Here is a 57,671-nt window from a genome sequence, read left to right on the forward strand (position 1 = left end):
TTTATTACTGACACGCCATTTTAGTTTTGCTTTTTTGAACTGCTTGCGTCTTGTGACCAATTCTTCTGTCACTGCCTGAATAGTTTGACTGTGCAAGTTGCATTCTTTCGATGTGCCTTTCGTGTATTTTGCAAGGTCGTATGCTGAAAAGAATTGTTGTTTACGTTGTAGATACTTAAAACACAAATCATTGACATAATTCCAGACAAAATTTACTTCGGATGCTAACTGATTTAGCACCTTGCAATGTTTGTCTTTTATGCGTAATTTGAGTGTCTTCATCCAATTATTTTAACAGTATTTTTCTTAATAGTGACTATAGTACAAGTATTTAAAACGACATTTCGTGTCGTTCATATGGTTTACTCCAGTCGCTTATATCCTCGTGCTGAACCACGAGGTTTTACGCTCCAGTGGATAAAAAAAAGCTCAACCATATAGGGATGGTTGAGCATAAAAAGGATGTGTATAAAAGCACATCCAGAGGGTTTGAAAATCTTGCTGCAAATGATATTTCACTGATTATTGAATACAGTGGATCATTTTCAGTACGTGAATTATGGAGTAATTTAGTCGACTATACAAATAGATTTTTCCTATTAATCCAAGACAAATATTCAATGAAAGATTCATCTTTTTTTCTTAACAATTTAAATTATCTTACTATTTTTACAATTATTTTAGAAAAATTAAAAAAACTGTCATAATTCATAACACTCAATACTGTATAAATTTTGAATAAAAGGCATTTTAAATACACCTTTATGTGATCAAAAAAACACCAATTAAACTCAAATTTTTGCTTGAATGTGTACGCGTGCTTTCATTTGTGCCAACACAATACCCGTTAAAATAATCAATCCACCGATACTGTGATAACTCCCCCACACTTCTGCCAACCAAAAATATGCAATGATAGCCGTGAAAACAGGCATCAAATTCATAAAAATACTGGTGCGATTTGGCCCTAAATATTGAACGGCCAACATCCATACCAAAGGTGCAATAATTGAAGGAAATATACCTGCATACAGCACACTTAAACCATTTTGGCTATTTAAATGATCCAAGCCGAACCACAAAATAAATGGCAGATGGTAAAGTAAGGCGAATATAATTTGCACATAAAGACTCAGCATGAGCGGCAATTTTAAATTCCATTTCTTTAAAAACACCCCATAAAAGGCGTAAAAAAATACCGCCAAAACCATGAGCATATCGCCCGCATGTCCTGTCAGCTGACTGAGTTGACGCAAATCTCCTTGTGCAATCACATACAACAAACCCGAAAATGAAATAATGCAGCCCAAAACCGCAAATCGTGTCGGAATGTCTTTTAAGATCAGCAATGAAACCAAAACCGTAAACATGGGAATAAACGCATTAATAATGCCCATATTGGTTGCAGTGGTGTAATTGGCTGCGGTATAGCTTAGACCTTGATACAGCACCAAACCAAAAGCACTAAGCACTGCCAACTGTTTCAAATGTGGACGAATCAACTCACGCTGCTGCCAAACTTTGGGCAATATCCACGGGGTTAAAATCAGAAAAGCAATCAACCAGCGATAAAAACTGATACTGACGGGTGAAATATACTCCGCCACATACCTCGTTACTGCAATATTTAAAGACCAAATCAATACCGCAATCAATGGCAATAAAATTGCCCAAAATACGCCTTTATCTGACCGTATCATGTATTCATCATCCTTGTTGTACCAAACAGCATACCTACTGTGAAACCCTTTTCTATAACTGACTTGTGATGCAAAGTGCTAAAAACCCAGTGTCTATTTATGGCACTTTTCGCTCGATTTATCCATCAATAAAATAAAATGCAGATACGAATTACATTTTTCTGCGCAATATCACGGCTATGCGGGATTCCATCAGTGTCGTAAATTTCTTTGCTATAAAACTTGCTGTACCCAAAAATTACAGTTACAACAGTAGCGGTAAAATACAGATTCTAGGAAGCAACTATGCGCACTTCAGTTTATGACATTGCAGTAAAAACCAATCAGGGTACGGAAACCACATTAAATCAATATGCAGGAAAAGTGTTGTTGATCGTGAACGTGGCATCAAAATGTGGCTTAACCCCGCAATACGAAGGCTTACAGCAACTCTACGCAGCAAAACAGGCACAAGGCTTAGAAATTTTAGCCTTTCCATCGAATGATTTCTTGGCACAAGAACCGGGCAGCGATACAGAAATTCAGGAATTTTGCTCACTGAATTATCAGGTGAGTTTTCCATTGTTTGCTAAAATTCCAGTCGTGGGTGCAGAAAAACATCCTCTCTACACGGCTTTAACGCAAGCAATTCCTGAACGTATTGGTGAAGGCCCATGGTGGAAAGATTTGGTTGATTACGGCTTAACCCCAAATGAACCACCTGAAGTATTGTGGAACTTTGAAAAGTTTTTGGTGAATAAACAAGGTGAAGTGGTGGCGCGTTTTGCCCCAGATTTAACCGCAGATGACCCGCGCATTGTAGAAGCGATTGAGGCTGAATTGGCTAAATAATTTTTTATTCAGCAAGTTAAAGAGTTCTTTCATAAATTCTCTTTAAATCAATAATTCAGCTCCCTCATCCTCTTGCGGAATATATTCCTCATCCTGAGCCATATATGGCGCAAGAGAAGGGACTATCAATATCAATTCGACGCATTACTTATGATCATTTTTCTTTTATGAAAGATGTCTAATACATAGGAGTTTCTTTAAAACTCCTATTTTTTTTGATTTAGACAAAAAAATTAAGATTTGTTATTGCTTTGCAACAATCTGTTTTTTATTCATATTTTCGTTTTATATTCATTCTCAATGAGTACCAAAAATCACATGAATATGAAAAATGTATCTTCGAAGACACTACTTCCGTTTGCACTATTGAGTTCTGCCTTGCTACTCAGCGCCTGTGATCAAATGAACACGCCGCAAACGCAAACAACTAATCAAGATGATTCCAGCGCATCATCCAACAGCAATACAAACCCAACCAACGCTCCATTAAGCAGTGGCAATATGTTCTATATTGTGCGCGATGTGGCTGATCTACAGCTCAAAGCAGGTCAATATGTCGAACAACTGAATCAAACCAAGTCTGAATTGCAAACCGCTGTAGATTCGCAAGATCCACAACAATTACAAATTGCAGCGACTCAATTACAACAGCAGTTACAAGGCTTCAATCAAACACTAAGCAGCCTAGACTTAAAAACACAGGAAATTGATACCATCCGTCAAAACTTATTGGCTGCCAATCAGCAAGTTTTGGCTTCACCATTTTTAAATGGACAAGTCGATTTAAGCAAAGTGGACTTTAAGAAACTGAAACAGCAAATGGGGAGTATTCAAGCTGAAATGCTAAAACTGGCGGGGATGATTTTACAAGGTGAGTCAAATCAGCCTACTGAAACTACCAATACAGCATCTTAAGCAAAGATAAGGCTTCAATTCCAAACAGCATAAAAAAAGCCACTCTTTCGAATGGCTTTTTTCAATCTTAAACCGACAATTAAAGTGCGCGGTTTTTGATTTTGCGGATGGTTTCCAACTGTGCAGCAGTTTCTGCCAAAGCAGCCAAAGCAGCAGCAGAGTCCAAATCGCTCTTTTGATTTGCCAACAATTGTTCAGCGTGTTTACGCGCTTCAATAATTGCCGCTTCATCTAAGTTTTCTGCACGAACTGCAGTATCTGCAAGAATCGTAACAACATGCGGTTGAACTTCTAGAACGCCACCAGATACATAGATTAATTCTTCTGTACCATTTTCCAGCAGAACGCGGATTGCACCCGGCTGAAGCAAAGTTACCAGTGGTGCGTGACCCGGCATAATACCGAGTTCACCGCCAGCACCTTTTGCAATTAGCATAGTCACAGTGCCCGAGTACAAAGACTCTTTTACACTTACAACATCACATTGCATAGTCGCCATGAGAATCTCCTAAATTAGAGCTGCTAATTAAAGTTTCTCGGCTTTAGCAATCACTTCGTCAATGCCACCAACCATATAGAACGCTTGTTCTGGGATATGATCGTATTCACCAGCTAGAAGACCTTTAAAGCCACGAATTGTATCTTTAAGCGGTACAAGTTTACCAGGCGCGCCAGTAAATACTTCAGCTACGTGGAACGGTTGAGAGAAGAAACGTTGGATCTTACGTGCACGGTATACAGTAAGTTTGTCTTCTTCTGACAATTCGTCCATACCAAGAATTGCGATAATGTCTTTCAATTCTTTATAACGTTGAAGAACGTTTTGAACTGAACGAGCAATTTCGTAATGCTCAGTACCAACAACTAATGGATCTAACTGACGTGAAGTTGAGTCTAGTGGATCGATCGCAGGGTAAATACCTTGAGATGCAATATCACGGCTCAATACTACAGTTGCGTCTAAGTGCGCGAACGTTGTAGCAGGTGATGGGTCAGTCAAGTCATCGGCAGGTACGTATACAGCTTGAATAGATGTAATCGAACCAGACTTAGTTGAAGTAATACGTTCTTGAAGAACACCCATCTCTTCTGCAAGTGTAGGCTGATAACCTACTGCAGATGGCATACGACCTAGAAGTGCTGATACTTCAGTACCTGCTAGTGTATAACGGTAGATGTTGTCTACGAACAATAATACGTCACGACCTTTACCGTTCTCATCTTTTTGATCACGGAAGTACTCAGCCATAGTCAAACCAGTTAACGCTACGCGTAAACGGTTACCAGGCGGCTCGTTCATCTGACCGTAGACCATTGCTACTTTGTCAAGAACGTTAGAGTCTTTCATTTCGTGATAGAAGTCGTTACCTTCACGAGTACGCTCACCAACACCAGCGAATACAGATAAACCTGAGTGCGCTTTAGCGATGTTGTTGATCAACTCCATCATATTTACGGTTTTACCAACACCCGCACCACCGAACAGACCAACTTTACCACCTTTCGCGAACGGGCAAAGTAAGTCAATGACTTTAATACCAGTTTCTAAAAGGTCAGTAGAAGCCGCTTGTTCTGCATAAGAAGGCGCTTGACGGTGAATTGGTAAACGCTCTTCAGTTGCAACTGGACCAGCTTCGTCGATAGGGCGACCAAGAACGTCCATGATACGACCAAGTGTCGCTGTACCTACTGGTACAGAGATTGGTGCGTTAGTGTTAGTTACGTTCAAACCACGCTTAAGGCCTTCAGTAGAACCCATTGCAATAGTACGAACTACGCCATCACCAAGTTGTTGCTGAACTTCTAATGTAGTTTCAGTACCGTCAACTTGGAGAGCGTCATAGATCTTAGGAACGCTGTTGCGTTCAAACTCGACGTCGATAACCGCGCCGATGATCTGAATGATACGACCGCCACTCATTGCTGTCTCCTCAATTCAAACTAATAATGTTAAACGGCAGCGGCACCACCAACGATTTCAGAAATTTCCTGAGTAATCGCGGCTTGACGCAGCTTGTTATAAATAAGTTGTAGGCTCTTGATCAGTTCACCTGCGTTATCTGTTGCAGCTTTCATTGCAACCATACGCGCAGACTGTTCACATGCGATGTTTTCAATCACACCTTGATAAACCATAGACTCGATGTAACGAACCAATAAACCATTTAACAGCTCTTCAGCTTCTGGTTCATAGATATAATCCCAACCGTATTGACGGTTAAGAGTCTTGTTTTCTTCAGCAGATGCTAAAGGAACAAGTTGTTCGATTTTCTGATCTTGAGTCATGGCATTGACAAAGCCGTTTGACACGAGGTAAATGCGATCTAACTCGCCTTTATCGTACGCATCTAACATCACTTGCACAGAGCCAGATAACTGTTCAAGACTTGGCGCGTCACCTACGTTTGTAGTTGCACCAAGCACTTTACCGCCGTAGTTTTTAAAAAACGAAACCGCTTTTTGACCAATTAAAGCAAACTGAACTTCAATTGACTGCTCTTGTTGTTGCTGTACATGCTTTACAACTTTCTTGAACAAGTTAATGTTCAAGCCACCTGCCAAACCACGATCTGAAGACACGATGATATAACCAACGCGTTTTACAGGGCGTTCAATCATATAACGGTGTTTGTATTCAGGGTTCGCCTGTACCAAATGAGCAATTACACGGTGCATATTTTCGGCATACGGACGGCCTTGAGCCATGCGCTCTTGCGCACGACGCATCTTAGAAGCAGCAACCATTTGCATCGCGCGAGTAATCTTTTGCGTGCTCTTGATACTAGCAACTTTGGCGCGAATTTCTTTTAAATTTGCCATACGCTTAACCTAGTATTCGAAAGCCCTTTCAGGCTTCCGAAGGTTGATTCCGTGAACCAAACCTCTAACTAGCCAATGCTAAATTAGTAAGTTTGAGTCGCTTTAAAGCTTTCAATACCTGCTTTGATTGCAGCTTCGATGTCTTTGTTGAAATCACCAGTTTCATCGATTTGTTGCATTAACGCAGCATGTTCTGAACGGAAGTAAGAAATTAACGCAGCATCAAAGTCTACGATTTTCTTCACTTCTACGTCAGCCATGTAGCCTTCGTTAGATGCATAAACTGAAACAGCTTGGTCAGCAATTGAGTATGGCGCATATTGTTTCTGCTTCATTAACTCAGTTACACGTTGACCATGTTCAAGTTGCTTACGAGTTGCTTCGTCAAGGTCAGAAGCGAACTGAGCAAACGCTGCCAATTCACGGTATTGCGCCAAAGCGGTACGGATACCACCAGACAATTTTTTGATGATCTTAGTTTGAGCAGAACCACCAACACGCGATACAGAAATACCCGCGTTCACAGCAGGACGAATACCCGCGTTGAATAATGATGTTTCTAAGAAGATCTGACCATCTGTAATCGAAATTACGTTGGTTGGTACGAATGCAGATACGTCACCTGCTTGAGTTTCAATAATCGGCAATGCAGTTAAAGAACCAGTTTGACCTTTAACTTCGCCGTTAGTGAATTTCTCAACGTAGTCAGCAGATACACGAGAAGCACGCTCAAGTAGACGCGAGTGTAGATAGAACACGTCACCTGGATACGCTTCACGACCTGGTGGACGACGTAAAAGCAATGAAATTTGACGATACGCAACAGCTTGCTTAGACAAGTCATCATAAATGATTAACGCGTCTTCACCACGGTCACGGTAGTATTCACCCATTGTACAACCAGAGTACGGAGCTAAATACAGCATTGCTGCTGGATCAGATGCACCTGCTGCGACAACAGTGGTATACGCCATAGCGCCAGTTTCTTCTAGCTTACGTACTACGTTTGCGATAGTCGATTGTTTTTGACCAATTGCTACGTATACACACTTAATGCCAGAGTTTTTCTGAGCGATGATCGCATCGATCGCCATTGCTGTTTTACCAGTTTGACGGTCACCAATGATCAACTCACGTTGACCACGGCCTACAGGGATCATGGTATCAACTGATTTATAACCAGTTTGAACAGGTTGATCCACTGATTGACGCCAAATTACGCCTGGTGCTACTTTTTCTACGGCATCAGTTAATTTTGCATCAATAGGGCCTTTACCATCAATTGGGTTACCCAAAGCATCTACCACACGGCCTAAAAGTTCTGGACCAACCGGAACTTCTAATACACGACCTGTGCAACGTGCTTTTTGACCTTCTTGAAGGCTTAAGTAGTTACCTAAAACAACGACGCCCACTGAATCCTGTTCTAGGTTCAGTGCCATACCAAATAAGCCGCCGTCGAATTCGATCATTTCACCGTACATTGCATCAGCAAGGCCGTGAATGCGCACAATACCGTCGGATACCATAACAATGGTACCTTCGTTTTTAGCGGTCGCGCTGGTGTCCAGATCGCCGATACGCTGTTTAATGAGCGCACTGATCTCGGATGGATTCAGTTGTTGCATTGCGCTATACCTCAATCTTTTATTAGTTCAGTCTTCGCAATTAAGCTAAAAGACGTGTCCGCATTTTTTCAAGCTTGTTAAGCGCAGAATCATCTATCACTTGGTCGCCTGCACGAATAACCACACCCGCAATTAACGCTGGGTTCACTTCTACAGAAACATTTACTGCCGCAGCGAAACGTTTTTCTAACGCTTGAGCAAGAATTTGTTCTTGTACAGAAGTCAATGGGAATGCTGATTCAATCACAACATCCACAGTATTGTTATTCTGTGATTTGAGCTGTTCGTATTCTGCTTGAATTTCAGGAAGCAAAGCCAAACGGTTGTTTTCAGCAAGCAATGTCAAAAAGTTTGACACTGCTGCAGTTTGGTCTTCACCTAAAACTTTGGCAAAAATACTCACCTGCTCAGCAGGCGTAAGCTCAGGGCGATTTAAGTAAGCTGAAAATGCTTCGTCTTGCACCGCAGCACTGAGCAAGTTAAGTGCTGTTGACCAATTGTCAGTTGCACCTTGCTCAGAAGCGTAAGCAAATGCTGCTTTAGCGTATGGGCGTGCCAACGTCAAGAGTTCAGCCATAATCTGCCTCTCTCTTAAAGTTTAGCAGCCAGCTGAGTCAGCATGGCATTGTGAGCTTCTGCGTCAACTTGCTGGCTAAGAATTTTCTCTGCACCAGTTACTGCAAGCGCAGCTACTTGTTGACGTAATTCTTCGCGAGCAGAATTGATTTCTGTATCAACAGCTTCTTTCGCTTGTTGACGAATACGCTCACCTTCAGCAGATGCTTGGGTACGCGCTTCTTCTACCAATTGTGCTGCACGACGATTCGCTTGTTCGATCAATTGAGCCGCTTGTGCTTTAGCTGCATCTAATTCAGCTTTCACTTGAGCTTGCGCATCGGCAAGATCAGCTTTGGCTTTCTCAGCTGCATTTAAGCCGTCAGCAATACGACGCTGACGCTCACTAATCGCATTGATTAGTGGTGGCCATACAAACTTCATGCAGAATGCGACGAAAATCGCAAATGCAATCGCTTGGCCAAACAATGTGAGGTTGATATTCATTGCAAATTCCTCAAATAGTGAATTTCGGAATTAAGCTGATTAACCTACAAATGGATTAGCGAAGATGAAGAACAAGCCAATACCAACACCGATCATAGGCACAGCATCAAGAAGACCTGCGATTAAGAACATACGAGTTTGAAGTTGTGGAGCCAATTCTGGTTGACGAGCAACAGCTTCAAGGAAGCGACCGCCTAAAAGACCAAAACCAATCGCAGTACCTAAAGCACCGAAAGCGATCAAGATAGCAGATGCAATTGCAACTAGACCTAAAGTGAGTTCCATGATAATTCCTCAGAGGTTAGGTTTTATACCAAATTAAGTTAAAAAATTGTGTGCCCAACCGCCCGATGACAGTTAGGCCATACCATTAATGCTTTTCGCTTGCCATGCTCATGTACACGATAGTCAACATCATGAAAATGAATGCTTGTAGCGTAATAATCAAAATGTGGAAAATCGCCCAAGGCACAGACAATGCCCACTGGATCCAGAACGGTAATAACGCGATAAGAATGAAGATTAACTCACCCGCATACATGTTACCGAACAGTCGTAGAGCCAATGAAACTGGTCGCGCCAAGAAAGTAGTCAATTCCAACAATAAGTTGAATGGAATTAAAAGCACTTTAGCAACTGGATTACTTGGGTTGAATGGGTTAAGTGCCAACTCACCAACGAAGCCGCCAACACCTTTCTCACGAATACTATAGAAAATAATTAAGAAGAATACAGAAATAGACATACCTAAGGTAATGTTTGGATCTGTAGTCGGAACAATTTTAAAGTAAACCTGATGAGGGTCCACACCCAGCATAGATGCAATCGCCTGTTGAGCTACATAAGGAATAAAGTCAACAGGGATTAAATCCATCAAGTTCATGAGGAAAATCCACACGAAAATGGTTAATGCTAAGGGTGCAATTAATCGAGACTTCCCATGGAAGGTATCACGTACACTTGAATCCACAAACTCGATAATCACTTCAATTACTGACTGGAATTTACCAGGCACGCCTGAATTTGCAGCTTTCGCAACAATCCAGAACAATAAACAGAAGATCAGACCAAGTCCGATAGACCAACCCATTGAATCCAAGTGAATAGCAGTGAACCCCATCTGTTGAGCTTCTTCAGCAGACTCAGCCAACTTCCATGAACCGTCTGGCATTTTGCCATAGGTCATATTGGTCAAGTGATGCTTGATATACTCGGTCGAAGTAAGGGCATGTTCTTCAGCAGCCATAAATCACACCTGGTCAATGTAAAAAAACTAATAGAACAAACGAACATCGCGTGCTGCTTGATATCTCGCCTATTCCTGAAAAACTTTTCAATTTTTGCTGCGTTTAGACTCGTTTTTGTAATCGTGACACCCAAAATGGCGCAACCCACGACATGCTTTGAACGAGCATAAAACCACAAAACAATGCCACCGGGGATAACGGCTGTACATTGCTTAAAATTAAAATGAATCCTACGATCACGATTGCAAACTTACCGAGCATTCCTCTATACATGTTCGAAAGAACCTGTCTGGACGCTCGTGCACCTGCTGCTCGAAACGACTGCCATGAAAAATAACAACTTGCCAACCAACAAACACTAGCACCAAGTGCAGCGCTTAAGGCAGCCGTTGAGTCTTTCAAGACCCACGCTATCAGGGCTGAAACTGGAATCATGAATGCTTGTAAGAAGACCAAAGCTTTAGCTAATCGTCGGTCAATCAAGCGACTAGTTCGGCTCATTTTTTTATCCACTCACAGCATTAATGCTTGACAAGTTCAACTGATGATCGTTTTTTATCGCAGGCATTATAGAGTTAGCCCCCTGAACATGCAATCGTTTCCCGACCTTAGTCGTGTTTTTTTGCATGTTTGTCTCGGAATTGTCATATTTCAAATTTGCTTAAAAAACGCATCATTTTCGTGCATTTAATACACAAGCCTTGGTTTGCTTGGCTAATTGCTGCCACGCTTGCACAAAATCATCTGCGCCGCGCATGCTTTCATCGACCTTTTGAAACACAATTGGATTCAATTTCATATACTGATTTTTACTGGCATGACCTTCTGCAAGCAGGCACATTTTTGGATTTGGGCGGTGATCGTTCAAATATTTAATTTGTGCGACTGTTGGCGCAATATGCGGATCGTTGGTCATCGACCCTGAAAATTCTAAATTTAAGGGACGTTCTAAGTATTGATAGGCATCGTGATAGGCCCAATATGGCTGTGCTGCAGTTTGAGTCTGAAATTGACTTGCACTTTTGAATAAACTCTGTGCGAAGGCACGTGCGTTGTTCCAGTATCCATCGCGATGTTCAGGCATTTGCTGAGAACGTAACGCGGCAATAAAGAAGCCGATACGCACCGCATTGTTTGGGTCTAGCCAGACATGGCTGTCTACTGTATTTTTTAATGCTGCACCACGTTCTGAACGCTGCGGCAAAGTTTTCATAATGCCCGTATCTAATAAAGCAATCGCTTTAGGATTTTGATGTAATACACGTTCTAGCGGTGCTTCATGCGCCTTACCTAGCCAAATAATTAAACCCGCATCTTGGATGATTTTACGATGTGCAGGCGTGAGCGATACATCATGCCCTGTTTGATCTGCCAGTAATAAAGTGGGTGTTTCGATATTTTGCGTGACTTTTTGGGCAATCAAATAGATAGGATGCGTAGACACCACCAAAGCCTGCGCCATGCTGACAGTACTGCATAACGCTAAGAAACAGAAACTAAATAAACGAAACATTGCGGCATATCACGAAAAATCGATAAATGTTATAATATAACAATTTTATAAAAATACCTACGTATAATCGAAACTAATAACGCTTCATGCTAAGATTTACTGTCGTTTTTCTTTTAAAGTTCAACTGGGGTGGCTATGAGCTTATGTTCGCACGAGCATCACAATGCATTACATGGCGTTCACGACCATCACAATGTCGATCAACGTCTTGCCGAAGCTGAAAGTTTATGTGCGGCAACAGGTGCTCGTTTAACACCGCTACGTAAAGAAGTGTTGGAACTCATTCTCAAGGCATCTGCACCAATGGGTGCTTATGATTTATTGGCGAAAATTAAAAGTGAGTCTGATCGTCCTGCAGCACCGCCAACGGTGTACCGTACTTTGGATTTTTTACTGGAAAAAGGACTAATTCACCGTTTGACTTCAATCAATGCCTATATTCCTTGCTGTCATCCACGTGAAGGACACCAAGCGGCTTTTTTGATCTGTACTGAATGTAAAGTCGTTAAAGAAGCTTCAGCGCAAGGTTTATTAGAGCAACTCGATCAGTTGGCAGCCTCTGACCGCTTTAGCCCGCATCACAGCATTATTGAGATTTCTGGAAAATGTCAGCAGTGCAACAGCAAATAACCACTGCACCGCTCATCGCCTTGCACAATATTCAGGTGCGAATAGATGAGCGCGATATTTTAAAAAATGTCGATTTTGAATTGCATGCACATGAAATTGTCACGCTAATTGGCCCCAATGGCGCAGGAAAATCGACTCTAATTAAAGTCTTGCTTGGCATTGTCAAACCGAATGCAGGCAAGCTTGTAAATGCACGCAAGCTGACTTTTTCGTATGTGCCGCAAAAGTTTAATCCTTCACACAGCTTACCTTTAAGAGTGAAAGATTTACTGGCTTTAGAAAAATGCCCAGACGCAATTAAAGCAGAGATTATCCGCGATACTGGGATTGCCAAACTGCAAGATTCGAAAGTACAACAACTGTCTGGTGGTGAGCGGCAACGGGTGCTATTGGCACGCGCCTTATTACGTCAACCTGATGTTTTAGTACTGGATGAGCCGATGCAAGGACTAGATATTCAGTCCGAAGCTGAACTGTATGACTATGTGCGCAACTTACCCAGCAAATATGGCTGTGCGGTATTGATGGTGTCGCATGATTTGCAATGGGTCATGCAAGGTACGCATCGTGTGGTATGTTTAAATAAACACATTTGCTGTAGCGGTTTGCCCGAAAATGTACAGCAACACCCTGAATACCAAGCTATTTTTGGAACCAATCGGGTGTTTTATCAACATCACCATGAACACTGCGCCCATGGCGATCATGCCGAGCCTTGTCAGCATGATTCACGTCCTCATATTCACCCTGAACCGGAAGCTTAACCCATGATGGATTGGCTACAATTGCTGTTACCTGCATGGATCATGGGCAGTTTATTGGTATTTTTGACCGCCCCACTTGGCTGTTTAATGCTGTGGCGACGCATGTCCTTTTTTGCCGACACGATGGCACATGGTACGTTATTGGGTGTGGCGATTGCAGGGGCGTTGAGTTTGCCTCTGTGGATGGGCGTGACATTCTTGGCATTATTATTGGTGGGTGTTTTGTGGATTTTACATGATCCACGGTTGCCAAATGATGCATTATTGGCGCTCTGCTCTGCAACCTTGCTCTGTTCAGGTTTGCTCTTTATTCAGCATATTCCAAGTTTGCGTCCTGAATTGCTGAGCTATTTATTTGGTGATTTACTCACCATTTCATGGGCAGATTTACCTGTATTTGCCCTAGTGATTATTGTTGCTTTAGCGGTGCTGTATAAATTTTGGCAGGCACAAATTCAAATTGCAATTGACCCTGATATTGCGGTTAGTGAAGGCGTGAATGCACAATGGCAACGTCTGATTTTTATGTTGTTATTGGCATTATTTACAGTATTGGCTTTACGTGCAGTCGGCTCTTTATTGATGGGTGCATTGTTGGTGATTCCTGCCTTAACCGCACGTTTATTGGCTCACTCGCCTAAACAAATGGTGATTTGGGCGTTTATTGTGGCGCAAATTGCAGTCAGCGTAGGTTTATGGTCAAGTGCAGGCTTAAACATTTCAACAGGTTTAAGCATTGTGATGACTATGGCGATCATTTTTGCAGTAATTTTTAGCGTGCAAAAAGTCAGAAAGATAGCTTAGTTTTTCGTTAATGAATATCTATATTTTTGTATTGCAGCAATGAGCATTACGACCAAAAATGGCAGTATATACGCTATCCACAGTGCTATATCACTATGAATCACTTGCTGTAAAAGACTCAATTGCTGCTGACTTTCTGAAACAGCATTCCAATCTATCTTTTGTAGATAAAACATTGCATAAATGCAATCAACAACACAGCCGTAATATTAATCAACACCACACTTTGCCACACCGTATGTTTAAAATAAGTTTGCAAGGCGGCAAATACAAAAGAAAAAATCAAATTGATACTCAAATGTGCCATCAAAGCAATTGGCCAAAACACGCGATCTACTGAAAAGTGAATCGCTAATCCAATTGCAATTAAAGTTGAAAAACTTAAAAGCAACATGCTGATCCACCAATGTTGCCAATAAAGTGCTCGCGGAATACATTTTATTTTCAACGTATGTCTCAATCTATTTTTATAATTACAGCGTACACTTTTGTGTAATTGAAGACATTACTGATGCACCAAACTCAACAAAAACGCAGCACCTGCAAACAATGCAGCAAAAGTACGATTCATAAATTTTTGCTGCTTCGGTGATCTTAACAAACGCAAAACTTTTGCAGCCAAGCCCGTATAGCCCGCCATCACAATCAAATCAATACTAATCATGGTCAGTGCCATAATTGCATATTGCGTCCATTGCGGTTTAGATAAATCTAAAAATTGCGGTAAAACTGCCAATAAAAACACAATTGCTTTGGGATTGCTCATATTGACCAGAAAGCCGTACATCACCAATTTTCCAGCAGATTTTCGCGTCAGCTCATGCTGAATTTCAATCGACTGTGCAGGCGCTGCCCATTGCAAATACGCCAGATATAACAAATATGCCACACCAAACCATTTCACAATTAGAAATGCCCAAGGTGTTGTCGCAAATAATACCCCTGCCCCTGCGGCTACAATCGCGATTTGCAATAATAAAGCGAGTTGTAGACCAATCGCATTCCAATACCCATGTCGAAAACCATAATTCAAACCACTCGACATAGATGCTATTGCACCCGCGCCAGGTGAAACACTAATCACCCAACAGGCCAACATAAACGCAATCCAAACTTGATAAGACATATATCGCCGCTTTTCACAAGACAGTGCATTATATGATATTTCACTTAATCTCATGACTAAAAACGTTGAATAAAATCGGGTTCAGGCTATTAAGCCTGCATGCAATCAGGCACAATAAAGTCAACTTTATAGAAAACAACAAATTTTCAGGAGCTATACATGACTGCCCAATCTGTAATTTTGCCACTACCTTCAGATCATGCTCGCTTTCTTGTACTTCGTTTAAAAGACTTAAGCATTGCTGAATTAAAAGAAAAATTGGCTGACTTGTTTAGCACACGGGATCGTTTGATTACCCAACATCCACATGCCCAAATTAAAACTGGCGTTGCTTTTGGTCCTGAACTTTGGGCACAACTCTATGAGCAATCTCCAGATGGTTTTAAACAATTACAACCGATTCAAGGGGCGTACCCAATGCCTGTCGTGCCTGCCGATGTGATTATTCATCTCGCGAGTGCCCGTTCAGATATTTGCTTTGCGCTCAGTCAGGCCTTTTTTGAGGGGATCCAAGACAAAATTGAAGTGTTGGATGAACGGGTCTGTTTCCGTTATTTTGATGGACGCGACATGACGGGATTTATTGATGGTACCGAAAACCCACAATTTCCAGATGATCGTGCCGAAGTTGCACTTTTAGGGGAAGATGCAGGCGTGTTTGCCGATGGTTCTTTTATTTTTGCACAGCGCTATTGTCACGATTTAGAAAAATGGAAAAAGCTCAAAGTTGATGCCCAAGAACACGTGATTGGACGTACCAAGCTAGAATCGATTGAATTAGATGAAGATGTACAACCTGAAAATTCGCACGTTTCACGTACAGTCGTTGAAGATGATGCAGGCGATGAAATGGAAATTTTGCGCCACTCTTTACCTTATGGTGATGGCAAGGGCGATCAGGGTTTATTCTTTATTGCTTATACCAAAGATTTGAGCATTATTGATGCCATGTTAGAACGTATGTTTGGTACTTCAGGTGATGGCATCCATGACCGTTTACTGCACTTTGTGACTGCTCTAGACGGTGCATATTACTTTGCCCCAAGTGAAGAGTTATTAGAAGAAGTGATGGAAGGTTGATCAAAGCTATCATGAAGTTGCTACAAAGCGACTTCATGAGGATTATCCTATACATCAAATAACATCGGACAGCATAATATATGCCTTTACCACTCCATTTTTTTTACTAATATAATCAATACTTAGGAAAAAATTATCTTTGTTTTTTGCAATATGGTTTATTTTGACTCGATCCCCTTGGATGAGATAAGACTTTTTCCGAATAAAATAACGATCAAACAAGAATGCTTTAGGAGAAGTTATCATCAGATTTTGAATCTCTCTTCCTAAGTCATCTTTAAGCACATAAACTTTATAACCATTTAAAAAATAAGTACTTATATTTATGTTTGGAGCCAAAGATTTCCATTCCTCTTGTCTTGAATAGCTTCCAGACTTTAATGTATAGATTCTTTTGTAGCTGATTGCTCCATCTTTGAACCTTTCAATAATCTGATTATTTATAAATTCAGGATCATACAAAGGACTTAAATAAAATTCTTTTGCCTTCAGGGAAGAAATTTCAAATATTCGATACTGCCCACTTGGATTACAGTCTTCAGTATAATTGACCACTACATATTTTTTTAAAGGAATACCAAAATACTCTACTGAAAAAGCATCTTTATCAAAACAATAGTCTTTTTTATTAAATAATAAGAAATTTTCTCCGTTTTCATTATAATAAATACTATTTTTTTCTTTAATCAATATTTCTTCTGCCGATACATAACAAGTAAAAAGCAATAAAAAAAATAGATAAAATTTATTTAAACCCATCTCTTTTCTCAACCTCTTTTAATATTTTTATAAATAATTTTTTTCTTTCAGCCATACCATTATTTCCACCGTTTATTCTCCTACTAACAGATTCAACAACTTTTAAATGATAGTTATCACTATAAGTGCCATTTAAATCTTTATATCCTTTGTGAATTAAACTATCAGCATTTTTAAATACATTAAAAGCCCAGACTGAGCTATCTACAGCATGAAATAAATCATCACAGAGTAATTCCGGATTATTAACCACGTCAATTCCAGAATAGCTTTTATATTTTTTATACGCACTTTTCCAAGTTAGCTGAATTAAGCCTCGCCCTTTGTATTTAGGGCCATCTCCTAAAGATGTGTTTCCTTCAGCCAAAATTTGTTTTCTTCTTCTACATGCTCGGCTTTTTTTTATATCACAAACAGATGGTGGAAAATTTGAAATATCATAATCCTTACCGCTCGCATACTCAATCAATGTATTAAAATGATCACACTCATGATAAATTTGTGCTAAAAAATGACATAACATTAATTTGTCTTTAAGATTATGCTTAATTAGGCTTTTGTTTAACTCTATAACAAATTTTTCAGGTGGAGTATTATGTGTCGATCGCCCTTTCATTACACGATGAGAAAATAGTTTATTAGGGCCATAAACAGCTTTAAAAAAACTTAATGAAACTATCTCCTCTAAATTATACTTGATACTTTTCTCAATACTCGGCCTACCCTCTGCCGTGATACCTTTAACAACCTCCACATCCAAACGCAATTCAACCGCATCTGCACGCATTCTTTTTGCACTATAAGTCACAGGGCTTAAAGCATCCCCATTCGGCTTTAATACTCTAAATTGCAAACGCTGCCCCACCATACTGAACAATGGAGTACTGCCATTTAAAATGGTAATTATCTGTTTTTTACCCGTATCCAACATCAACATTTCAATATCAGTTGGAGTTTCAATTAACTGCTCACCTGTTCTATCTTTTAGTTTTAATTCAGATCGGCTTTTGAAATTACTATATGGTTCATCGAGTTGTATTAAAATCGGCTGCTGTGAGCCATTTTTAGAATTTACCTCACATTTCACGACAAATTGATCATTTGAAGTTAACACCAAAATTTCAATATCACGCTGTGGTGATGACAATACCTCCACGATCCCATTTTCATTGGTATATCGTTCATAAGCATTTTTCCGCCCTCTAGGTCTTGATTGAATAGGAAAATTTGAAACCACTTTCCCAGCACAATCTACCACTTTAAAAGTAGTTGTAACAATTCTAGCTTTGGTTTCACCTAATTCTTTTTGTTTATATTCTTCAATTGTTTTAGGTAACTGAATTTTTATTGGATCTTGTGATGATGAACCAATAGATGTATGAATGACCTTAAAAACAGTAAAATCTTTTTGATTGGGTGGTTTTGCCAGTATTTCTACTGTTCTTTGTGGAGATGCCTGAAATACAAACTGCCCATGAAGATCAGTTTTCTGAAGATTTTCACGTTTTGAACCTTGGTATCTAGACATAACATTTAAGTTGATCACCCGACGCCCTGAACGATCATAAAATTTTGATGTAATTGTGACTAAATTACTCATTAGCCTAAATCCTCTTCTGCATAAACTTCATCTTCTTCTAATTCTGTTTCTTCTTCTATTTCAGCCCATAATTCATCAATATTATTATCTTGTACAGCCGACTGAGTTAAATAGACATAGGATGAATTAAACCCTAACGCAACGAATTCAGTTTTTTCTGACGTATAAAATCTTAATGAACTGACACTCTGATTTGCATCTTGTATATTTTTATTCGTGTTAATGAGCCTTCCATCTTGCTTTCCGACAACAAAAATCTCTTTCTCATCTTCAGTTGCAACATCCCACTGATAATCAATTTGATGACTATATTCAGTCTCAGCTTGAGGCAAACTGTATTGGACGCTTGCCACCCGTTCCCCACCCTCAAAACAATGCTGCCCCGCCTTACATTCAAATTTCCCACCTGTTGTATTCAACACACCTTTTGAATTTATTTTGATTTGTGAACCGCCTGCCGTTAGCACAATTTCTTTCGGACTGCTGATTTCAATGCGCCCCTCAGTTGAAATAATTTGAATCCCTTCCCGTGCAAAAAAATCTACACCATCATCTTGTGCCTGAATTTCGACTTTACCCTTGGCTGCAAAAGCACGTATACCTTGCTCCGCTGCAAATAAACTGATTTTATCGCGTGCATGGGTAATCACAGATTTTTGGGTAGAAACATTAATACTGCCTGCGGCACTTTGATGAATATGTTGATCTGCAGAAAGGTGTAAATCTTGCTGAGTTGAAACTGCAATTGAGTTGGGCGCACAAAGAATCATAACCGCCTGCTTAAAACTTGCCGCTTTAGTTTGATCTTCTAGTTCAATTTGATTTAAAAATTCTTTGAGATGCTCCAGTGTTTCCAAAGGATCTGTTTGCTGATTTTGTGCCAACTCACTTAAGCCTTTGCTTGCCGCTAAACTGGACTCCAATTGCCTTTTGGCAGGACTCGCATCTAAATGATACGCTTGTGCCTGTGCTTGTGGATGAGTTGAAAGCAGTAAGCCTGCACCTGCACGCACAGCTCCCCACCGATCAGTTCTTAATTCAAAGCCTTCGCCGCGCCCAATTGAATCCTCCTGCCGCATTGGATGGCTCAAATATCCTAAATTCAACTGACTCGCAGCATGACTACTCTGCAATTGCGCACTGAATTGTTTGGTGGTGTCATTGAAGCGAAGTTGGTTAAACCCTGCACCACGTATTTCTTGTGAACGAATCCCGCTCAAGTATTTGGTATCGGGTAGAGTTCCAACTGTATCGAATTGTGTCTGTTGTCGTTCTGCCTCATGTAAACGTCCAACCACAAAAGGACGATCAATATTGCCATCAAAGAAATCCACCACCACAATTTCACCAATACGTGGGTGAAATCTTGCACCATAACCCTCACCTGCCCACGGTGTGAGTACATCCACCCACGCCGAATCGCTCTCATTGTCGTTGGCACCCGCACCACCATCATGCAAGTGGTCATCACTTCGGGTAAATAAAAACCGAACTTTAATACGCCCCCACGCATCTACATGCACGGTTTCATCCTCAGGTCCAACCACTTTAGCGCGCTGTGGATAAGCCACGGGACGATGCAGTAATGGATTAAACTCTGGAACGAGCGCAATATGTCGTCGAATCAAATTCAATTGACAAAATTGTTGAGGATCACCCTCCAACGGTAACTGAAATGTCCACTGACTTTGTTGCAGCAGACTCAAAAAATGCTGTTGTAATTCAGGTGCTAAATTGTTTTGGTTATAAAACTGTTTGGACAGTATTAAAAACTCTCGTTCAGTTTGGGGATGTTGATCAATTTCAGCATGCCCGTGTAATTCAAACCAATACCCCACTTGCGCATCACGTAAATTACTTTGCGCGGAAAAATATTTTGCCTGCAAATCATAATACTGAGCCAATTGTTGTCCCAATTGTTCTAATTGTTCGGTACTTGCAGCTGTCACCTGATCTTGCCCAGTTAAGTCTTGCATCCACGCAGGACTCACGCACCACGCCTGTTCTAAACTTAAAGCTTCACTATTTTGTGTGCTACTTTGTAAGGGCGATGTGAACTGTACTGAATTTTGGTCCTGTGCCAAAAGATCGGGTTGCCAGCGTTGTAACTGTACTTCAGTGGGTTGCAGGTTACGCTGTGCCATCCAAGTGTAAATGCTATCCCGCTGCTCGATTGCACTTGTACGCTGAAATGCCACTCGTCTACGTTTTAAGGGCTGATAATGACTATTCTGCTCAATCAGTCTTAATTTTTGTGTATCCATAGGCGTTAAAAAATACTCAACCCAAGGTTGTTTTTCATCCACCAACCAATTGATGCCTTCGCTACGCCACAAACGGGTTAAAAACTCATAATCGCTTTCGTTGGATTGTATGATGAGAGGTCGAACTGCATAACGCTGACTGAGACCACTTAAATCTAAACTTAAACTTGCAGCAAATAATGCACTGCGGTCTTGCCATTCTTTAAACAGAATTTCACTCACCTCCACCACAGTTTTATTCATAAATACCCGACTGTTGCGGCGTTTATGCCACAAAGCCGTTGCATCCTGAATCTGCAATTTATAGAGACTGAGCGTGCCATCACTTTGCCCTTGCGCTGCTGCAGTAATAATGCCGCTATGTCGAAATAATTCGCCTTGATCGGTGAGTTGATCTACAGCCACCCGACTGCCAATAAATTGTTTCAACGGCAAATTTGCATGCGGTGAGAGGCATAAGACATCCATCTGCAAACCTTGGTTGATGGCATGCTGACCATAAACGCACTGCAAAAAGACCTGATGATTTAAGGCTGAATTAGAAAACTGGATATGAATTGTGCGGTGTTGAGGGCTTAAGCCAAATTTTTCTAATACAGCAAAGAGTGAACTTTGCATTGTTATTATCGTTGCTATTTTTATAGTGGCGCTATTCTAATCAGCAACTTGGCAATTATCTAGAGCGTAAAATGGATAAAGCGATAAACGGAATTTGCAGTTAAGACCATCTCCATCGCCAATTTTGATAATCCTCAATCCCTCTATTGATGAAAAATCAACAAACATGACACATTGCGTTACTCTGCAGTCAAGACAATCTTCAATCGCTATGCTACAACTGAGTTATGCCGTCAAAAAAGGAGAGGTGAAGAAATTTATTGTTTTTTATCAAAACCTTTTTTTATTTTTATTTCGTCATCTCAGCTTTCTACATAAAAGGGTCATCATTAAGCTTTAGCATAATAAAAGCATGCAAATGCCTTACATATATAACTGCTATTCGGGAGCGAACATGAATAACAGCCAAAATTATGTCAAACAAATTAAAAATGCTAAACGTGGAGGATATACGCCTACCATCGCCAAAGACATCAACAAACATAAGATTCAAAAAGCCATTCGCCTAATTGAACAATGGAGAACGCTCGCAAATGAACTCAAACCACAAATGCAACTTGATATGGCCTTTACCTTAGAAGAATGTGCACAGGATTTAGATCGCATCTTAAGAAATAAATAATCGCTTTTCACACTTCATTTCAAGTTATTTTCTTCAATGAGCCCACCCGCTGGGCTCATTTCATACAAAACCTTCTATGTGATTTCCTCGTTTGTAACGCGCCAAAATACTGTGTACAAAATCTTCAAAAACTCTATGCCCTGCATTAAACGGTTACTTTTTGGCTTGCGCACACGTAAAAATTCTGTAAAATTCTCTACACAACGCCGGCATAGCTCAGTTGGTAGAGCAACTGACTTGTAATCAGTAGGTCCACAGTTCGAATCCGTGTGCCGGCACCATATTAAACCTCATAAGTTTTTAATTTATGAGGTTTTTTGTTTCTATAAACGTATATTTTTATCTTCCTCATGCTGCTCGAATCTCCAATTTATTTAGGGCTTCGATGTATCTGCAAAACTTCAATTGCAATACAAGATTGTGACTTTTCACTTGTTAAATGTATTTTATGATTTAGAATGCTGTACACATATTTCAGATCGTATTTTTATATTGATGGTCTATTTTGTTGATGTTTCATCCATATAGACTGACATTTAAAAATATTTTTGTGAATTAAAATAAAAATTTAAAATTATAAGTCTTAGAAAATTGAGTATTAAAACAATGCTTCTCTAAAATTTTCCAGTTTAAGGAAGACCTCATGGCTCAAAGCTTTGCAACGCATCATTCCATGACCAATCATGGTGGAATCATCCTTGCCAACCAAATGCGTGTTTCTCAAATGGGAAATTTATTTTTAGTGGCGGGTGATGGACATTTCTGCCCTCAGTGCCAACGTTGGTCCACGATTATAAAAAGTCACGATCATATTCTTTTTGATGATAAAGCCGTGGCTTATGTCGGAGATCAATTGACGTGTGGCGCAAAAATTTTACCGAAGCAGTTTCATGTGGTGGGTAGGATTTAAAGCTAAGCATGGACAACTAAACACCGAAAAATCCCATCATCTAACAGCTCATTACAATAGATTAAGCTTTTTCCGCACTCACCTGCACATATTTAATCCAGCCATCTGCATAGAGCTTGGCACATAAACGTGCGGTCATGGCAATTTTAAACCAGTCTGCATCTCGCGTTTGAATTTGATGCTTGAGATGCTGATACACATAATCAGCAAAACCCGCCAAAACCTGTGCCGACAAATCTTCCACCTGAATCTGTTTAAATTCAAACTGTGCCAAGACCGCTCGAAGCTGACTTTCGGACATTAGATCTTTAAAATTGACATCGGCAGATTTTAATAAGGCACGATATTGCAGCTGTTTGAATGCATGTGGTGGCGCTTGTTCTGCCCAAATTAAATAATGAAAGCCCAAACGTCCGTTTGAATTCAAAACTGCATTGACCTGACTTAAAAATGAATTCAAATGACTGTGATATGCCGCATCAATACAGAACACCACATCAAAACGTGGTTGTGGAAAAAGTGCTTTTAAATTTAAAAATGAAGCAGCGTGAATTTTAATATTTGAATTTAAATGTTGTCGAATCGACTGCACATGATGATCTTGTAGCTCAACAGCTTCAAGTCGTTGTATTTGATAGTGTTCCAACCAATATTTAAGACTGGCACCTTGCCCACAGCCTAAATCCAGTACAACATCTTTTGAATTTAAATGCACTGCTGCGGCCAAATGCGCTGCTAAATTTTGACATGCAGCGGGATAATCAGATCCCACTGCATCTGACCAATAACCTAAATTGCTCCACGGCAGTGCGGAAGTATCTCCCAAATATGCCGCTTGAATGGCATATTTATGTTTTGGAAAATGCTGTCGTATCGCCTGTTGCCATTTCATACTGACTCAGTCTAATTCAAAAAAGAGGGGCTGTTGATAATTCATCTATGTTTGCGACAACGCATATTTTTTAGCTGATATAAGGCATGAGGCAGGAAATTTAGTCATTCTAAATGACTGACTCATAACGCAATAGCAGCAAAAAATATGCTTGTCCTGAAAGGCTGTGGCTAAAACTTTCTCAGATTGCGTTATGAAACTTGGCAATAGTCTCGCTATTCCCTGCGTTTCATGCCTGATCTGCTCAGTTTTAGCCTACAGCACAAACCATTTATGAAATATCAACAGACCCTAAACTTAATAACCTAATTGCGGCGCAACCTCAACTTGTGGTTTTAAATCAATAAACGGTAATGGTGCACCAAAAATTTCTGCAATATGCATAGCGGAAGTCACTGCAGATTCTAAAATTGGTAAACCATCGCACGACCATGAACCGCAGAAGAACACTTTACGATTGTCTTGGTGATGGCGCTGCTGCAACTCTTTGTTTAATGCCACTGTCTTTGAATCCACCACAGCGCGGGTTAAAGTTACCGTTGAAATGATCTTTTTCGGATCAATTGGTGTAACTGGACGCCATGTTTGGAACACTGGCGATTTACCGACCAAAGTTGGTTCGATCGAGTTAAGCCATACCGTAAATTGCTGACGAGTAAATTTACGATCCATCATATAACTTAAAACAGACCAATCTTTACGTTTTGGCGGCATCACCGTTTGATCAGTGTGAATCACCAAATCACCCTGCTCGAATTTGAACTGTTTAAGCAATTCAATATCTTCTGCAAATTGTTGATTGTCCAAGAAGTCTTGGACTTTAGTGGTTGGCGTTGCAATCACCACACGGTCAAATGTTTGCGACTGACCCTCAGAATTTTCAACAATTACACCATCTTCTTGTTGATGAACACGAGTAATCGCTGCACCACTTTGAATATTAATACCTTCAATCAACTTATCAACCAATGCAGGCGTGCCACCTTGTAAACGCAATAATGCATCACCATCAGTCAATTGGCGTAAAAATACCAACAATGGTTTTGCTGGCCATTCACCAATGGTTTTAGGGTCACAAGTACAAATGGTGTAAAGCACTGGCATCACTGCACCATGCCAAAACACTTCTTCAATTTCGTTACGGTTGATAAATTCCGCAAGGGTAATGTCTTGGTTTTTAGATTTGAAAAATTTAGCGATGGCTGTTTTTAACTGCAACATGCCTTTTACCAAACGCCAGCCGTATTGTTGTATGCCTTTACGGTTGTTAATGATTGGGAAATTACCAATACGGGTACGGCTTGTGGTCAGCCAAGTTTCGGTACGATCTTCAAATAACCAACTGCACGCCATATAAGTACGCACAGGATAAGTTTTAATGCCTAAATGTGTGGCCAAGCTGAGGGTGTTTTTCCACAAATGTGGGTTCATGACCCGTAACGGCGCATCAATTAAACCATCCTCAAATTCGATGCTATGACTGTCCATTCCACGACCAGGCAGCGCCTCAAAAATTGTAATGTTATGCCCTGCATCTTTAAGAATTCTTGCGGTAGCCAGTCCAGCCATACCACTACCGATCACTGCGATATCCAAACCGATCATCCATCTTTTTACATACTTTATGAAATTATGAACCATGCCTAAGGAAAATGAGCTATTAAAAACTACCAGATTGTGTACTTTTCACAGAGAAACAACACAAAGTACATTGGCAATATGATTACATTTTTTAACAATCAGAAAGTGCTTAAATAAGCCTTAGAATTTATTCATATTATTTCTTTAATACTATAAATAGTGTTCTAAACCATGTAGATAAATTCACCAATTTTATAATTTTCGTTTTACAAATAAATCTCTAAACGCTATGATACCAAGCACAAAAATGATAACTACATCACATATAATTATCATAAGGAATATGATCAATCCGCTAAAACTAGAAATTTGACAGCGCCAGAACAACAAAAGCCTCGGTCGAGACATCGACATGAGGCTTTTTTCTTGGCTAAGATTTTTTAAAGCTTAACCCGCTTGATGTTGAATCGGAATTTCACCAAACTTGCCTTGATTAAAATCTTCAAAAGCTTGAATGATTTCCTGCTTGGTATTCATGACAAATGGACCATAGCCTTGAATAGGTTCATTTAATGGCTTGCCTGTCAGCACTAAAAATTGCGTATCTTGCAGTGCTTCAAGCTGAATTAACGCTTCGCCATCTTGAGCAAATAACACCACTGAGTGATCTTGCACAAGTTGACTGCCATTGACCCGCACTTCACCTGCCAACACCACCAATAAAGTATTGTGATCTACCGGCACATGCAGCGCTTGGGTCTTTGCAGCTTTCAATTGTCCATCCCAAACATTGACAGGGCTAAAGGTGCTGGCAGGCCCAGATTGCTCTGCGTACTGACCTGCAATAATGCGTAAATGCCCCGCCTGATTTTCAAACTCAATTTTCGGAATATTTTGAGATTCAATGGCTTGATAACGTGGCGATGTCATTTTGTCTGCGGCAGGCAAATTCAACCAAAGCTGCACCATTTCAAACAATCCGCCTTGTGCTGCATAGTCTTTGGAGTGAAATTCCTCATGCACCACACCCGCACCTGCTGTCATCCACTGCACATCGCCTGTTTTGATGGTGCCACCACCACCTGCCGAATCTTTATGCGTCACTTCGCCCCGATAGGCAAGCGTCACCGTTTCAAAACCGCGATGTGGATGCGAACCAACACCATGTTGTGCGGTAGTCGCATCAAAATGATACGGCGCTGCATAATCCAAGAGTAAAAATGGACTGATCGCCTGCCCTAAACGGTCATAAGAAAATAGATTTTTGACTGGAAAACCATCGCCCACCCAATGCATGTTTTGGTTGCGATATAAACCGATTATTTTTTTCATGTGTTACACCTATTGCTAGGAGAATAGATGTTTTGATCTTAATCGCTCATCGCACCACAACCTAGTGCAAATTTGGCATACAGCATTGCAAGAATGGAATAATCTTGCTGAAACTTATACATGGTTAAACAAATCATGAGCATAAAAAATCCAGAAGCGAGGTTCTGGATTTTTAAAATTGAGTGCGATGATTCGATTAGATTTTACCCACCAAATCAATAGATGGTGCTAGGGTTGCATCGCCTTCTTTCCACTTGGCAGGGCAAACTTCGCTAGGGTGTGCATGCACATATTGCGCTGCTTTTACTTTACGCAACAACTCTTGCGCGTCACGACCAATACCGCCTGCATTGATTTCTACAATTTGGATTTTACCTTCAGGGTCAATCACGAAAGTACCACGATCTGCCAAACCTTCTGCTTCAATCAGCACTTCAAAGTTTTTAGACAATGTCCAAGTTGGGTCGCCAATCATTGGATACTGAATCTTTTTAATTTCTTCTGAGGTGTCATGCCATGCTTTATGGGTAAAGTGTGTGTCTGTAGATACTGAGTAAATTTCCACACCCATTTTTTGGAATTCAGCATATTGATCGGCTAAATCGGCAAGTTCAGTTGGGCAAACAAAGGTGAAATCTGCAGGGTAGAAAAACACCACTGACCATTTACCAATAAAGTCTTGCTCAGATACGTCAATAAATTGACCATTGTGGTAAGCGGTTGCGTTAAATGCCTTGACTTGGGTATTGATTAAACTCATGGATAATTCCTCATTTCATTTCAGGGATTGCTTATCTTGTGTAGTTAGAATACGAAAAACCAATGAATCGGTAAAACAGTGTTTTTTTATAAAAATAATCGGATTTACAAATTAACAATCCTATCATAGTTTGAAATTTAATCGAGAAAATAGATATTTGCTGAATATCTGCATAAAAAAACCCTTTGTCGAAACAAAGGGTTTGGATGATAATTTCCATTTTAATCAAATGGTTAGTCTAAAATGGCAAGTCATCATCTAAATCTGCTGGTGCAGTTGCAGGCGCAGCTTGTGGCTTCGGTGCAAAACCACTCGGGTTATTGTTGGCATAGCCGCCACCCTGATTTTGGTTAAAACCGCCTTGATTTTGATTCGCATAACCTGTGGCTGGAGCTTGGTTATTGTTAAAACGTGGTTGTGCAAACCCACCATCTTGCTGGTCAGATTGTCCACGGTTCGAAGAATCGAGCATTTGCATTTGATCACCACGAATTTCAGTAGTGTAACGCTCTTGACCGTTTTGATCGGTCCACTGACGTGTACGCAATGAACCTTCAATATATACCTTAGAACCTTTGCGTAAATATTGCTGTGCAATCTCGCCTAAACGGTTATGTAAAACAATGCGATGCCACTCTGTTTGCTCTTTACGCTCACCTGTGTTTTTGTCTGTCCAGACATCACTGGTTGCGATAGAAAATTGAGTGAGAGAACCCCCATTTGGGAAAGTTTTTGTTTCAGGATCACGACCTAAAGTACCCACTAAGATGACTTTATTTACACCACGCATTAGATGTTTTCTTCCTATTTGTTTCTATTATTTACTTTATAAGAGTTATGCTTAAATGGCTACCTCTTTCCCAAACAAGTGCGTTAATTGTTGTCGCGCAGCATCATCAATATGCTGTTTATCAACCTTTACATACGCCACTTGTTGGTCAGACATCACCACGACCTCTTCAATACCACGAATTGCCAATAACTGAGAAGTCCATTCATCTGTTTCTCGATTCTCAGGCAAGCGCAATACCAAAGATGAAAGATAGCGCGGCTGCGCCAATCCAAAACTAACAAGCAACCAAATTATAGCAATCGCAGTCAAAATACTCCAACCCATTGCGGTGTGGTTGAGCATCAACAACTGCCCACCAATCATCCCACCAAAAAATGCTCCCAAAAACTGACTGCTCGCATTCACACCCATCGCGGTGGCTTTAGATTGAATTGGCGCAGCCTTTGACAACCACGAAGGTAATAAAGCTTCCATAACGTTAAAAGCAATAAAGAATAAGCCCAAACCCAATAAAAGGATGTACTTCGATTCAAACCCAAAAATCAGCACCAACAGACCTAAAATAATACCTGCAATGGCGGTCAGGAAAATGCCACGCATTTTGCGATATTTTTCTGCCAAAACAATACTTGGAAATGCCACGAACAGACTGACCAACAACAATGGCAAATATACCCAGCCGTGATGCTGCAAAGGAATATCGGCAAATTGGATTAATTGCGAAGGCACATAAATAAACATGGCAGTCAGCAATAAATGTAGGGTAAATACCGATACATGCAGACGGTTTAAATCGCCCATTTTCAGGACTTGCTTTAACTGAGTGATATAGCCTTGCTGAAAATTACGATGATGACGCGTGACTTTAGGCACCAATAACAACATGAGAATCGCTGCTAGTCCCATCACTGTGGTGACCCAAAATAACCCTGAAATACCAACCCAGCCCGTAAGCCATGGCCCTAAACTAAAGGCCACCACAAAGGACATACCGATACTCATCCCCATCACCGCCATGGCTTTCATGCGGTTTTCTTCGCGGGTCACATCGGCCAGTAATGCCATCACCACGGCAGATACTGCGCCACCACCTGCAATGGCACGACCAATAATCACGCCATAAATGGTGTCAGACATGGCTGCAATTGCACCACCCAAAGCAAACAGTAATAAGCCAAAAACCACCAATGGCTTACGGCTATAACGGTCTGCAATTAAGCTAAACGGAATTTGTAAAATGGCTTGGGTGAGTCCATAAACACCAACGGCAAGACCAATCAGTGCAGGAGTTGAGTATTGATATGACTGCCCTGCTACTGAAAATACAGGAATAATCATGAACAGACCCAACATGCGCAATGCAAAAATACTGCTTAAAGCAAAGGTCGAGCGGCGTTCTAAGGCATTCATCATATCAATCGACTAAAACTAAATAATTTTGAATTTGCAGATATCCTACAACATTCAGCTTAAGGATGCTGATTTTTCCCGATGTTTATTCAACAGACCCTACTTTTTCAATAAAAAAGGGCGCAACGTTGTGCACCCAAATTTATATTTTATACAGTCTTCATCACCGTATTGCTCTGTGATTTCGCGGCAATACAGCAACGGGCATCACCATAGCATTAACCCGCTTTTGCCTGACGTTTTTTAAATTGAATAGATGCAATCACCGCCCAAACAATAAAGGCAACACCAATTAAACCTGTCACCACTTCTGGCACATGCAAGCCTGTACCGCTGGCAATCATAATAAAGGCCAACGCACCAATCGCATAGTGCGCACCGTGTTCAAGGTAAATATAGGCATCCAACGTGCCTTTTTCGACTAAATAAATCGTCATCGAACGCACGAAAATTGCACCAATCGCCAAGCCTAACATGATGATCACCACATCAGAGGTGATTGCAAATGCACCAATGACACCATCAAAACTGAACGAGGCATCTAGCACTTCCAGATATAAAAAGCCCCCAATACCCGCTTTCACCACGCCTGTCGGTACGCCATTTTCGTCATGACGCACAGCATTGCCCTGTTCATCGACCTCTGGTTCACCGCCCAACATGTGACTCAGCACTTGTACGCCAATATAAATCACGATGCCCCAAATACCCGCCATCGTCACCACAAGGCGCTTATCTTCCACCACATTGGCCGCCATGATTAACAAAGTCACTAAGGCCAAAAATACCGACATGGCAGGCACGCTTGCCAGATTGCTCAAACGACGCTCAAACCATCTAAACCAGTGCGTGTCTTTTTCATCATCCAAGAAAAAGTTTAGGAAAACCATCAACAAGAATGCGCCACCAAAAGCAGCAATTTCAGGGTGATGTGCCATCAGTTTAGCCGAATATTGCTTCGGATCATTCAATGCCAGTTGCACCACTTCCATCATGCCCATATCGGCAGTGACCGCCACAATGACCACAGGGAAAATTAAACGCATACCAAAAACTGCAATGATAATCCCCACGGTTAAAAACAGCATTTTCCAGAAATGATCCCAACCGCGCAGCACTGACGCATTCACCACCGCGTTATCAAACGACAACGACACTTCCATAATCGCCAAAATTGCGGTAATGGTTAGTGCGGTAAGCATGGTTTGCACACCTGCTTCTGGGCCATGGGTATAGCCCCAGTATGCAGATAGCGCAAGACACACAATCGAAAATACGATTGAGAAACCAAAATGTTTCATCATGAGAAACGACCTATCACTATATTTTGATCTGAACTTTTCATCTGCCGAATCTGTACCATCAACGCAAAGTACAGTTTTGATTAAGCTTTAACAGATACAAAAATTCTGAAAATTGAATTGCCCGAATTTTAAATCGGACAAAAACTGAGAATGTAAAATTTTATGCTGCAATTATGACGCTTTTTCCTCAACTTCGGCAAAATTCTTCGTATGATTTTTGGTTTCCCGATCAGATACCGTGAAAACCGTGTTTTTCATTCCCAAACTGCTATAGTGAAATGCAACGACATATTAGGAATTTAGGATGCGCTTTTCTCAAGACGCTTGGCAACGTAACCTTGCCCTTTATCACAAGACGCTCGCTTTACCATTTAATCAGGAGTTGGCACAAGGCACCTTAAGTAAAGCTGCTTTTGCACATTATGTGATTCAAGATTCACATTACTTAATTGCCTACGGGCGTGCACTGGCAGTCTGTGCGGCTAAAGCTTTTGATGCAGATGATATTATTCAGTTCGCAGATGCCGCCAAAATCGCAATTGTGGTGGAACGTACCTTACATGACAGCTTTATGCAGGAGTTTGATATTTCCAAACAGGAATTTGAAAGTACTCCGCTGACCCTTGCCTGTCATCACTACACTTCTTATTTAGTCGCAACCGCATGGTCAGAAAGCTATCCTGTGGTATTGGCATCACTACTGCCATGTTTCTGGATTTATGCCGAAGTTGGTAAAGATATCGTCAATAATTCTGCACCGAATAATCCGTATCAGGCATGGGTCGATACCTATTCGGGCGAGGAATTCCACACCGCAGTCAATAATGTGATTCAAACCATAGACCGTGTTGCTGCGCGCTGTGATGCCGATACCCTTGAAAAAATGCACCACGCCTACACCAAAGCTGCAGAACTGGAATGGTTATTCTGGGATAGCGCCTATCATCAACGTCAGTGGCCGGGTTTAGATCAAGCTTAACGGCCGCCCTCACGCACCGTATGGGGATCACTCCATACAGTGCGACAAGCCATGACCGATAAAGCATGAAAAATAACACTTGAACAATTTTCATGCGCTATCATATATAGGTTTTTCATTTGCAAAAAATCGAGAAGTTTTTATGAGCCAAAGTCATATCCGTATTCGAGGTGCACGTACCCATAACCTAAAAAACGTGAACCTTGATATTCCACGCGATAAATTTGTGGTAATTACGGGTTTATCTGGTTCAGGAAAATCTTCACTGGCGTTTGATACCCTTTATGCCGAAGGACAGCGTCGTTATGTCGAATCGCTTTCTGCATACGCACGCCAGTTTTTATCGCAAATGGAAAAACCTGAAGTCGACTCGATTGAAGGTCTAAGTCCCGCAATTGCCATTGAACAGAAATCGACCAGCCATAACCCGCGTTCAACCGTGGGTACCATTACCGAAATTTACGACTATTTGCGTTTACTGTATGCACGTGTCGGCACACCTTACTGTCCTGAACATGATTTACCAATGGTGGCGCAAACTGTTTCAGAAATGGTCGATGCTGTAAAAGCACTGGAAGAAGGCACTGCCTTAATGCTACTCGCGCCTGTGATTCGTGAGCGTAAAGGCGAATATGTGCATCTGTTTGAACAGCTACAAAGTCAGGGTTTTGTACGCGCCCGAGTTGATGGCGAAGTCATGGACATTGACCCACCACCAGAACTCGATAAAAAGAAAAAACATACCATTGAAGTGGTGGTAGACCGTTTTAAAGTCCGAGATGATTTGGGCAACCGTATTGCCGAAAGCTTTGAAACTGCACTGCGTTTAGGTGGCGATTTAGCCATTTTATCGTGGATGAATGCGGAACAACCTGATCGTATTTTTTCGGCCAAGCACTCTTGCCCGCAATGTGACCGTGCCGTGGCAGAACTTGAACCGCGCCTGTTCTCATTTAACAACCCTTTTGGCGCTTGTCCAACTTGTGATGGTTTGGGGACACGTAGCCATTTCAGTGCGGAAAAATTGATTCCAAACCCTGAACTGTCGATTAGTCAGGGCGCAATTCGCGGCTGGGACAGACAGCGTCCGTATTATTACAGCATGCTGGAAAAAGTCGCGGCACATTATGAACTCTCACTCGATACGGCATGGAATCAGCTGGACAGCGTGACACAAAAGAAATTCCTGTATGGCACAGGTAAAGACAAAATTGACCTGAGCTATACTGATGAACGTGGACGCCACCATAAACGTGTGATTGCGTTTGAAGGCGTGTTACCGCATTTAGAACGTCGTTACCGTGAAACCGAAAGTAATTATGTACGTGATGATTTGGCGCAGTATTTATCTAATGCTGCCTGTGATGCCTGCGGTGGTTCACGTTTAAATGAAATCTCTCGTAATGTCCGCGTGAAAGACAAAACCATTGCTCAAATTACCCAAATGTCGATTGGCGATGCCGAAGACTACTATCAAGGCTTAAATCTTGAAGGGGCTAAAGGTGAAGTCGCAGATAAAATCTTTAAAGAAATTCGTGAACGTCTGCACTTTTTAGTGTCGGTGGGTTTGAATTATTTAAGTCTGTCACGCTCCGCCGAAACTCTTTCAGGCGGTGAAGCACAACGTATCCGCTTGGCATCTCAAATTGGTGCGGGGCTTATGGGCGTGATGTATGTGCTAGATGAACCTTCAATTGGCTTGCACCAGCGTGACAATGATCGCCTGTTGGAAACCCTGATTCGTTTACGTGACTTGGGTAACACGGTGTTGGTGGTAGAACACGATGAAGATGCGATTCGCGCTGCCGACCATATTATTGATATTGGCCCAGGTGCAGGTGTGCATGGTGGACATATTATTGCCGAAGGCACCTATGCAGAACTGGCCGAACATGCAGACTCCCTAACAGGGCAGTATTTATCGGGCAAATTAAAAATTGAAGTGCCGAAAACGCGCACCCAACCGCCACATCCCGAACAACAAATTAAGCTAATGGGCGCAGCAGGACATAACCTGAAAAAAGTGGATCTCACTTTGCCTTTAGGGGTAATGACTTGTGTCACAGGCGTGTCGGGTTCAGGAAAATCCACCCTAATTAACCGTACTTTGTTGCCTTTGGCTGCAACACAATTAAATGGCGCAACTACATTAACCGCAGAAAAATTCGACTCGATTGATGGTTTGCAATATTTAGATAAAGTGGTGGATATTGACCAAAGCCCGATTGGGCGAACGCCACGCTCGAACCCCGCGACCTATACAGGCTTGTTCACTCCAATTCGTGAGCTGTTTGCGCAAACCCCTGAAGCTAAAGCACGTGGCTATGCAGCAGGACGCTTCTCCTTTAACGTTAAAGGTGGACGCTGCGAAGCTTGTGAGGGTGATGGCATGATTAAAGTTGCCATGCACTTCTTGCCAGATATGTACGTGCCTTGCGATGCCTGTCATGGTAAACGCTATAACCGCGAAACTTTGGAAGTCAGTTATAAAGGTCGCAATATTTCTGATGTTTTGGAAATGACCGTTGAAGATGCCATGCATTTCTTTGATGCCATTCCTGTGATTCATCGTCGGTTGGAAACGTTAAATCAGGTTGGCTTGGGTTATATCCGCCTTGGTCAATCAGCTACAACTTTATCTGGCGGTGAAGCACAGCGCGTAAAACTGGCGCGTGAACTGGCCAAACGAGATACAGGCAAAACCCTGTATGTACTGGATGAACCGACCACTGGTTTGCACTTCCATGACATTGCCAAATTGCTCGACATCCTGCATGAGCTACGCAACAAGGGTAATACCATTGTGGTGATTGAACACAACCTAGATGTGATTAAAACTGCAGACTGGATTGTCGATTTAGGCCCTGAAGGTGGTGCAGGCGGTGGACAAATCATTGCCGAAGGCACACCTGAAACTGTCGCAAAATCTAAAATTTCACATACCGCAAAATTCTTAAAACCGATGTTAAAAGGCTAAAATAGATTATTTCAGTTTTTAAGCCCATTCAAGTTTAAATACAGATTCAGCACAAACTTGTGCTGAATCTTTCACTCTAGGCTTTTTATCACTTCGGAAATGCTCGTGGATCAATTACTGTGACTTAGTCACCAGCAACGGCATTGCGCCCACGTGCTTTGGCTCTAAATAAGTGTTTATCGGCTTTTTCCAACAATCTGCTCCATGACGCAGCACCCACCGCCACGCCAGCACTGACCGACACTTGAATATAATCATTCAGTTCTGGAATAAAAATTTCTTGATTCACAATATGGCAGCGCAATTTATCTGCCAAATACAGCGCCTCAGTAAATTCTATTTGCTCAATCAAAACCAAAAACTCATCGCCACCATAACGCACCACCAAGTCTGAGGCACGGACATGCGCTTTGAGAGTATCGGCAATACATTTTAAAGCTTGGTCACCTACCACATGCCCGAAGGTATCGTTAATGTGTTTGAATTTATCCACATCCATAATAATCAGACCAGTTTTGCTCAATTTTTCAGGTCGATGTTCTAAATATTTGATGTATTCCTCAAGCGCCAAACGGTTGGAAACACCAGTTAAGGCATCGGTATTGGCAATATTACGCAGCTGAAATTCTAAAATATCACGCTGCTCTAGGCGTTGTTTTAATTTTTGAATGGCCTCTAAGAGCGTTACCTTGTCTGGATTTTGCGTCCCTTGAGCTTCATCATCATAAGCTGCCAAGCGTAAAATTTGGCTGCGTGCCTGAATTAAAGGAATAAAGACCTTTGAGCGCGCATAGACCATGGTGAAAATAGCAGCCAATAACGAAATAATTGACGCTACTAGGGTTAAAATGAAAATACGCTGAGCTTGATGATAATCTTTGTGCGCAACCTGCAAACTGTGCGCTAATATAAATGACTGCAAACTGACCACAGTGTTGAATTTATCCACCAATTTTTGGGTGAGTTCAGTGCCTGTCAATGAATAGGGTTGCCCATCAATACTTTGCTGAATCAATTGATTGACGATAGGAATTCCCTCATCCAGAAACTCCTTTTTTAATTGATCATGCAAAATATTATATTCAGGAATTTTATGTGCTTCAGGCAAAATGGTATGGATTAAATCCCACAAATAATAAGCTTGGCGTTGGGTTTGCAAAGAGCTCGCCAAATTGGTTTCAGGAATTTTTTCAGCAAACGTTACCGCGGCAATAATATTGGATGCCACCCTTCCCGCTTGATCACGCAAATCTGAAAGAACAAAAATCACACTATAATAGGTCGATACCGATGAGTCTTTTGCCACTGAATCGAGCATGACGTGTTTCAGCACATGCTGAGAACTGTCCCATGCCGCAAACATTTTTTGAATCGCATGATCCATCTGTTGAGAGCTACGCAAATGCTGTGGAGTTGCTGCATATTCATCGACCGCCTGACGCCCTTGTTCTAAAGCGGTCTTTAATTGATGCGATAAATGATGCGCATGGATAATAAAACCTTCTTTTCTTAAAATATTGATGGTCTGTTCTACTTGTTGATCCACGCCAGCACGGTACGCTTTCAATTCTTGTAAATTTTGCTGAAATTCAGCTGCTGAACTCGACATGACTTTGTTTGCAGGTGCTCGTTCACGCGAAATACTATTGGTCAGTTCAGCCACTTTGCCTAATACAGAAATTTCAATTAAAGCACGTTTTGTTTTTTGATAACTCTGATAACTATTCACCATCAGAGGAACGCAAATAAAAAGCAATGACACGATAATAATGATCATCGAGATCAACAGTCGCTGACTGATATGCTCTGTGCGCAATTTCATCATCATGCTAAGTTTCACCTACGTCATTATAACTGTGCAAAATCGTGGACTTGATCACTTAATCGGCGACTATATTACATGAGCAATCTTTAAATTACTTACAAAAAAGATAATTAATTCACTTATATTTTGAATTATTTAGTTTTTATCACCAAATCATAACAGCTAAATTGGATCTGATATTTTAAACCTGTCTAACTAGAGCATCTTATTCAAGAAAACTTCTAAGCGCATACCCATGACCCATTTGCTTAAAACAACAAATACAAAAAATAATGTTTCAGCATGCAGAAAATATTTTACAGATGCAACATTTGGGTGCATAATGCACCTCATTAGGGCGAGTTTAGTTTTTCCTCAGCAGTAAACTAAATTTACCCGCAAATTTTGGCGAAAAATCCCAGTTTTTGAAAGAAAACTGGGATTTTTTTATGGGTTTTGATCATATCACACCCTCAAACTGCACCATATCAGTGCAATTTTCGCAAAACCATTTGCGTTTTCACATGCAAAAAAAACCCAACCTTGGGGAAAGTTGGGCAGATAAAAAGCAAACAATTATGGAGAATCAGATCGCACTACTGGATGAACCAAGCTTAGGATTTGATGGTTAAATTATGAGATAAGTCACATAATTTACAAACCCGACTTAAGTAGTAGGACTTCATGGTGGAATTATGAAATAAATCACAGTTTATGTAAAGCCTAGTCAACCAGTCTGATTTATTTTTATACAAATAGTCAAAATTAATGTGATTAAATTCACGTTATGCCGACTATTCCACTCAAATTCAGTCTAAACAAGCCTTCTTTATTGCTTGTTTTTTACCCAAATATCATGATTTCACCCTAAAACAGGTGAATTTTTCCGTTATTCTTCACATTCCAAGAATTATTATTATAGATAATTTCAATTAAATTTATCGATTAATCCAATTAATGATTTGCTTATTATTTCTACTTTTGTTGCAAAAACGAACATATTGACTTGTTATCCATACAGTTTTTAGGTTGACAGCAAAAATTTTATTTGAATATTTTTTAAACACCAAAGTCAATTGGACTTAATTCTTAAATAAAGTCCTTTTAGTTCATTGACTTAATAATTTGTTACACTAAAATGATCAATGTTTCATCCATTTTTAACAAAACTGGTAACTATCATGAAAAAACTCGGTTTAGCCACTGCATTATTATTAGCCATGACCAGTGCTCAAGCGTACCAATTCGAAGTTCAAGGTCAATCTGAATACATCGACAATACAGTAAACGATCAGGACTTTTCTGGTGCCCTTCAAGGTACTTACTACTTCAAAAATGTTGATGCGACTAAAGGTCCATTGGCTGAAGCTGCGTTCTTAAACCAAGCGTCTAACTTCTCTTTAGCATACAACTATGGTGAATACGATGTAGATGCTGACGAAGCAGATTTCGTATCTCATGTTTATGGTGCTAAAGCTGAAGCGTATATTCCAACTCAATTGGTTCCTGTTTATGCAAGTGCAGCATATAGCCACACCATCACAGATGGTAAAGGCGGTCAAGATAATGACAATGGCGACCGTTATGCCTTAGAACTTGGTGCAGTAGTAGCGCCTAACTTCTTAGTTGCTGTAGGTTATACAAGCGTTGCAGACCAAACTTCTTATGATGCTTTCAACATCCTTTCTAATGGTGTTGCTAAAGCAGCGCTTGAGTCAACTACAATCGGTGTAGACCCAAACTATGACCAAGATGCAATCACCGCACGTACAAAATATGTAGGCGCAATTGACGGCACCAATATGGCTGTTGGTTTTGAAGCAGGTCTTGTATATGGTGAAGATACTATGTACAACTTAAAAACAGATCTTTACTTAACACCAGCGCTTAGCGTAGGTGCTTCTTATGTAGAAACAAGTGCTGACTCTGTTGTCGATTCTGCTTGGGGCGCGAACGTAAACTACTTCATCACTCCTGCAGTTGCTGTAGGTGCTAGCTATGTAAATGCGAATGCTGTAGGCGAAGCTGTTGACACTCAAACTGTTGGTGTAAACGCTAAATTCCGTTTCTAATTTCACATTAGATACTGAAGTTAAAAAAGACGCTCATCTGAGCGTCTTTTTTATGCCTGAAATATGTCATGAAAAATTTACACGCTGTTTTACTCAGCTGAATCATCGTGGTGATTATGCGGTAAGTGGCGAATGTATTGCAATGCGATTAAACGTGACACGATCAATGCCAAATACATCACGCCACAGAACATTTGCAACATGGCAATCAACCGTGCTTCGGGACTGATCGGTATAAGATCAGATAAACCTGTCGCAGATTGCAAACTAAAACTTAAAAACAGTAAATCCAACCAGCTTTGTAAACCTGTAACATTCGGGTTCTGAAAACTATTTGGAATCAGAATCTGGCAAATGCTGTATAAAAAAGCAAAACCCCAAGCAATTAAAGTAAACACTGCGGCAGCGGCAAACAGCTCATCTTTGGTTAAATAACGGTCATGGAACATATAGCGCAATAAGCCATACGCTGCGCTAAAATAGGCTGCAGCTTCACAAGCATGACTCATCACCAAAATAAGAGGATGCCGCACACCTAGTAAAATAAAGAATGAAAAGAACAAAGCCGCATAAACAAAACTGAGCCCCAAAATACTCAACATTGGCGTTTGTCGAATCACTTTAGCAATGAGCAACAACACCAATACACCCACCATCCACGTAATGACTTTATAGGGCATATGGTGATGCGCAAAGAGTGAGAGCAGCAAAATCACAAATTGCAAGAACAACAGCCATGCCGAAGGTAATATCCGAAAACCTTTCCATACATTTTGTAGTGCTTGCATACGCCTCGGCTGCCTTTTTATTGTTTTGATTTCTAACATAACATGCTGCCAGATCACTGCATGCATGGACTCTGTATCAAAATTGCATATATAAAACCTCTCTCTATGCTTTAGATGAAATAGCCTCCCGCAGATACTAGATAGATCATCCATGAATTTTTAGCCATAAAAAAAGTCCCATTGCTGGGACTTTTTTGAGGTGTTTCAGACCTTAGTGGTCAGATGCACCAGAGATACCAATACCAGTTTGTGAGCGTACGAACTGTGCATCGAATGCTTTACGTTCAGCTTGTGCTTGCGCAGAGTTGTCAGTGATAGAGAACAACCAGCAGCAGAAGAATGAAAGTGGCATTGCAAAGATCGCAGGACCGTTAAATGGGTTGATTGGTGTGTCAGAAATTTGAAGCGTATCTACCCAAACTGCTTTAGACAATATAATTAAGGTTACTGCTGAAGCTAAGCCTGCTACACCACCAATCACTGCACCGCGAGTCGTTAAGCCTCTCCAGAACATAGACAATACAAGTACTGGGAAGTTTGCACATGCTGCTACAGAGAATGCTAAACCTACCATGAACGCAACGTTTTGTTTCTCGAAAAGAATACCCAAGATCATTGCGAAGATTGCTAAGCCTAAAGTTGCAATTTTAGACATGCGAAGTTCAGATTCAGGAGTCGTTTGACCTTTCTTGAATACGTTAGCGTACAAGTCGTGAGAGATTGCTGAAGCACCAGACAATGTCAAACCAGCTACAACCGCAAGAATTGTTGCGAATGCTACCGCTGAAATGAAGCCCATGAACAAGTCACCGCCAACTGCATCAGACAAGTGCACCGCAGCCATGTTGTTACCACCAACAAGTTCTAACTTGCCAGTCACTGCCATTTTCGCAACATCAAGGAATTGTGGGTTGTTGGATACATAAAGGATCGCACCAAAACCAATGATGAACGTTAATAGGTAGAAGTAACCAATGAAACCTGTAGCAACTACAACTGATTTACGCGCTTCTTTTGCATCTTTTACAGTAAAGAAACGCATCAAGATGTGTGGTAAACCTGCAGTACCGAACATTAATGCAAGACCAAGTGAGATTGCATCAATTGGGTTAGAAGCTAGCTTACCAGGACCCATAATGTTTGCAGCATCTGCCAAGCTCAAGTCATGTACTTTAGAGAATACTTGGATTGATTGCTCGAACATGTTAGTGAAGCTGAAGCCCACACCTTTCATTACCATGAAGGCCATGAAAGTTGCACCTGAAAGTAACATCACCGCTTTGATGATCTGTACCCAAGTTGTTGCCAACATACCACCGAACATTACGTAAGCCATCATGAGTAGACCCACGATTACTACAGCAATATTATAGTTCAAACCAAAGAGTAGTTTGATTAACTGACCCGCACCTACCATCTGTGCAATCAGATAGAACGCAACTACAACAAGTGAACTGAATGCTGCAAGGGTACGTACTGGCTTTTCAGCTAGACGGAACGATACCACGTCAGAAAGGTTATATTTCCCTAAGTTACGTAAACGTTCAGCGATCAAGAACAATACAATTGGCCAGCCCACCATGAAGCCCAGCGAATATAGCAAGCCATCAAAGCCTGACATAAACACCATTGCGGAAATACCGAGGAACGATGCTGCTGACATATAGTCACCTGCAATCGCTAGACCATTTTGGAAACCAGAAATACCACCGCCTGCGGTATAGAAGTCCTTAGTGCTCGTAGTTTGCTTCGCTGCCCATTTAGTAATGAACAAAGTTGCGCCAACGAAAATTAAGAACATAATAATTGCTGGCCAGTTGGTCGGCTGCTGTTCTGCTGCACCTAAATCTGGTCCTGCAAATGCCATACCTGACATTAATACAGTAGACGCAGCCAGTGCTTTCAATGAATTCCATTTCATCTTAGTGCGGTCCTTTCTCATGTGTAATTGCTTCAACTTCACGCATCGCATCTTCATTCAACTGGTCAAGTTTGCCATTCGCAATTGATGAGTAAACTGCACATAAAATGAAAGATAAAACGATAATGCCCAGACCCAGTGGAATACCCCAAGTCGTCACACCACCTGAAATTGAACTCAATAAGAATTCTTTGTTATAGCCCACTAAAAGCATAAAACCTACGTACACAAACAACATGATTGCTGTTAATGTCCAGCTTAGGTTACTTTTTCTGCGAACCATTTCTTTGAATTTTGGGTTTTGTAGAATGCGTTCTACTTGTACCTCATCCATAACCTGCTCCTTCAAGCGCCCTGCCTTAGGCGCAAATTTTTAATTCGAATTATTTCGAACTTAAAATTAACAATGTTGGAGCCGATTTGCAATTTAGACTTTGGTCGCTAAAAAAATGATCAACCTCAGCGCAAAGGCAATGGAATAGGCTATCATAGCCCTATTGTTGATACTTTTAAGGCATCATGAACAGCTGGCTCATTATGGGGGTTTTAGCCCTCTATATCGCATTACTTTTTATCTGTGCTTTCTATGGGGAAAAACACGCCAGTCGTTTAAGCACGCGTGGGCGCATGCTCATGTTCAGCTTAACTTTAGGGGTGTACTGTTCATCATGGACTTTTTATGGTGCAACGGGCGCAGCCGTTCGTGAAGGGATCATTTTTTTACCCATTTATTTAGGGCCATTGCTGTTTGTCGCTGTTGGTTATGATATTTGGCGACGTTTAGGTCGAGTGCGACAACACCACGCCATTTCATCGATTGCTGACTTTGTTGCTGCACGTTACGGTAAAAGCGGGCCATTGGCATCACTGGTCACAATTTTGGCGGTGATTGCAATTATTCCCTATTTGGCTTTGCAATTACGCGCAATTGCGCTGAGTGCCGCAGTGATTTTGGATCAAAGCACCAATGTTGAAAGTACCACCAATGCGGTGTTATTCCTGACAGGTTTATTGGCTATTTTGGCGATGCTGTTTGGTACTCGACAAATTGCCAATACCGAACAACACGGCGGCTTAATGCTTGCGGTTGCCTTTGAGTCCTTTGTCAAACTATTTGCCTTGCTGGCTGTGGCCTTCTTCTTTGTATTTGAAGCGCCTGACAATATTCATCAAATTGCCAATGATGTTTCAATTACCTTCCATGAAGTACAGCTGTTTGGTGTGCCTGAAACCTTTTGGGTGCAAACCTTATTGGCGGCATTAGCGATTATTTGTTTGCCGCGTCAGTTTCACGTTGCTGTGGTCGAACTGCGCGATGAAAAACATATTCGGGGTGCGCGTCGCTGGTTTGCCGTTTATCTGATTTTAACCACCATCGCGATTGTTCCAATTGCCAGTTGGGCCTTGCACGCAGCTCCGCAATATTTAGCCATCCCAGATGTAGCGGTTTTGTCTTTGCCACTCAGTTATAACCAAGACTGGTTGACGCTGTTGGCGTTCTTGGGAGGATTCTCCGCCTCAACAGGCATGCTATTGGTATCTTCAGTAGCACTGTCGATCATGCTGAGTAATGACCTGATCATGCCTGCCTTGTGGCGTATGGGCATTTTCTCACGCCATGACAAGCGCTTGCCTTTGGTACTGAAATTCACCCGACGCATTTGTATTTTAGCGGTGATGCTGCTCGGCTTCCTGTTCTTCAACTTCTTTAACGATATTGATCAACTTTCTGTGTTTGGCTTGTTGGCCTTTAGTGCAGTGGCACAGTTCTCCCCTGCCCTGATTGGGGGGTTATATTGGCGTGGTGGCAGTAAACAGGGCGTTTATGCAGGCTTAATTGTTGGATTTGCGATGTGGGCCTATACCCTGCTACTTCCGACTATTTTACGCAGCCTGCCAAGTCAGTTCAGCGAGTTTACCCGTGAATTTTTATTGCTGGGACCTTTAGGCATCAACTGGTTACGCCCTGAAGCCTTGCTTGGCTTTGAATCTTTTGCCCCGCTCACACATGGGGTGGTTTGGGCGCTCGGTTTAAATATTTTGTTATATGTTTGGGTGTCACGTATTTTCCGCCCAAGTGTGGCAGAACAGATTCAGGCCGAAAGTTTCTTTTATTATGAAACCAAGCCTTTGCCAACTCAGAACATGAGCAACGAGGTCAGCTATTCACATCAGGATGTAGCGCGTTTAAAAGTAGGCGATTTAATCACACTGGCAAAACGCATTACAGGCGAATCTCCAACCCGACAAGCCTTTGAGCAGTTTAGTCAGCAAAATAATGTGGTGCTGAATGAAAATGCCAATGCCAACGGCATGTGGTGGCGTTTTACCGAACAATATTTGGCAGGCACCATTGGTGCAGCATCTGCGCGTACTTTGCTCACCACTGCCATGGTCAATAACGGACTCGCTTTAGGGCAAGTTGCGAATATTCTTGACCAAGCCTCACAATGGCAACGCTTTAACCAAAACCTAATCATGACCATGATTGACCACATGACCCAAGGCGTGAGTGTGGTAGATGAAAATATGTGTTTGGTAGCATGGAATAATCAATATCTCAAACTATTTGATTATCCTAAAGATATTGTCTATGTCGGGTGCCCAATTGCCGATTTGATTCGCTATAACGCAGAACGTGGTGAATGTGGTCCGGGCTCAATTGAAGAACACGTGCGTAAACGTATTCACTGGATGAAAATGGGCAGTGCACACGAGTTTGAACGCATCCGTAAAGATGGTCGTGTAATTCAAATGCGTGGTAATCCAATTGAAGGCGGTGGTTTCGTGACCACCTTTGCCGATATTACCGCTTTCCGTGAAAACGAAGCCGTACTTGAAGCACGGGTACAAGATCGCACACAACAATTGGCCGATGCTTTGGCAGAACAGCAATTGGCACGTGAACAAGCCGACAAAGCCAATATGTCCAAAAGCCGCTTTATTGCCGCTGCCAGTCATGACTTATTACAGCCAATGCATGCAGCGCGCTTATTCAGTACGGCTTTAGAGCAAAGTATTCAGTCCGATGAAGACCGTAAAACCCTGCAACAACTGGATCGTGCCCTGCATGGTGCAGAAAGTATGCTCTCGGCCTTGTTGGATATTGCCCGTTTGGAAGGCGGTACGATTCAGCCGAAACGTCAGGCTTATCCACTGCATGACTTACTCAGCGATTTAAGCCTGCAATTTAAATCCATTGCGGCACAACGTGGCATTGAATTCCGTGTGCATGACGTACAGTTCTGGATTGATACCGACCCACAATGGATTCGTCGTATTATTCAAAACTTTGTCAGCAATGCGCTGCGCTATACCGCCAAAGGGCGTGTGGTCGTGGGCGTGTTACGTTCTGCAGAACATCCACAACATATTAGAATTGGGGTGTGGGATACAGGTCCAGGTATTGCCGAAGAACAACGTATTAAACTGTTTCAGGAATTTGAGCGTTGCGGACATACGTCGCCTTGGGGTGAGCAAGGTCTAGGTCTTGGGTTAGCGATTGTGCAGCGTATGACCAGTTTGCTGAACTACCCTGTGCATGTCTATTCGGAATTGGGCAAAGGCTCGTGCTTTATGATTGAAGTACCGATTGTCGAAGCTCCAAAAGTAGTGGCTGCACCTGTGCAAGTGGTGCCGTTGAAAACCAAAGCCTATAAAATTTTGTGTTTAGATAATGATGAAACCATTTTGGAAGGCATGGCGACCCTGCTGAGTAAATGGGGCTATCACGTATTTAAAGCCACCGAACCTGAACAAGCAATTGAGTTGATTCAACGTGAGCACATTCAAGTTTGGTTGGTCGATCAGCACTTAAATGACGATAAAATCGGTTTAGATTTTATTCTGGAACATCGTCAAGCCGATGTACCTGTGGCGTTAATTACTGCTGACTCTGATCCAGAACTACCGCAACGCTTAAAAGAACTCAACATCGTCTTGCTGAAAAAACCATTAAAACCAGCATCGCTACGTTCTTGGTTATCGGGTCTGAAAATTTCGGAGACTTGATTCACATACCTAACTTTGGCTAATTTGGGGCGCTCATCCCACAGAGATAAAGCTGAGATGAACGCACCGACCTTGTTACATTTTCTGGTTTGGTTACATTTGCTAGTCTGATGACCAAGCTTCACTTTACATAGCGAAATATGGCTACAATGAAAATCCAACACATTTGCTGTCAATATTGACAGCGATTGACCTGATGCAACACCCATTGACCAAAGTTTTCAAAAATGTCGCGTTTTGAGTGCCTGCCCTTCACATTAAATACCATCACCTCACTGGCTATGGCAAAGTCTGACAAGATGGTAAGTGAATATGCTCAATAAATTTTACAATTTTTCTAAGCCCTGAGTTTGTCGTTATTTTTTGCCCTTATCGCCAAAACATTAGACTTTAGTCGTATATGCTTAAAACGCTTCATGCGCGCATAACTGAGTACAAGAAATGATCAATTGGCTGGTGTAGCCTGTATAAATACTGCGATTGATCAACCCTTCTTCTCATTTTAGGAAGTGATGTCATGAATTTAGCTGAATATGAACAGCAGCTTGCCGAACAATCTCAGCAGCTGCATCGTCAATACGGCGTCAATGCGCTCTTACCCGAAATTCAATGGAATCAACTGTTCCCCAATAGCAAACTCAGTTCCACTCATCTTCAAGCTTTGGAAACCATTTACCAAAGTGCTGTGCCCTTAGCCTTGCAGGTTTTTGAAGAGTTAAACTTTGATGTATTTAGTCCTGCAGCGTATAAACCTCAAGGTTTAGGTCTGTTCGAGAAACTTGCAGATCAGGAACAACAATTACTCAGCCTTTTGGAGCAAGAAGCTCAAGGCCTAGATGAACCTACCCGCCAACATATTTGGAGTATGTTATTACGTGGTGGTGCGGTACTGGTCTTTAAAGCATGGTTAGGCAAAGTCAAAACAGATGAGGCACAACTCGATACAGCTCAATTTGATGAATTGTCCGATTTGCTGTTCATTAAAACCTCACCTTTTGAGCTGGCAGAACGCTTAAAAGTCGATGCGCATGCACCCACTGAACATATTTTTCTACTGTATGGCAATGACGTGTATTTAGACCGTTTTAACAGTCTTGAAACGGCAGCCTTATTTGTCGATTTAGGCGTGTACGATGCTGCGTTTATAAGCCTGAGAGATGACCACGTTGCAAAATACCTGATTGGACAAGGCTATGTCAGTGAGCAGCAAATTGATGAATTGCAATGTGCCTTAAATCCTTTGAATTGTGCCGATTTAAATCCAAAACAGAACTATATTGCTTAGTGTGAGTTGAAGACTTAAATTCCAAGTAATCACATCGCAAACCCCATCCTATTCCAAATAAAAACAAGGCGTGCAATAGCACGCCTTGTGGCTTATTTCATTAACAATACACGAATGAATTTTGCTTAAAACGTCACACGTTTATAATCACGATATTCAGGCTTCCAGAAATTAGCCTCAATTGCCTCTCGTAATGCCTCATCACTCATGACAGCTGCAACGCCTGCATCCATTGCTGCTTTTGCGACTCTAAATGCAATAAATTTAGACACCTGCTGAATTTCATTTAAATCAGGCAATAAATCTGCATTTGGATCCTGCAACAATGGTGAGCAGTCCGCCAGCGCATTACTGGATGCAATTAACATACTGTCTGTCACACGTGTTGCCCCTGCAGCGATTACCCCTAAGCCAATACCTGGGAAAATATACGAGTTATTGCATTGGGAAATATTATAAAGTTTGCCCTGATAGTTCACTGGCTCAAATGGGCTACCTGTTGCAATTAAGGCCTTGCCTTCAGTCCACTCCAAAATATCGGCAGGAAATGCTTCAACTTGTGAGGTTGGGTTTGACAATGGCAACACAATTGGACGCTCGCAATTGGCAGCCAAGGTTTTAATCACCTCTTCAGTAAATAAACCCGGTTGCCCCGAAACCCCAATCAATACCGTTGGCTTGGCGTTTTGAATGACGTCCAACAGAGAAATCACACCTTCAGGATTGCCCCAATGTGCAACACGGTCAGGACTTTGTGCCAATTTACGTTGGAAATCGAGCAAGTTTGGCTGATTGCTGGTGAATAAGCCAAAACGATCCACCATATACACACGAGCACGTGCTTCAGCATCGCTTAAGCCTTCCACCACCATTTGCGCCACAATTTGCTCGGCAATACCACATCCTGCAGAACCCGCGCCCAAAAAGGCAATGGTTTGATCTTTCAGCTGCTTGCCTGCCGCACGTGATGCAGCAATTAAACTGCCCACAGATACAGCAGCAGTGCCCTGAATATCATCATTAAAACAGCAAATCTGATCACGATATTTATTCAGCAAGGGCATGGCATTTTTCTGAGCAAAATCTTCAAACTGAATCAATGCCTTTGGCCAACGGCGTTTCACCGCATCAATCACCTGATCGACAAATTGATAGTATTCCTCACCACTAATACGTGGCTGATTCCAGCCCATATAGATCGGATCATTCAGTAATTGTGGGTTATTGGTGCCTACATCTAAGGTAATGGGTAAGGTATAGGCAGGACTAATACCGCCACATGCTGTATATAAAGACAGTTTTCCAATTGGAATACCCATGCCGCCAATGCCCTGATCACCCAAGCCTAAAATACGCTCACCATCGGTAATCACAATCACTTTGACATTCTTTTTATTGATGTTTTGTACAATATCATCAATATGGGCACGGTCTGGATAGGAAATAAAAATACCCCGATGACGGCGGTAAATATCGGAAAAACGCTGACATGCCTCGCCTACAGTTGGGGTGTAAATAATAGGCATCATTTCACTCAAATGCTGTTCAATCAGGTGATAAAACAGGGTTTCATTGGTGTCCTGAATGTTGCGCAAATAAATATGCTTGTTGATGGCATCGCTAAAAGCAGAATATTGCTGATACGAACGCTGGCTTTGTTCTTCAATATTTTCAATTGCATGTGGAATTAAGCCATGCAAGTTAAAACGGGTGCGTTCTTCTTCTGAAAATGCAGAACCTTTATTTAATAAAGGCAATTCTAAAAGGCCGTTGCCCGCATAGGGAATATATAAAGGACGTTTCTGCTGCAAATTTGCGGTTGTCATTGTTCATCTCATTCTAATCGGTTGCTGATGGCGCATGGATTGAGATGCACCATCTGACATCTGACTAGCTTAGCCCGAATTGCAGCAAATAGGGCATTTAGAAGTTTGATAACCAAATCTGAATGATTTTTATTTCTGATAGCCCATGTTATATAGGCATCGAACCTAATTTATTTGGGTGGTTGCAGTGGCGTCATATCTACAATTAAGCCAGTGAACTTACGCACCAAAGGCAGCACACATAATACGACTGGAAAAGCAAACGCCCAAGAAATCATCCAGTTATGCAACCACAGGGTAAAAAATCCCTCAATCCAGCCCAAATTTCGGATCATATTAATCAACGAAATGATGCCACTCATCAAACATGATAAAAAGAAAGGCATTACCACCGTGGCCCATTTCATGGGTAATTTGGGTACATTGCCAAAAATCATTGCACGTTGTTTCATGCTCCAGCCTTTTCGCCTCACTGAATGCCGCATACTATGCCATGAATTGCTTGCTTAAAGGATGATTTTTCAGGCAATTTGTTCATGCTTAGCTACAATCTCTGAAATTCGATAAAGCATACAATTGCACTCCCCTAAAGCCCCTGAAATTTGCTATATTTAGCGTTTTTCTGCACATCTATTTTTCGACTAAATATGAATACGGCAATACAAGCAGCGCTCGAGCATGCAGTGCAATCCCTTCAAGCTGAAGGTGTACTCCCATCTGACTGGAACAATACGAGTAATTTAACCCGTACCAAAGACCGCAGCCACGGTGATTTCGCATCAAATATTGCCATGATTGCCTCTAAAGCCGCAGGCATGAAGCCACGCGATTTAGCCGAAAAAATTCTTGCTGCTCTGCCTGAAGTTGCAGACATCAGCAAAGCAGAGATTGCAGGCCCTGGTTTTATTAACTTCTTTTTAAATGCCGACCAGCGTTTTAGTGTTTTAGATCAAATTCAAGCACAAAAACAACAATTTGGACGCAGCCAAATCAATGCAGAAAAACGCATTCAGGTCGAGTTCGTTTCTGCTAACCCAACCTCAAGCCTACACGTGGGTCATGGTCGTGGTGCTGCTTATGGTATGACAGTTGCCAATTTACTTGAAGCCACAGGTGCTAAAGTTGACCGTGAATACTATGTCAATGATGCTGGCCGTCAAATGGATATTTTGGCGACTTCAACTTACTTGCGTTATTTGGAACTGGCAGGTCAAACGCTGGTGTTCCCCAAAAATGCGTATCAGGGTGACTACGTTAAAGACATCGCACAAAGCATTTTAAAACAGGATGGTGAACGCCATGTACGCCCTGTTGCAGATGTATATAACAATGTGCCTGAAGATGTGCAATATGCGGCAGAACTCGATGCCGATGGCAACAAAGTGGTCTTGTCGGGCGACAAAGAAAAACACATTGATGGTTTGATTTTCAATTCACAAACGCTCTTGGGTGATGATTATCGCGTGTTCCATCAGGCTGCGCTGAATGCTATTTTGGCCGACATTAAAGATGACTTGGGCGAGTTTGGTGTCACCTTTAACCAATGGTTTAGCGAGGCGTCATTGACTGAAAAAATTGATGAAGCTCTGCAAACACTAGATCAACGTGGTTATCTATACGAACAAGACGGCAATATCTGGTTTAAATCGACCGCATTTGGCGATGAAAAAGACCGTGTGGTGAAACGCCGCAATGGTCAAACCACTTACTTTGCTTCAGACATTGCTTATCACCTGAATAAATTACAACGTGGCTACACAGACCTAATTGATATTTGGGGTTCAGATCACCACGGTTATATTTCACGTGTGAAAGCGGCCATTGATGCACTAGGCTACGACTCGAAAAAATTAACGGTACTGTTAGTGCAGTTCGTGAGCTTATGGCGTGGTGGTGAAATGGTACAAATGTCATCCCGTTCAGGTCAGTACGTGACCTTGCGTGATTTGCGTAAAGAAGTCGGCAACGATGCTGCACGTTTCTATTACGTCATGCGCAAATCTGAACAGCACATTGACTTTGACCTAGATTTGGCCGTTTCACAAAGTAAAGACAATGCGGTCTACTATATTCAATATGCTCATGCACGTATTTGTCGTATGCTCGAAAAAGCTGCTGCTACGCAATTGAATTTTAATGCGACAACTGCACGTCAGTTTGCCGCTAAACTTGAGCTAGATGCTGAAACTGAAATTTTAGCCAAACTGGCTGCGTATCCTGAAATTTTAGTACGTGCTGCCAACAGCCACGAACCGCATCAGGTAGGTAACTATTTGAAAGAATTAGCAGCATTGTTCCACGGTTGGTACAATGAGCATAAAGTTCTGAATGATGATGCAGCCTTGACTCAAGCACGCTTATTGCTTTCAGTAAACGTACAACAAGTCTTGCGTAATGGTTTAGAATTATTAGGTGTCTCTGCACCAGAAACAATGTAAAAGCCAAATAAAAGCATAACAAGAGGAAGTCCACGTGTTTGGAAAAACGCAACGCGGTGTATCTGAACGACCGAATAAGCCCAAAAAACCACTAATTCCAACGTGGTTAGGCACACTCGTGGTGATTTTAATCGTGTTGTGTTTTGCTGTAGCCTTAATGCTATGGAAACCGTGGGCACCTGTACAGCCTAAAGGGCAAATCAATTCTGAGCATTATCAGGAAGATACCAACAAAGACTATCGTTTTTATGATTTGCTGCCACAGCAACAGGTTACCCCAATTCCTGAGCAAGCGGTGCCTGAAACACAGCAACAGAATACCGTAGTCATTGTTGAAGCGCCTGCTGCTGTAGAGGCGCCAGCGGCCAGCGAAGCCAATGTTGGTCTGACAGAAATGCCTGCCCCTGTGGTACAAGCCAGCTATATTCTACAAGTGCGTAGCTATACCGACCCAGATGCTGCAGATGCACGTCGTGCCGAAATTATTTTGAATGGTTTATCGGCAGATGTAGTGAAAAGTGTAGAAGGTGGTGAAACTTGGTATCGGGTGATTTCAGGCCCTTATGATTCAGCCGATGCTGCAGTGATTGCTCAGCAAACTTTGCAGCATAGTGGAATTGATTCAATTGTCGTGAAACGCTAAGCCTCATTGTTATCAATCGACCAAAATCAATTAAAAAAAGATGCCTCGGCATCTTTTTTTAGGTCTATAGAACGATGTACTCACAAAAATCATCGCTAGATTTGCATTAACTGCTGCTCACGTTCGCGTGCACGCTGAAATGCAGGACGCTGTTCCACGCGTGCCAAATAAGCCGCAATCTGTGGATAATGATGCCCGGTACGGCTTTGCAATGCTTGGAGCGGGAAACCCATTTGAATATCGGCAAAAGAAAAATCCCCTGCAAAATAATCATGTTTGCCCAAATAATCTTCTAAATAAGCAATATGATCTTTTAAACGAGGCTGAATAAACCCTGCTTTAACACCTGCAGTAATTTTTTGCGCCATTGGTCGAACTAACCATGGCACATGCTGCGGCACATTGGTCATCACCAATTGCATCACTAACAATGGCATTAGCGAGCCTTCGGCATAATGCATCCAGTATTGATATGCTTGCTGTGCTGAAGCCTGCTGCGGTTTAAACTGCCTTTGCGTATCATAATGCTGCTGCAAGTACTCCAAAATGACTGCAGATTCTGCAATGGTCTGCTCTGCATCCGTCAAAATTGGTGCTTTACCCAATGGGTGAATCAGCTTCAATTCATTGGGCGCACTTAAATTGGGCTGACGGTGGTAAAACTTGATTTCATAGTCCAAACCCAGCTCTTCGAGCGCCCACAAAATGCGGAAAGAGCGGGATTGATCAAGGTGGTGTAAAGTAATCATAAACGTCCTATTTTGTTTTTATTACATCTGTTTTAAGTGATTGTTATATCTTCTGTTTCACGCAACATTATAAAAAGGCATGTCCTGCATGCCTTTTTATAAGAGACGGATTCAACTCTAGGTTTAACCCAATTCAGTACGAATTTCCACACTGCGTAACAAGGTTTTCGTCACAGGTGTTTTTTGACAGATATTCAGTACTTTTTGCTGTAATTCTGCATCTAACGCTGCTTCAGTTTGCACACGGCGTTCAATCCACTCCTGCCCTTCCTGATTGGTAAAGAAGTCCGCCTCGACCTGAATTTTGCCAAAATCCAAACCCTTATGCTGTGCATACATACGCAAGGTAATCATGGTGCAAGCGACCAAACTGCTACATAACAGATCATAAGGTGCAGGACCTGCATCTTGACCACCTAACTTTTCAGGCTCATCTACCTTCCATTGGTGCTGACCACTTTGGATCTGACCTTGCCATGCCGTGTCTAAACTGCGTACCTGTGCTGTGCCAATCTTGGCCATAAGATGCTCCCTATAGATTGATATTCCATCATTTATTTTGATGCACGCATTTTTGCGGGGAAAGTCGGCGCTTCTAAACGTGGTCCATCGTAGTCTGGTATTGTGCCAAAACGAGGATCATGATTGACCCATTGCTCACGTGCAATGCTGAGTTCCTCTTGGGTACGACCGACGAGATTCCACCACAACAAAATTGGCGACTCAAAAGGTAAACCGCCCAATAGCAACAGACGCGCACCCGCATGTAAATCTAGCTGAATTTCGGTTAAGCCCGGTTCAAGCACCAGCATATTTTCATCGTTTAATTCATGCCCATGCACAGTGGCTGTGCCTTCCAGCATCATCAAACCATATTCAAATTTAGGATTCAGCGGCAAACGGGTTGTCGTGCTGGTTTCACTATAAATATCTACCCCTAGCAACTCACTATGTACTAATACTGGTGAAGTGGTATTTAAAAATTCACCAACTAAGATGGTAAATTCCACTCCATCTAGCAAAACCACAGGCAAGTCAGGGTAATGATCAAAACGTGGCGCCATATTGCGCTGATCATCAGGTAAAGCAATCCACAGTTGCGCTGTATGCATGTGTGTTTCGGTGTCGGGAGCAACTTCGGTATGTGAAATACCATAACCCGCGGTCATTAAATTAACCTGTTTGGGACGAATCAATTGCTTAGTACCCAAACTGTCAGTATGCATAATGCTGCCTTCAATCATCCAGGTGAATGTTTGCAAACCAATATGTGGATGCGGCCCGACATCTAAGCCTTCACCTTGTGGAAAATTAACAGGACCTGCGTGATCTAGAAAACACCATGCCCCAATCATGCGTTTATGCCGACTCGGTAAAGCACGTTTAATTAAAGTTCCCTGCCCAATTTCAGCACTACGCAGTGGAAATTCCTGTATAAATTGCTTGACGTACTTATCACAATCGTCTGAATTGGAAAGCTCGGTATAATTGCTGTTGCTCATCCTATACCTCTTATATTTCTGTAAATTCCTTGACTATTAAATATAGTAAATCACTAACGAAGAGCAAGATGAAATTTGTTGTTCTGATTTTTATGGTTCAAACTTGAACTACACCTTAAAATATATGGCATAATTTTGACCAAAATTTAAAAAAATAGAGAAAATACCCAAATTTAGGGAGGTTATTTTTTCTGCATTTTGCGCATAATCCTCACTATAAGTTGTCAATTTGAGTAAATATCGCTATGTCTGTAAAAGCTCGAATGGGGGAACAGACCCGTTCGAAGATTTTAAGCAATCAGGAAGCCTCAGAAAAACTTTTAAAAACAACTGAGTGTGATCTTGAAAACCGACAAGCAATTGAAAAAGCATTGCAGCACCCTGCTGCGCAACTCCCGCCGCAATTTGAAACACATTTTTATCAACACCAGAATTTACATCAGCGTCGTTATTTACGCCAAGTCAATTACATTGGGCAAATGACGTTCCTGCTGTATTTCTTTATCGATTATTTCATCATTCCAGATGTCACTACACTCTCGGCCACACTCCGTCTCAGTGCTGTTGTATTGGCGCTGATTGGCAATTATTTCTGCTTTAAATTGATCAAAGATATTCGCCTGCTAGATTTAATTTTACCGGTCAGCGCCACACTGTGCTGCGGTATTTGGTTCTATATCCTGTCGCAATCACAAAGCCCTTGGATTTCCACTTATGTGTATGCCTCGGTCATTTTTGTGCTCATGGCGAACCTATGTATTCAAGTGCGTTTCCGCCCTGCGGTCTACAATTCATTGGTCATGAGCGTACTCATGTTTTTGGGGGTGATTTCCCTCACCAATTTGCAGGATGCCTTAGTTTTTATGGTGGTGTATATCCCTGTATGTTTGTTGAGTTTGTATATCAGTTGGATCAACACCCTAAATGCCCGCCATCACTTTTTACGCAGTTTGCTGGATGACTGGAATTTTCATACCTTGCAAGCCTTGGCACACACCGATGAACTGACCCAACTCAATAACCGACGTCAGTTTGTACACATGGCAGAACACAAAATTCATGCATGGCCTAAATCTGAATCGGTCTGCTTACTAATGTTTGATGTCGACTTTTTTAAACAAATTAACGATACCTATGGGCACGATATTGGAGATCGGGTCTTACAAAATATTGCAGACATTGCTCGTAAAGAAATGCGCCGCAAGGATATTTTGGCACGCTTTGGCGGTGAAGAGTTTATCGCTCTGCTTAGTGAAACCAGCTTAGATGAAGCACTGATGATTTCAGAACGCTTAAGACAAAAAATTGCTCAGCATGAAATGTGCATTGATAAAAAATGTTTTAATTTCACTGTCTCCATTGGAGTATCCAGTTTAAAACCACAACAAACCGACTTACAGACCCTAATTAAAGAAGCCGATTTGGCCTTATACCAAGCCAAACAACGTGGACGAAATTGTGTCATCAGTTTTGATGTGGGGATGCCTGAGCCCCCTAAATCTACGGTAAAAAAAGAAATTAAATCTTGGATTGTTTAGCAGGCATAAAAAAGAGCACATGGAGTGCTCTTTTTTTATGTGCAAGAGGAAAGCTAGCTGCCGCAAGCATCTTGCACCCATTTTAAAAGCCGTGCTTTAAAATGGGCTCATGTCGTAAAACTGGCAAGCAGCAGTGCTGCTTGAAACCCCTAGCTGCCGCGCGCATAGCGCTTGGCGTAATTCAGGCACGAAGCAGTGCTTCGTGAAATCCCGACTGCCGCGAGCGTAGCTCTTGGCGTAAATTTGGCTAAAAGCTATCGCTTTTAGAAAGCCCAAATTTACTCCCATTCAATGGTTGCAGGTGGTTTAGATGATACGTCATAAACCACACGTGAAACCTCTGCAATTTCATTCATGATGCGCGTTGAAATACGGTCAACCAAATCATACGGCAAATGTGCGAAACGTGCTGTCATAAAGTCCACTGTTTCTACAGCACGAAGTGCAATTACCCATGCATAACGACGACCATCGCCGACGACACCAACAGATTTCACAGGCTGGAATACCGCAAACGCTTGTGCTGTTTTGTCATACCAACCACTTGCACGCAGTTCCTGCATGAAAATGTCATCGGCTAAACGTAAAATATCTGCATATTCTTTTTTCACTTCACCCAAAATACGCACGCCCAAACCTGGACCTGGGAATGGATGGCGGTAAATCATGCTGTGTGGCAAGCCTAAAGTGGTGCCAAGTTTACGAACTTCATCTTTAAACAAGTCACGTAATGGTTCAACCAATTCAAAAGCTAAATCTTCTGGTAAACCACCCACGTTGTGGTGTGATTTAATCACATGCGCTTTGCCTTGTTTGCTGGCTGCAGATTCAATCACGTCTGGGTAAATCGTACCTTGTGCCAAGAATTTCACGCCATCCAGCTTACGTGCTTCTTCGGCAAAAACTTCAATAAATTCACGACCAATGATTTTACGTTTTTTCTCTGGATCAACTTCGCCAGCCAATGCACCCAAGAAACGCTGTTCAGCGTCGGCACGAATCACGCGAATCCCCATGTTTTCTGCAAACATTTGCATCACTTGATCGCCTTCGTTCAAGCGCAACAAACCATTGTCTACAAATACACACGTTAATTGATCGCCAATGGCACGGTGCAATAACGCAGCAACCACAGATGAATCGACACCACCAGACAAGCCAAGCAATACTTTCTCATTGCCAATTTGCTGACGTAATTGTTCTACACGCAAGTCGATAATGTGTTCTGGTGTCCACAAACCACGACATCCACAAATTTGATGTACGAAGTTAGACAGTAATTCTGCACCTTTAGCCGTGTGCGTTACTTCTGGGTGGAATTGAATACCATAGAAACGGCGTGTTTCATCAGAAATCATCGCCACAGGGCAGCTTGGTGTGCTAGCCGTAATTTGGAAGCCTTCTGGAATGCGTGCCACTTTATCGCCATGGCTCATCCAAACGTGCAATTGGTTTTCACGATCTTGCAAGTTACCAATCAGTTTGTCACGTACCAAAATATCGACTTCGGCATAACCGAATTCATGTACTGAACCCGCTTCAACTTTACCGCCCAGTTGTTCTGACATGGTTTGTAAACCATAGCAGATACCCAGTACAGGTACGCCTAAGTTAAATACAATTTCAGGTGCGCGTGGACTACCCGCTTGGTGAACACTTTCAGGTCCACCCGATAAGATAATACCGTTTGGATTAAATGCACGAATGTCTTCTTCCGACATATCGTAGGCATACATTTCAGAATATACGCCCGCTTCACGAACACGACGTGCGATCAGCTGGCTATATTGCGAACCGAAATCCAGAATCAGGATACGATCTTCAGTAATTTGAGTATTGGTAGTCATGACAAACAACTATAGAAAGGCAAACGAATTAAGCGCGCTATTCTAGCATTTTTCCACGCCTTGCGCACACTATTCAGACAATCCTAAAAATGGCTATTTTTCTTCGTGATATTGCAGTGACCACATACTCTAAGTTTTAAAAGACTATGCATTTTCTATGGCATAAAAAAAGCAACCTTCTTGAAGATTGCTTAAATTGTTGAGCTGATGTGGAAATCAATGACTTACTTTTTTGCTTCCAAAAGATGGTCTAGACTTATTTTGCCTGCACCGTAAAGCATGATGTAGAAGAAACCGCCAGCCAAACCAATATTTTTCATAAAATT

At 41.7% G+C, this 57,671-nt stretch carries 51 protein-coding genes, 1 tRNA gene and 2 pseudogenes (1 of these 54 running past the window's edge); 19 read left to right on the forward strand and 35 right to left on the reverse strand.

Annotation, left to right across the window (positions count from 1 at the left end; all coding sequences use genetic code 11):
- Positions 1-282, reverse strand: a pseudogene (locus F947_RS00630) (RNA-guided endonuclease InsQ/TnpB family protein); the annotation flags it as partial.
- 131 nt (positions 283-413) lie between these two features.
- Here F947_RS00630 and F947_RS00635 point away from each other — a divergent pair.
- Positions 414-707 carry a hypothetical protein gene (locus tag F947_RS00635; protein WP_004970123.1) on the forward strand — a complete coding sequence of 98 codons (294 nt, stop codon included), beginning with the start codon at positions 414-416 and terminating at the stop codon, positions 705-707.
- An 84-nt stretch (positions 708-791) separates the two neighbouring features.
- On the opposite strand, the gene F947_RS00640 is transcribed toward F947_RS00635, so the two are convergent.
- A complete protein-coding gene (locus F947_RS00640) occupies positions 792-1,700 on the reverse strand; it encodes a DMT family transporter (RefSeq protein WP_004970125.1) in 909 nt (302 codons plus the stop codon).
- 285 nt (positions 1,701-1,985) lie between these two features.
- Here F947_RS00640 and F947_RS00645 point away from each other — a divergent pair, with 285 nt between their 5' ends.
- Together F947_RS00645 and F947_RS00650 are read left to right on the forward strand one after the other, a co-directional pair.
- Positions 1,986-2,531, forward strand: coding sequence for a glutathione peroxidase (locus tag F947_RS00645; protein WP_004970127.1), 546 nt, complete (start codon positions 1,986-1,988; stop codon positions 2,529-2,531).
- A gap of 324 nt (positions 2,532-2,855) precedes the next feature.
- The gene (locus F947_RS00650; protein WP_026438404.1) at positions 2,856-3,446 is read left to right on the forward strand and encodes a hypothetical protein; all 591 of its coding nucleotides are present in this window, start codon (positions 2,856-2,858) and stop codon (positions 3,444-3,446) included.
- A 79-nt stretch (positions 3,447-3,525) separates the two neighbouring features.
- Here the strand turns inward: F947_RS00650 and F947_RS00655 are convergent, their stop codons facing one another.
- From F947_RS00655 to F947_RS00700, 10 genes are all read right to left on the reverse strand, one after another.
- Positions 3,526-3,945, reverse strand: coding sequence for a F0F1 ATP synthase subunit epsilon (locus tag F947_RS00655; RefSeq protein WP_004970132.1), 420 nt, complete (start codon positions 3,943-3,945; stop codon positions 3,526-3,528).
- A 27-nt stretch (positions 3,946-3,972) separates the two neighbouring features.
- Positions 3,973-5,367, reverse strand: a complete 1,395-nt coding sequence (gene atpD / locus F947_RS00660; protein ID WP_004970134.1) for a F0F1 ATP synthase subunit beta — start codon at positions 5,365-5,367, stop codon at positions 3,973-3,975.
- Between the two features lie 29 nt (positions 5,368-5,396).
- Positions 5,397-6,266 (reverse strand): F0F1 ATP synthase subunit gamma, encoded by an 870-nt coding sequence (gene atpG, locus F947_RS00665; RefSeq protein ID WP_004970136.1) that lies wholly within the window; start codon positions 6,264-6,266, stop codon positions 5,397-5,399.
- Positions 6,267-6,349: 83 nt separating this feature from the next.
- Positions 6,350-7,894: a F0F1 ATP synthase subunit alpha gene (atpA, locus tag F947_RS00670; protein WP_004970138.1), complete on the reverse strand. Its 1,545-nt coding sequence runs from the start codon at positions 7,892-7,894 to the stop codon at positions 6,350-6,352.
- A gap of 40 nt (positions 7,895-7,934) precedes the next feature.
- Entirely contained in the window at positions 7,935-8,471 is a 537-nt protein-coding gene (locus F947_RS00675; protein WP_004970141.1) for a F0F1 ATP synthase subunit delta, read from the reverse strand.
- A gap of 14 nt (positions 8,472-8,485) precedes the next feature.
- The gene (locus tag F947_RS00680) at positions 8,486-8,956 is read right to left on the reverse strand and encodes a F0F1 ATP synthase subunit B (RefSeq protein ID WP_004970142.1); all 471 of its coding nucleotides are present in this window, start codon (positions 8,954-8,956) and stop codon (positions 8,486-8,488) included.
- 39 nt (positions 8,957-8,995) lie between these two features.
- Complete coding sequence (gene atpE / locus F947_RS00685) at positions 8,996-9,241, reverse strand: F0F1 ATP synthase subunit C (RefSeq protein WP_000424060.1); 246 nt, start codon at positions 9,239-9,241, stop codon at positions 8,996-8,998.
- Between the two features lie 85 nt (positions 9,242-9,326).
- Positions 9,327-10,202, reverse strand: a complete 876-nt coding sequence (atpB, locus tag F947_RS00690; RefSeq protein WP_004970145.1) for a F0F1 ATP synthase subunit A — start codon at positions 10,200-10,202, stop codon at positions 9,327-9,329.
- 103 nt (positions 10,203-10,305) lie between these two features.
- On the reverse strand, positions 10,306-10,704 hold the full coding sequence (locus tag F947_RS00695; RefSeq protein WP_004970147.1) for an ATP synthase subunit I: 399 nt from the start codon (positions 10,702-10,704) through the stop codon (positions 10,306-10,308).
- 172 nt (positions 10,705-10,876) lie between these two features.
- Positions 10,877-11,716 (reverse strand): metal ABC transporter solute-binding protein, Zn/Mn family, encoded by an 840-nt coding sequence (locus tag F947_RS00700; RefSeq protein WP_004970149.1) that lies wholly within the window; start codon positions 11,714-11,716, stop codon positions 10,877-10,879.
- A gap of 135 nt (positions 11,717-11,851) precedes the next feature.
- On the opposite strand from F947_RS00700, the gene F947_RS00705 reads away from it, so the two are divergent.
- From F947_RS00705 to znuB, 3 genes are read left to right on the forward strand one after another with little or no spacing between them, the layout of a single operon-like run.
- On the forward strand, positions 11,852-12,346 hold the full coding sequence (locus tag F947_RS00705) for a transcriptional repressor (protein WP_004970151.1): 495 nt from the start codon (positions 11,852-11,854) through the stop codon (positions 12,344-12,346).
- Positions 12,322-13,110: a zinc ABC transporter ATP-binding protein ZnuC gene (znuC, locus tag F947_RS00710; protein WP_004970152.1), complete on the forward strand. Its 789-nt coding sequence runs from the start codon at positions 12,322-12,324 to the stop codon at positions 13,108-13,110. Before F947_RS00705 ends, znuC begins: the two co-directional genes overlap by 25 nt.
- Positions 13,111-13,113: 3 nt before the next feature.
- Positions 13,114-13,914: a zinc ABC transporter permease subunit ZnuB gene (gene znuB, locus F947_RS00715; protein ID WP_004970154.1), complete on the forward strand. Its 801-nt coding sequence runs from the start codon at positions 13,114-13,116 to the stop codon at positions 13,912-13,914.
- Positions 13,915-14,068: 154 nt separating this feature from the next.
- On the opposite strand, the gene F947_RS14030 is transcribed toward znuB, so the two are convergent.
- Positions 14,069-14,308 (reverse strand): hypothetical protein, encoded by a 240-nt coding sequence (locus F947_RS14030; protein WP_004970157.1) that lies wholly within the window; start codon positions 14,306-14,308, stop codon positions 14,069-14,071.
- A gap of 111 nt (positions 14,309-14,419) precedes the next feature.
- Positions 14,420-15,040 (reverse strand): LysE family transporter, encoded by a 621-nt coding sequence (locus F947_RS00725; protein ID WP_026438405.1) that lies wholly within the window; start codon positions 15,038-15,040, stop codon positions 14,420-14,422.
- Between the two features lie 159 nt (positions 15,041-15,199).
- Between F947_RS00725 and F947_RS00730 the strand changes: the two genes are divergently transcribed.
- Positions 15,200-16,120 carry a Dyp-type peroxidase gene (locus tag F947_RS00730; RefSeq protein WP_004970160.1) on the forward strand — a complete coding sequence of 307 codons (921 nt, stop codon included), beginning with the start codon at positions 15,200-15,202 and terminating at the stop codon, positions 16,118-16,120.
- Positions 16,121-16,174: 54 nt separating this feature from the next.
- Here the strand turns inward: F947_RS00730 and F947_RS00735 are convergent, their stop codons facing one another.
- The 3 genes from F947_RS00735 to F947_RS00745 are packed head-to-tail and all read right to left on the reverse strand — an operon-like array spanning position 16,175 to position 21,361.
- The gene (locus tag F947_RS00735) at positions 16,175-16,879 is read right to left on the reverse strand and encodes a hypothetical protein (RefSeq protein WP_004970164.1); all 705 of its coding nucleotides are present in this window, start codon (positions 16,877-16,879) and stop codon (positions 16,175-16,177) included.
- Entirely contained in the window at positions 16,866-18,479 is a 1,614-nt protein-coding gene (locus F947_RS00740) for a glycoside hydrolase family 19 protein (RefSeq protein ID WP_004970167.1), read from the reverse strand. The genes F947_RS00735 and F947_RS00740 overlap by 14 nt, the downstream gene beginning before the upstream one ends.
- Entirely contained in the window at positions 18,479-21,361 is a 2,883-nt protein-coding gene (locus F947_RS00745; protein ID WP_004970169.1) for a type VI secretion system Vgr family protein, read from the reverse strand. The genes F947_RS00740 and F947_RS00745 overlap by 1 nt, the downstream gene beginning before the upstream one ends.
- Before the next feature lie 394 nt (positions 21,362-21,755).
- Here F947_RS00745 and F947_RS00750 point away from each other — a divergent pair, with 394 nt between their 5' ends.
- From F947_RS00750 to F947_RS00760, 3 genes and pseudogenes are all read left to right on the forward strand, one after another.
- Positions 21,756-21,983 carry a hypothetical protein gene (locus F947_RS00750; RefSeq protein WP_004970172.1) on the forward strand — a complete coding sequence of 76 codons (228 nt, stop codon included), beginning with the start codon at positions 21,756-21,758 and terminating at the stop codon, positions 21,981-21,983.
- Between the two features lie 205 nt (positions 21,984-22,188).
- Positions 22,189-22,264, forward strand: a tRNA-Thr gene (locus F947_RS00755).
- A gap of 362 nt (positions 22,265-22,626) precedes the next feature.
- Positions 22,627-22,884 (forward strand): annotated as a pseudogene (locus F947_RS00760) (PAAR domain-containing protein); the annotation flags it as partial.
- Positions 22,885-22,954: 70 nt separating this feature from the next.
- On the opposite strand, the gene F947_RS00765 reads toward F947_RS00760, so the two are convergent.
- The 7 genes from F947_RS00765 to F947_RS00795 all read right to left on the reverse strand — a co-directional run bounded on the left by F947_RS00765 (position 22,955) and on the right by F947_RS00795 (position 30,965).
- Entirely contained in the window at positions 22,955-23,785 is an 831-nt protein-coding gene (locus F947_RS00765; protein ID WP_004970181.1) for an SAM-dependent methyltransferase, read from the reverse strand.
- Between the two features lie 297 nt (positions 23,786-24,082).
- Complete coding sequence (locus F947_RS00770) at positions 24,083-25,390, reverse strand: FAD-dependent oxidoreductase (protein WP_004970183.1); 1,308 nt, start codon at positions 25,388-25,390, stop codon at positions 24,083-24,085.
- Positions 25,391-25,813: 423 nt separating this feature from the next.
- Entirely contained in the window at positions 25,814-26,698 is an 885-nt protein-coding gene (locus F947_RS00775) for a pirin family protein (RefSeq protein ID WP_004970186.1), read from the reverse strand.
- A gap of 196 nt (positions 26,699-26,894) precedes the next feature.
- Positions 26,895-27,458 (reverse strand): alkyl hydroperoxide reductase subunit C, encoded by a 564-nt coding sequence (gene ahpC, locus F947_RS00780; RefSeq protein WP_004970191.1) that lies wholly within the window; start codon positions 27,456-27,458, stop codon positions 26,895-26,897.
- Between the two features lie 238 nt (positions 27,459-27,696).
- A complete protein-coding gene (gene ssb, locus F947_RS00785; RefSeq protein ID WP_004970192.1) occupies positions 27,697-28,248 on the reverse strand; it encodes a single-stranded DNA-binding protein in 552 nt (183 codons plus the stop codon).
- A gap of 51 nt (positions 28,249-28,299) precedes the next feature.
- Positions 28,300-29,664, reverse strand: a complete 1,365-nt coding sequence (locus F947_RS00790) for an MFS transporter (protein WP_004970193.1) — start codon at positions 29,662-29,664, stop codon at positions 28,300-28,302.
- Positions 29,665-29,879: 215 nt separating this feature from the next.
- Positions 29,880-30,965, reverse strand: coding sequence for a DUF475 domain-containing protein (locus F947_RS00795; protein WP_004970195.1), 1,086 nt, complete (start codon positions 30,963-30,965; stop codon positions 29,880-29,882).
- A 304-nt stretch (positions 30,966-31,269) separates the two neighbouring features.
- Here F947_RS00795 and tenA point away from each other — a divergent pair, with 304 nt between their 5' ends.
- Both tenA and uvrA read left to right on the forward strand, forming a co-directional pair.
- Positions 31,270-31,944, forward strand: coding sequence for a thiaminase II (gene tenA, locus F947_RS00800; RefSeq protein ID WP_004970198.1), 675 nt, complete (start codon positions 31,270-31,272; stop codon positions 31,942-31,944).
- Between the two features lie 142 nt (positions 31,945-32,086).
- Positions 32,087-34,921, forward strand: coding sequence for an excinuclease ABC subunit UvrA (gene uvrA / locus F947_RS00805; RefSeq protein WP_004970200.1), 2,835 nt, complete (start codon positions 32,087-32,089; stop codon positions 34,919-34,921).
- Between the two features lie 124 nt (positions 34,922-35,045).
- Here uvrA and F947_RS00810 read toward each other — a convergent pair whose 3' ends face one another.
- Complete coding sequence (locus F947_RS00810) at positions 35,046-36,746, reverse strand: GGDEF domain-containing protein (protein WP_026438407.1); 1,701 nt, start codon at positions 36,744-36,746, stop codon at positions 35,046-35,048.
- Between the two features lie 428 nt (positions 36,747-37,174).
- On the opposite strand from F947_RS00810, the gene F947_RS00815 reads away from it, so the two are divergent.
- Both F947_RS00815 and omp33-36 read left to right on the forward strand, forming a co-directional pair.
- The gene (locus F947_RS00815) at positions 37,175-37,357 is read left to right on the forward strand and encodes a hypothetical protein (RefSeq protein WP_004970207.1); all 183 of its coding nucleotides are present in this window, start codon (positions 37,175-37,177) and stop codon (positions 37,355-37,357) included.
- Positions 37,358-37,870: 513 nt separating this feature from the next.
- Complete coding sequence (omp33-36, locus tag F947_RS00820) at positions 37,871-38,797, forward strand: porin Omp33-36 (RefSeq protein ID WP_004970208.1); 927 nt, start codon at positions 37,871-37,873, stop codon at positions 38,795-38,797.
- An 89-nt stretch (positions 38,798-38,886) separates the two neighbouring features.
- Here omp33-36 and F947_RS00825 read toward each other — a convergent pair whose 3' ends face one another.
- The 3 genes from F947_RS00825 to F947_RS00835 all read right to left on the reverse strand — a co-directional run bounded on the left by F947_RS00825 (position 38,887) and on the right by F947_RS00835 (position 41,840).
- Positions 38,887-39,585, reverse strand: coding sequence for an ion channel (locus F947_RS00825; protein ID WP_004970209.1), 699 nt, complete (start codon positions 39,583-39,585; stop codon positions 38,887-38,889).
- A gap of 211 nt (positions 39,586-39,796) precedes the next feature.
- Positions 39,797-41,506 (reverse strand): cation acetate symporter, encoded by a 1,710-nt coding sequence (locus F947_RS00830; protein WP_004970210.1) that lies wholly within the window; start codon positions 41,504-41,506, stop codon positions 39,797-39,799.
- A 1-nt stretch (position 41,507) separates the two neighbouring features.
- Positions 41,508-41,840, reverse strand: a complete 333-nt coding sequence (locus tag F947_RS00835) for a DUF485 domain-containing protein (RefSeq protein ID WP_004970211.1) — start codon at positions 41,838-41,840, stop codon at positions 41,508-41,510.
- Positions 41,841-42,025: 185 nt separating this feature from the next.
- Here F947_RS00835 and F947_RS00840 point away from each other — a divergent pair, with 185 nt between their 5' ends.
- Positions 42,026-45,517, forward strand: coding sequence for a PAS domain-containing hybrid sensor histidine kinase/response regulator (locus F947_RS00840; protein ID WP_004970213.1), 3,492 nt, complete (start codon positions 42,026-42,028; stop codon positions 45,515-45,517).
- A gap of 517 nt (positions 45,518-46,034) precedes the next feature.
- Positions 46,035-46,802, forward strand: a complete 768-nt coding sequence (locus F947_RS00845; RefSeq protein WP_004970215.1) for a hypothetical protein — start codon at positions 46,035-46,037, stop codon at positions 46,800-46,802.
- A 125-nt stretch (positions 46,803-46,927) separates the two neighbouring features.
- On the opposite strand, the gene F947_RS00850 is transcribed toward F947_RS00845, so the two are convergent.
- Together F947_RS00850 and F947_RS00855 are read right to left on the reverse strand one after the other, a co-directional pair.
- Positions 46,928-48,628 (reverse strand): NAD-dependent malic enzyme, encoded by a 1,701-nt coding sequence (locus tag F947_RS00850; protein ID WP_004970216.1) that lies wholly within the window; start codon positions 48,626-48,628, stop codon positions 46,928-46,930.
- Positions 48,629-48,798: 170 nt separating this feature from the next.
- On the reverse strand, positions 48,799-49,080 hold the full coding sequence (locus F947_RS00855) for a DUF2798 domain-containing protein (protein ID WP_004970219.1): 282 nt from the start codon (positions 49,078-49,080) through the stop codon (positions 48,799-48,801).
- 195 nt (positions 49,081-49,275) lie between these two features.
- Here F947_RS00855 and argS point away from each other — a divergent pair, with 195 nt between their 5' ends.
- Both argS and F947_RS00865 read left to right on the forward strand, forming a co-directional pair.
- Positions 49,276-51,066: an arginine--tRNA ligase gene (gene argS / locus F947_RS00860; protein WP_004970220.1), complete on the forward strand. Its 1,791-nt coding sequence runs from the start codon at positions 49,276-49,278 to the stop codon at positions 51,064-51,066.
- Between the two features lie 34 nt (positions 51,067-51,100).
- Positions 51,101-51,709, forward strand: coding sequence for an SPOR domain-containing protein (locus tag F947_RS00865; RefSeq protein WP_004970222.1), 609 nt, complete (start codon positions 51,101-51,103; stop codon positions 51,707-51,709).
- A gap of 95 nt (positions 51,710-51,804) precedes the next feature.
- Here the strand turns inward: F947_RS00865 and F947_RS00870 are convergent, their stop codons facing one another.
- From F947_RS00870 to F947_RS00880, 3 genes are all read right to left on the reverse strand, one after another.
- A complete protein-coding gene (locus F947_RS00870; RefSeq protein WP_004970224.1) occupies positions 51,805-52,458 on the reverse strand; it encodes a glutathione S-transferase family protein in 654 nt (217 codons plus the stop codon).
- A gap of 123 nt (positions 52,459-52,581) precedes the next feature.
- Positions 52,582-52,980: an OsmC family protein gene (locus F947_RS00875; RefSeq protein ID WP_004970227.1), complete on the reverse strand. Its 399-nt coding sequence runs from the start codon at positions 52,978-52,980 to the stop codon at positions 52,582-52,584.
- Between the two features lie 32 nt (positions 52,981-53,012).
- Positions 53,013-53,960 (reverse strand): pirin family protein, encoded by a 948-nt coding sequence (locus F947_RS00880; protein ID WP_004970229.1) that lies wholly within the window; start codon positions 53,958-53,960, stop codon positions 53,013-53,015.
- Positions 53,961-54,205: 245 nt separating this feature from the next.
- Here F947_RS00880 and F947_RS00885 point away from each other — a divergent pair, with 245 nt between their 5' ends.
- Positions 54,206-55,498 (forward strand): GGDEF domain-containing protein, encoded by a 1,293-nt coding sequence (locus tag F947_RS00885; RefSeq protein ID WP_004970230.1) that lies wholly within the window; start codon positions 54,206-54,208, stop codon positions 55,496-55,498.
- A gap of 278 nt (positions 55,499-55,776) precedes the next feature.
- Here F947_RS00885 and guaA read toward each other — a convergent pair whose 3' ends face one another.
- Positions 55,777-57,345, reverse strand: a complete 1,569-nt coding sequence (gene guaA, locus F947_RS00890; RefSeq protein ID WP_004970232.1) for a glutamine-hydrolyzing GMP synthase — start codon at positions 57,343-57,345, stop codon at positions 55,777-55,779.
- Positions 57,346-57,569: 224 nt separating this feature from the next.
- Positions 57,570-57,671, reverse strand: the final stretch of a protein-coding gene (locus F947_RS00895) for a DoxX family protein (protein ID WP_004970234.1). The gene runs 321 nt beyond the window's last position; the window shows 102 of its 423 coding nt (coding positions 322-423); its start codon lies beyond the right edge, outside the window — the gene reads right to left on this strand; its stop codon occupies positions 57,570-57,572.

Origin of the sequence: Acinetobacter towneri DSM 14962 = CIP 107472, from assembly GCF_000368785.1 — a bacterium.
Lineage (GTDB): Bacteria > Pseudomonadota > Gammaproteobacteria > Pseudomonadales > Moraxellaceae > Acinetobacter > Acinetobacter towneri.

Excerpts from the sequence above, each read along its gene's own strand:
- F947_RS00640 (WP_004970125.1), bottom strand. The coding sequence starts at position 1,700 with ATGATACGGTCAGATAAAGGCGTATTTTGGGCAATTTTATTGCCATTG.
- F947_RS00645 (WP_004970127.1), top strand. The coding sequence starts at position 1,986 with ATGCGCACTTCAGTTTATGACATTGCAGTAAAAACCAATCAGGGTACG.
- F947_RS00650 (WP_026438404.1), top strand. The coding sequence starts at position 2,856 with ATGAAAAATGTATCTTCGAAGACACTACTTCCGTTTGCACTATTGAGT.
- F947_RS00655 (WP_004970132.1), bottom strand. The coding sequence starts at position 3,945 with ATGGCGACTATGCAATGTGATGTTGTAAGTGTAAAAGAGTCTTTGTAC.
- atpD (WP_004970134.1), bottom strand. The coding sequence starts at position 5,367 with ATGAGTGGCGGTCGTATCATTCAGATCATCGGCGCGGTTATCGACGTC.
- atpG (WP_004970136.1), bottom strand. The coding sequence starts at position 6,266 with ATGGCAAATTTAAAAGAAATTCGCGCCAAAGTTGCTAGTATCAAGAGC.
- atpA (WP_004970138.1), bottom strand. The coding sequence starts at position 7,894 with ATGCAACAACTGAATCCATCCGAGATCAGTGCGCTCATTAAACAGCGT.
- F947_RS00675 (WP_004970141.1), bottom strand. The coding sequence starts at position 8,471 with ATGGCTGAACTCTTGACGTTGGCACGCCCATACGCTAAAGCAGCATTT.
- F947_RS00680 (WP_004970142.1), bottom strand. The coding sequence starts at position 8,956 with ATGAATATCAACCTCACATTGTTTGGCCAAGCGATTGCATTTGCGATT.
- atpE (WP_000424060.1), bottom strand. The coding sequence starts at position 9,241 with ATGGAACTCACTTTAGGTCTAGTTGCAATTGCATCTGCTATCTTGATC.
- atpB (WP_004970145.1), bottom strand. The coding sequence starts at position 10,202 with ATGGCTGCTGAAGAACATGCCCTTACTTCGACCGAGTATATCAAGCAT.
- F947_RS00695 (WP_004970147.1), bottom strand. The coding sequence starts at position 10,704 with ATGAGCCGAACTAGTCGCTTGATTGACCGACGATTAGCTAAAGCTTTG.
- F947_RS00700 (WP_004970149.1), bottom strand. The coding sequence starts at position 11,716 with ATGTTTCGTTTATTTAGTTTCTGTTTCTTAGCGTTATGCAGTACTGTC.
- F947_RS00705 (WP_004970151.1), top strand. The coding sequence starts at position 11,852 with ATGAGCTTATGTTCGCACGAGCATCACAATGCATTACATGGCGTTCAC.
- znuC (WP_004970152.1), top strand. The coding sequence starts at position 12,322 with ATGTCAGCAGTGCAACAGCAAATAACCACTGCACCGCTCATCGCCTTG.
- znuB (WP_004970154.1), top strand. The coding sequence starts at position 13,114 with ATGATGGATTGGCTACAATTGCTGTTACCTGCATGGATCATGGGCAGT.
- F947_RS14030 (WP_004970157.1), bottom strand. The coding sequence starts at position 14,308 with ATGTTGCTTTTAAGTTTTTCAACTTTAATTGCAATTGGATTAGCGATT.
- F947_RS00725 (WP_026438405.1), bottom strand. The coding sequence starts at position 15,040 with ATGTCTTATCAAGTTTGGATTGCGTTTATGTTGGCCTGTTGGGTGATT.
- F947_RS00730 (WP_004970160.1), top strand. The coding sequence starts at position 15,200 with ATGACTGCCCAATCTGTAATTTTGCCACTACCTTCAGATCATGCTCGC.
- F947_RS00735 (WP_004970164.1), bottom strand. The coding sequence starts at position 16,879 with ATGGGTTTAAATAAATTTTATCTATTTTTTTTATTGCTTTTTACTTGT.
- F947_RS00740 (WP_004970167.1), bottom strand. The coding sequence starts at position 18,479 with ATGAGTAATTTAGTCACAATTACATCAAAATTTTATGATCGTTCAGGG.
- F947_RS00745 (WP_004970169.1), bottom strand. The coding sequence starts at position 21,361 with ATGCAAAGTTCACTCTTTGCTGTATTAGAAAAATTTGGCTTAAGCCCT.
- F947_RS00750 (WP_004970172.1), top strand. The coding sequence starts at position 21,756 with ATGAATAACAGCCAAAATTATGTCAAACAAATTAAAAATGCTAAACGT.
- F947_RS00765 (WP_004970181.1), bottom strand. The coding sequence starts at position 23,785 with ATGAAATGGCAACAGGCGATACGACAGCATTTTCCAAAACATAAATAT.
- F947_RS00770 (WP_004970183.1), bottom strand. The coding sequence starts at position 25,390 with ATGATCGGTTTGGATATCGCAGTGATCGGTAGTGGTATGGCTGGACTG.
- F947_RS00775 (WP_004970186.1), bottom strand. The coding sequence starts at position 26,698 with ATGAAAAAAATAATCGGTTTATATCGCAACCAAAACATGCATTGGGTG.
- ahpC (WP_004970191.1), bottom strand. The coding sequence starts at position 27,458 with ATGAGTTTAATCAATACCCAAGTCAAGGCATTTAACGCAACCGCTTAC.
- ssb (WP_004970192.1), bottom strand. The coding sequence starts at position 28,248 with ATGCGTGGTGTAAATAAAGTCATCTTAGTGGGTACTTTAGGTCGTGAT.
- F947_RS00790 (WP_004970193.1), bottom strand. The coding sequence starts at position 29,664 with ATGATGAATGCCTTAGAACGCCGCTCGACCTTTGCTTTAAGCAGTATT.
- F947_RS00795 (WP_004970195.1), bottom strand. The coding sequence starts at position 30,965 with ATGATGAAACATTTTGGTTTCTCAATCGTATTTTCGATTGTGTGTCTT.
- tenA (WP_004970198.1), top strand. The coding sequence starts at position 31,270 with ATGCGCTTTTCTCAAGACGCTTGGCAACGTAACCTTGCCCTTTATCAC.
- uvrA (WP_004970200.1), top strand. The coding sequence starts at position 32,087 with ATGAGCCAAAGTCATATCCGTATTCGAGGTGCACGTACCCATAACCTA.
- F947_RS00810 (WP_026438407.1), bottom strand. The coding sequence starts at position 36,746 with ATGATGAAATTGCGCACAGAGCATATCAGTCAGCGACTGTTGATCTCG.
- F947_RS00815 (WP_004970207.1), top strand. The coding sequence starts at position 37,175 with ATGGGTTTTGATCATATCACACCCTCAAACTGCACCATATCAGTGCAA.
- omp33-36 (WP_004970208.1), top strand. The coding sequence starts at position 37,871 with ATGTTTCATCCATTTTTAACAAAACTGGTAACTATCATGAAAAAACTC.
- F947_RS00825 (WP_004970209.1), bottom strand. The coding sequence starts at position 39,585 with ATGCAAGCACTACAAAATGTATGGAAAGGTTTTCGGATATTACCTTCG.
- F947_RS00830 (WP_004970210.1), bottom strand. The coding sequence starts at position 41,506 with ATGAAATGGAATTCATTGAAAGCACTGGCTGCGTCTACTGTATTAATG.
- F947_RS00835 (WP_004970211.1), bottom strand. The coding sequence starts at position 41,840 with ATGGATGAGGTACAAGTAGAACGCATTCTACAAAACCCAAAATTCAAA.
- F947_RS00840 (WP_004970213.1), top strand. The coding sequence starts at position 42,026 with ATGAACAGCTGGCTCATTATGGGGGTTTTAGCCCTCTATATCGCATTA.
- F947_RS00845 (WP_004970215.1), top strand. The coding sequence starts at position 46,035 with ATGAATTTAGCTGAATATGAACAGCAGCTTGCCGAACAATCTCAGCAG.
- F947_RS00850 (WP_004970216.1), bottom strand. The coding sequence starts at position 48,628 with ATGACAACCGCAAATTTGCAGCAGAAACGTCCTTTATATATTCCCTAT.
- F947_RS00855 (WP_004970219.1), bottom strand. The coding sequence starts at position 49,080 with ATGAAACAACGTGCAATGATTTTTGGCAATGTACCCAAATTACCCATG.
- argS (WP_004970220.1), top strand. The coding sequence starts at position 49,276 with ATGAATACGGCAATACAAGCAGCGCTCGAGCATGCAGTGCAATCCCTT.
- F947_RS00870 (WP_004970224.1), bottom strand. The coding sequence starts at position 52,458 with ATGATTACTTTACACCACCTTGATCAATCCCGCTCTTTCCGCATTTTG.
- F947_RS00875 (WP_004970227.1), bottom strand. The coding sequence starts at position 52,980 with ATGGCCAAGATTGGCACAGCACAGGTACGCAGTTTAGACACGGCATGG.
- F947_RS00880 (WP_004970229.1), bottom strand. The coding sequence starts at position 53,960 with ATGAGCAACAGCAATTATACCGAGCTTTCCAATTCAGACGATTGTGAT.
- F947_RS00885 (WP_004970230.1), top strand. The coding sequence starts at position 54,206 with ATGTCTGTAAAAGCTCGAATGGGGGAACAGACCCGTTCGAAGATTTTA.
- guaA (WP_004970232.1), bottom strand. The coding sequence starts at position 57,345 with ATGACTACCAATACTCAAATTACTGAAGATCGTATCCTGATTCTGGAT.